Below are 57,671 nucleotides of genomic sequence, written 5' to 3'. Positions count from 1 at the left end.
GCGTCATAGTCACGGGAGCAGCGTCCGGCATCGGCCGTGCCACGGTGGGTTTACTGCGCTCGGAGGGCGCGTCCGTGGTGAGCGTGGATCTGCGGGATCCCGGTGACGACCCCAGTTTCATCAAATGCGATGTCGCCGACTCGGGTTCGGTCGCCGCGATGGTCGACGAGGCGGTCACGGGCCTCGGTGGGCTCGATGCGGTGGTGAATGTCGCCGGGATCCAGCGTTCCGGCGCAGTGGAGGTGCTCGACGAGACCGACTGGGACGACCAGCTTCGGGTCAATGTCAAGTCCTGCTTCCTGACCTCGAAGTACGCGGTGCCGCACCTGCGGGCAGCCGGTGGCGGCAGCATCACGACCACGGCTTCCCTGGCCGGGCTGAAGGGATTTGCGGGCATGACGGCGTATAGCGCGTCGAAGGGCGCGGTCATCGCGTTCACCCGGACGCTCGCCGTCGAAGTCGCCGCGGACAACATCCGGGCGAACTGCCTGTGCCCGGGATGGGTCGACACTCCGTTCAACGACCCGGTGATCACCTTCGAAGGCGGTAGAGAGGCACACCTGGCTAATGTCAAGGCCAACGTTCCGCTGTCCCGCGAAGCGGCGCCACCCGAGCTTGCGAAGTGGCACGCTTTCCTGGTCTCGGATGCCGCGTCTTACATGACCGGGCAGGCGATCACCGTTGACGGGGGGCTCTCGGCATGACCGAGGCGATGACCAAGCAGGAACGGGTCGAGCTCAGTTACCAGCTGTTGCAGGGTGCGGTCGACCTTCACATCCACACCGCGCCGGACATCTTCCCGCGCTCGGTGACGGCGATCGAGGCCGCCGAGGAGGCCAAGGCCGCCGGGATGGACGCGATCGTGGTCAAAAGCCACTCGACGGACACCGCCGCGCGTGCCGAAATGGCGCGTACGGCCGCCGGATTCGACGTCCGCGGCGGTGTCGCGCTCAACTATCCGGTCGGTGGGCTCAATCCCTACGCAGTGCTCGAGTCCGCGAAGCAGGGTGGCCGCATCGTGTGGTTGCCGACGTTGAGCGCACGGCATTTTCTGGAACACGCGGAGAACGTTCCGATCCTGCGCGCCGAATCCCCGGTCAGCAGTGAGGGAATTGTCGTCGTCGATGACAACGGCACCCTCAAGCCCGAGATCGAGGACATTCTGCAGCTGATCAAAGAGCACGACATGATCCTCGCCTCCGGGCACGTCTCGCCTGCCGAAGCGATCAAGGTTTTCCGGCGGGCGGCCGAACTCGGGATCACCCGTCTGATCGTCACACACCCGCACGCCTTGTTTGTCGGGGCCAGCGCCGAAGACATGCGGGAGCTGGCGTCGTTCGGGGCGATGAACGAGTTCCAGTACGCGTTCGTTACGAAGGTCATCGTGCCGCCGCAGAGCATGGGGCACATCGCCGAACTGATCCGCAAGGTGGGAATGGAGTCATGTCACCTGGCCACCGACGGCGGCCAGCAGGTCAACCCGCATCCCGCCGAGGCGTTCCGCCTGTTCATCGAAGGCATGCTCGAGGAGGGCTTCACCCCGGACGAGCTCCGGTACATGACATCGGAGGCGCCCAAGCGCCTTCTCACCGGGTGATGTCATCCGGCTGACGTCGTTCGGTCGTGCCGCGCGTCGGCACGGCGTGATGGGAGCCGGAAATAACCCTTTTTTGGGGGCCGGTTCCGCACATTCCTGGGGGCCACCGCGCCCGGGCAATTTGCCCTGCGTACATTCACCGTGAGGACAACATCAATGTCGATGCAAACTGCACTCGCTCAGCAGGGCGCCCGGGCGATTGTTCGCCGCGGACTCACCAACTCCGCGATTTCCCTGGTGCTCTTATGGCTGATTTACGGACTTGACTCGATTTCGCGGCAGATGATCTACATGGTGTTACCCGCGATCACCACCGAGTTCAATCTGACGCCTTCGTCGTCGGGTCTTATGACTACGCTCGTCACGCTGTCGACGGCGGCCATCTGCGTCCCGGTGATGGTGTGGGCCGACAAGGGCGGACACGGCTGGCGGCGGAAATATCGGCACCTTCCGATCGTGATCGGCTACACGCTGTTCACGTTCCTGACCGGCTTCAACGTACTGACCGCGTCGCTAGCCATGCTCGTCCTCATGCAGGTGCTCTCCCACGCGATCGGTGGTGCGGGCGAGGCTATCGAGGTGGCCTCGGCCGGTGAATGGTGGTCCAAACAGCGCCGAGGAATGGCCCTCGGAATCCACCACACCGGCTATCCGTGGGGAACGCTGGTCGGGGGCTTCGCGGTCGCAGCTGTCCTGGCCGCGTACGGCCCGGAGAACTGGCGCGTTGCGTTCCTTTATTTCCCGATCCCGGTGGTCATCGTCTTCACGATCTACTGGTGGTTCGCGAATAAGCGGCGGTACGACACGGTCGTCGAGTCGGTCGAGGCCGTAGGGCACACGAAGCCGCTCGAAGCTGAGGCAGTGGACGCGGATTCAATCAAGCCGGCACAGGCTGTGCGCAATCCCAACATCGGGGTGATCGCGCTCGTCGCGATGATGTCGATCGTCGGATACTTCGGGCTTAGCTTCTGGCTCCCGCAATACCTGGCCTTCGTGGCCCACTACAACTACGCTGAAGTCGCTGCTTACTCGGTACTCTTCACGATCACGGGTGGGATCGGGCAGATCGTGTGGGGTGCGATCTCCGACCGCATCGGCCGCAAACTCTCACTCATGATCGTACTCGGCTGGATCGCAGTGGGGATCGTTCTCTTCCAATTCGCGGACACCAGTCTCGGTGCCGTTATCGGGATTCAGTTGTTCGTCGGTTTCGCGCTGAACGCCCCCTACACGTTGGTTTATGCCATTGCGTTCGATTCTGCGGGAAAGGGATCGACCGGCGTCGCGAGTTCGATCATCAATGTCGGGATCTACCTTGGCGGTTTCAGCCCGTACCTCGTCGGTGCGCTCATCGCGCTAGGTGGAGGGTTCTCGTCGCCCACGGGCTACAATATCGCGCTCTATTTCCTCGCCGGTCTGATGCTCGTCGCGCTTATCGTCACTGCGTTGTTCACGCGGGAGACAGTGGGACGGTTCCAGAGCAGGGACAGAGCATTGGTCTCGTTGAGGTCATGCAATCTCGACCAGCCGACGGGAGGCGCATGAGATGTCAATCACTCATATCGCCATGTTTCGCTTCCGCGACGGTGTAACCGATGATCAAATAGCGAAATTCGAAGCGGAACTCGCAACCATGCCGGAGCGTACCGGCTGCTTGCAGGCGTACCGTTACGGGCGGGACCTTGGGGCTCGCGACGGCAACTTCGATTTCGGTGTCGTGGCTGAACTCGGATCCGCAGATGAGATCGACGGCTACCTCGACCACCCCGCACACCTGGAACTGGTGCGGGACCATGTCCTGCACATCGTGGCCGAACGGAAAGCGGTTCAGTTCTCTACCGACGCCCTGGAGCGGCACCTCCGAACCGGCAAGACTATGGAAGGAAGGCGCGCATGAACGGCCGTGACAATCTCAGCGAGGAGAAGGCCGACGTCCTGATCGTGGGGGCGGGCGCCTCCGGTGCTTTCGCCGCAGTCGAGCTGTCGAAGGCGGGCTTCTCGGTGGTGTGCCTGGAGCAAGGCGACTGGACCCGGCCGACCGAGTTCGCGGGAGCCCGCCCGGAGTGGGAGCTCAAGGCACAAAAGGACTGGCATCCCAACCCAAACACGCGGGCTCGGGCCTCGGACTACCCGATCGACACCAGCGAATCCGATGTCAACCCGCTGATGTTCAACGGCGTCGGCGGAAGCACGATCTTGTACGCAGCACATTGGGTGAGGATGCTGCCGTCGGACTTCCAGACCCGAACCCGTGACGGCGTGGGCGACGACTGGCCGATCAGCTACGAAGACCTTGCTCCCTTCTACGGACGGACCGAGATCGACATGGGCGTCTCGGGTCTCGCAGGCGATCCCGCGTATCCAGACGAGGCGCCCTATCCCAATCCGCCCATGCCGATCAACAAGATCGGCCGGAAGGCGGCGGAAGGCCTGGACAAGTTGGGTTGGCACTGGTGGCCCGCGCCCAACGCGATTTCGGCGAGGAAATATCGCCACATGAACGCCTGCGTCCGCCGGGGGACATGCCTGACAGGCTGTCCCGAAGGTGCGAAGGGCTCGGTGGATATCACGCACTGGCCGGACGCCATCGATGCGGGCGCGCGCCTAGTCACCGGGGCGAGGGTCAGGGAGGTCACCACCAATGCGAAGGGCCTCGCGACCGGGGCGGTTTATATCGATCGGAACGGCGTAGAGAGGCATCAGGCCGCCGATGTGGTCGTCATGGCTGCCAACGGCATCGGCACCGCGCGCCTGCTGCTCCTCTCGACGTCGCGAGCTCACCCTGACGGGCTCGCGAATTCGTCCGGTCTTGTCGGCCGTCGCCTGATGATGCACCCCTATGCTGCGGCGACGGGTGTCTACGACGAGCCGCTGGAGAGCTGGCTCGGTCCTGCCGGGCACGCGATCCAGACCTTCGAGTTCTACGAAACTGATGCCAGCCGTGGCTTTGCGCGCGGAGGCAAGTGGCAGGTCATGCCCAGCGGCGGTCCGCTGGGGCTGCGCGCCGGTTACAGCGACAGCCCGGTCGAGGAGGTCTGGGGTGAGAACTTCCACGACCGGATCCGCAGGACTCTCGGCCGGTCGTTCGAGTGGGGAATCACCGCAGAGGACTTGCCTGACATGGAAAACCGGGTCGTCCTCGACTCGGTACAGACCGACTCCGACGGCATCCCATCGCCAAAGATCATCTATCGGACGTCGGAGAACACCCGGCGGCTGATGGATTTCAACCTCGCACGAGCCCGCGATGCGCACGAAGCCGCCGGCGCGACCGAGGTCCACATCACGCCCCTGATGCGGGACTGCGGCTGGCACATCATGGGAACTGCCCGGATGGGCCTCGACCCCGCCGACTCAGTGATCAACGAGTGGCATCGCGCGCACGACGTGCCGAACCTCTACGTCATCGATGGCAGCGCGTTCGTCACATCGGCCGCGGCCAATCCCACTGCCACGATCACCGCGCTCACGCTGCGTGCCACGGAGCAGCTCATCGCGAACCGGAAAAACCAGGAGGTCCCCCTATGACCACCTCGGACCCCAATGTGACGCTGACCGATCACGAGCGTGACATCTGTGGCGCCCGCGCCGATGTCCTTATCCCCAACGCTGCCGGGATGCCTGCTGCCACGCAGATGGACGTGCATACAGTCTGGATCGAGCGTGCGCTCGGTGCTCGCCCAGACCTGGCCGGCCGGTTCCGGGCGTCCCTGGCCGAAGCGGTGGATGAACCTCCTGCCGAGGCAATCGAGACGCTCCACAAGAACAGCCCCGAGCTGTTCGACGCGTTCAGCCTGCTCGTCGCCGGCGCGTACCTCATGAACCCCGAAGTGCGCGCGCTCATCGGTTACCCGGGGCAGGAAAATCGACCTGTCGCGAACGACGAGGTGGATACCTATATCCACCTTCTAGAGCCCGTTGTGGAACGAGGGCCAGTTTATAGGCCGACTGTTTGACTCGTTTCTTCGCAGCACAAGACGGCGTCATCCGCTCAGAAAGGAAAATTGTCATGGCAAGGCTCACGGCCGAGCTCGCGCAGAAGATTCTGGTCGCAGCTGCCGAGAAGGCAACGGAAATCGGCTCGCCCTCCAGCATTTCCATCCTCGACAGCGGAAGGGAACCGGTGGCTTTCCTGCGCCAGGATGGCGCTCTCCTCGCATCACCGGAGATCTCGTCCAACAAGGCCTACACCTCGGCGTCCATGAAGATGCCGACCGGTGACCTCAATGAGCTGGTCCAACCTGGTGGGCCGTTCTTCGGCCTGCAGACTGCCCAGGCCCGGCCGTTCGTGACCTTCGCGGGCGGCGTTCCGATCCTGGTCGATGGTGAGGTCGTCGGCGCGATTGGCGTTGCCGGCGGAACCGGCGAACAGGACGAGGAAGTCGCGAAGGCTGGCGCTGCGGTCGCCTGACCGCGAGTCGGTCTTTAGGCAGCACTTGGCGCACATCGGTGTGGTTGAGGCGTCGGCCACCGGGAGGCCTCCCGGCGGCCGACGCCGGAAACCGACCTAAAGAGCAACGGAGTCGGTTGGCCTGTTGGACAGCGCCGTGGGGAGAGGAGAGGAATGAACATCGTCGTTCTGGTCAAGCAGGTGCCGGACACGTATTCCGAGCGGCGGCTCGCGGGTGCGGATCACGCGTTGGATCGTGAGTCGGCGGATGCGGTGCTGGACGAGGTCAACGAGCGTGCGGTGGAGGAGGCGCTGCAGATCACCGAGGCACAGGGCGGTGAGGTCACCGTTGTGTGCATGGGCCCGGATCGCGCCACAGATGCGATTCGCAAGGCGTTGTCGATGGGTGCGGACAAGGCGGTGCACCTATCCGATGGGGCGCTGGGCGGCACCGACGCGCCGGCGACGGCGCGGGCGCTGGCGAAGGTTATCGGCACCGTCGAGGACGTCGACTTGGTGATCGCCGGTAACGAGGCGACCGACGGCCGCGTGGGCGCGGTCCCGGCGATGGTGGCCGAGGTGCTGGGCTGGCCGCAGCTGACCTTCGCGCGCAAGGTCGAGACCGACGGTTCCAGCGTGAAGGCCGAGCGGGAGACCGACGCGGGCATCGTCAACGTCGAGGCTGGGTTGCCGGCGGTTGTGTCGGTGACGGAGAAGATCAACGAGCCGCGGTATCCGTCCTTCAAGGGGATCATGGCGGCGAAGAAGAAGCCGGTCAGCGTGCTTTCGCTGGCGGACGTGGGGATCGAGGTGGGCGAGGTCGGGCTGGCTGGCGCCGCCTCGCAGGTGGTGGCCTCGGCGCCGAAGCCGCCGAAGGCCGCGGGTGTGAAGGTCACCGATGAGGGCGAGGGTGGCGTGGCCGTCGCCGGGTTCCTGGCCGGCGAGAAGCTGGTCTGACGCCGTCTGCGGTATTTCGAGGAGAGGAAGTTATGGCTGAGGTTCTGGTCCTCGTCGATCATGTGGACGCTGAGGTCAAGAAGGTCACGTTCGAGCTTTTGACGGCGGCGCGGCGGTTGGGTGAGCCGTCGGCGGTCGTGGTCGGTGAGCCGGGCACCGCCGGGAAGCTGACCGAGTCGCTGGCGGCCTATGGCGCGGCGAAGGTTTATTCCGCGGAGTCGGCGGAGGCGGCGGGCTTTCTGGTGACCCCGCAGGTGGACGTGCTGTCCGGCTTGGTGGGTTCGGTGTCGCCGGCGGCGGTGCTGGTGCCGGCGACAGTGGATGGCAAGGAGATCGCCGGGCGGCTGGCGCTGCGGCTGGGCTCGGGTCTGCTCTCGGAGGTCGTGGACCTCGACGGCGACGGTGTCGGGGCGCACTCGTTGTTCGGCGGCGCGTATGACGCGAAGGCCAGGATCACGAAGGGCACGCCGGTGATCACGGTGCTGCCGGGTGCGATCGAGGCCGAGGCGGCCGAGGGTGCCGCGGCGGAAGAGGCCGTGGAGGTTCCGGCGCAGGATGCGTCCAAGGCGGCGCGGATCACCGGGCGGCGGCCGGTGGAGGCCGGGGACCGCCCGGAGCTCACCGAAGCGTCGATCGTGGTTTCCGGCGGCCGGGGTGTCGGCTCGGCGGAGTCCTTCGAGGTGGTGGAGAAGCTGGCCGACTCGATGGGTGCGGCGGTCGGTGCCTCGCGTGCGGCGGTGGATTCCGGGTATTACCCGCACCAGTTCCAGGTCGGGCAGACCGGTAAGACCGTCTCGCCGCAGCTGTACATCGCGCTGGGGATCTCGGGTGCGATCCAGCATCGGGCCGGTATGCAGACGTCGAAGCGGATCGTGGCGGTCAACAAGGACCCCGAGGCGCCGATCTTCGAGATTGCCGACTTCGGCGTGGTCGGGGACCTGTTCACCGTCGCGCCGCAGCTCACCGAGGAGATCACCAAGCGCAACGGCTGACCGGGGAGTCTCGCGGGCAGGCCTCGAAGCCGGTGGCTGACATCGAGCCCGTCAGCTGCCGGCTTCGGTCGGCAGTACTGTCCTCAAAGGACTCGACAGGATTCGTGGGCCGCTCGTTTTCCCGGTGTGCAAAAGAGAAATTCTGATTGAAGGGCTATTGCATGGGTGCCGTGCAGCTGGTCCTGGGCTTGATGTGTCTCGCCGTGACCGCGTTCGAGTTCCCGCTGCTGGGTGCGTCCGGCCCGTGGAACCTGCTGGTTGAGATCCTGGGGATCTCAACCACGATCGCCGGCGGGTTCTGGCTGATCGGGGTGCGCCAGGCCAATCACCCGCGCCGGGCGGGGCGGGTGTCGCGGTTTGCGGGTTCGAATTTAAGGCAGGCGTATTTCGTCAAGGCCGTGGTGGTGCTGGAAGGCGCGGGCATCATGGGTCTCCGCGCGTTCAAGGAATCCTCGGGCCTGTTGCACGCGGCGGTGTGGTCGGCTCCGGTCTCGTACCTGCTAGGCAGCGCGCTGCCGGCGAGCCGGGCGGCGGCGAGGAGCTCGCGGTCATCGACCCGGAGGTACTGTGGTCGTGCACCAACTGCGGGGCGTGCGTGGACCAGTGCCCGGTGGATATGGAGCACGTCGACTACATCGTGGATATGCGCGCCGCTACCAGGTGTTGATCGAGTCGAACTTCCCCACTGAGCTGGGCGGGATGTTCAAGAACCTGGACAACAAGGGCAACCCGTGGGGCCAGAACGCCAAGGACCGGCTCGCCTGGGCCGAGGAACTCGACTTCAAGGTGCCGGTCTTCGACGGTGATCTGGGCAAGGATGTCGAATACCTGTTCTGGGTCGGCTGCGCCGGGGCGTTAGAGGGCGAAGAAGACCCCGGGAGATGCGCCTGATCCAGCGGCAGAACGAGAACCAGGCCTTCGAAGACGTCGAGATCGTCGACTTGGCGCAGCTGCTGCTCCCGGCAGTCAAACACGGCACCGATCGTGCACAGGCAACGCATCATTCCCCACGAGTTTCCCGTCGATATGAGAGAGGTCGGTTCATGGTCAGCCACGAAATGCTAAAAGTGATCGATAGCATTACCGATTTTCCCTTGGATGTTCCGGGGCAGCGGCGCCACTACGAGAGGGTGTGGCGGGCAGTGCCGGTCGACGAGGACATCCGCTCTGAGCCTGCGGACCTGGGTGGTATCGGCGGAGCACGGTCGGAATGGGTGTGGACGGGCGAGCAGGCTAGCGATGCCTGCTTCATGTACTTCCACGGTGGCGGCTACGTGTGCGGCGAGCCGTGGATGTGGCGGCAGTTCAACGGGACGCTGTCGCGAGCGTCGGGCATGCGGTGCCTCGCCTTCGACTACCGGCTTGCGCCGGAGTACCCGTTCCCGACGGCCGTCAGCGACTCGTTCGACGCCTACCGCTGGCTACTCAACGGCGGTGTCAGTCCCCAAGAGATCGTGTTGACGGGCGACTCGGCGGGCGGGGCTCTCGTGTTGGCTGTACTCGTCGAGCTACGCGAGAAGGGCCTGCCGCTGCCGGCGGGTGGCGTGGTGATGTCGCCCTGGACCGATCTGGAGCTCCGTGGCGAATCGATGACCCCGGCCACCAATGATCCGCTCACCACCGAGGAGTCAGCGGGGTCGATGGCGCGGCTGTACCTCGACGGTCAGGACCCGCGTAGCCCACTCGCCTCGGTCCTCTACACCGACCTCACCGAGCTCCCGCCGGTGCATGTCGAGGCGGGCACCAGGGACGTGTTGTACAGCGACTCCACCCGGCTAGTCGAAAAGCTGACGGAAGCCGGGAACGACGTACGTTTCCATTCGGTCCCCGGAGCCATCCATTCCTACCCGGCGCTGGCCGGGGGAACCCCGGAAGCAGCGGAGGCAATCGACCGGATGGCAGATTTCATGATCACGGTCACCGGTCGCAGAAGTTCAGTTCCCCACGAGTAAACGGACTGCCGGAACAGATCCTAAGCTGCTGGCAGACCGGATCAACTCCGATCTCGGCTGGCCTGCGGGGGTCGCCGCGTCAAACCGCAGTGACCCCCGCGTCGGCTCACATGGCGCTTGCCAACCGGTCGGCCAGCAGACGGGTGAAGCGGGACGGGTCGCTGAGCTCGCCGCCCTCGGCCAGCAGCGCCGTGCCGTGCAGCAGCTCGGCGGTTTCGGCGAGTTCGACGTCGTCACCGCGCTCCTCGTGAGCTTTGCGCAGCCCGGCCACCAGCGGGTGTCCCGGGTTCAGCTCGAGAATGCGCTTAACCTGCGGCACCGGCTGTCCCATAGCGCGATACATCCGCTCCATTGCCGGGGTCATATCGTCTGCCGCACTGACCAGGCAGGCGGCCGAAGTGGTCAGCCGTGTCGACAGCCGCACTTCCTTGACGTGTTCGGTGAGTTTGCCGGTCATCCAGGCCAGCAGGTCGGCGAACTCCTTCTGCTTCTCGTCGCGTTCGGTTTCTGAGGCTTCCTTCTCCTCGTCGGTTTCCAGGCCCGCTTCGCCCTTGGCGATCGACTGCAGCGGGGTGCCGTCGAACTCGGTGACCGAATCCACCCACACCTCGTCGACGGCGTCGGTGAGTAGCAGCACCTCGTAGCCCTTGGCGCGGAAGGCCTCCATGTGCGGCGAGCTTTCGATGATCGACCGCGACGAACCGGTCATGTAGTAAATATGCCGCTGACCTTCCTTCATTCGTTCCACGTACTGCCGCAGCGTGGTCTGTTGCTTCGGGTCGTGGGTGGAGGAAAACGACACCAGCTCCAGAATGGTATCCCGGTTGTCCGGATCGCTGAGTAGGCCTTCCTTGACGGCGGCGCCGAATTCGGTCCACAACGACCGGTAACGCTCGACGTCGTCATTGAGCAGACTCTGCACCGAGGAAAGCACCTTCTTGGTCAACCGCCGGCGTATCAGGCTGATCTGGCGATCCTGCTGCAGGATTTCCCGCGACACGTTCAGCGATAGGTCCTGGGCGTCCACCACGCCCTTGACGAACCGCAGGTACTCCGGGAGGAGAGTCTCGCAGTTATCCATGATGAACACGCGCTTGACGTAGAGTTGGACGCCGCGTTTCGCGTCCCGGGTGAACAGATCCGCCGGTGCGTGCGCGGGCAGGAACAGCAGCGCTTGGTACTCAAAGGTACCTTCGGCCCGGAGCGGGATAATCTCCAGCGGATCCCGCCAATCGTGGCTGACGTGCTTGTAGAAGTCGTTGTATTCCTTATCGGAGACCTCATCGCGGGCACGCGCCCACAACGCCTTCATGGAGTTGAGGGTTTTCAGCTCCCGCTTATTCTCTCCCTCGGAGTCCTTGCTCTCGATCTCCATCTTGATCGGCCAGGTGATGAAGTCCGAGTATCGCCGGACGAGTTCCCGGATCTTCCATTCCGAGGTGTAGTCGAAGAGGTTGTCCTCGTCGTCAGCCGGTTTCAGGTGCAGGGTCACCGCGGTGCCCTGCGGGGCGTCATCCACGGTCTCGATGGTGTAGGTCGCGTCTCCATTTGACTCCCAGCGAGTGGCCTGCTTCTCGCCAGCGCGTTTGGTCAGCAGGCTGATCCGGTCGGCGACCATGAAACTAGAGTAGAACCCGACCCCGAATTGCCCGATGAGTTCCTTCGCCGCCGGGCCGCTGGTGGTCTCCTGCTGTTGCATTTTTTGCAGCAGTTCGGCGGTGCCCGACTTGGCTATGGTGCCGATCAGCCCGACGACCTCATCGCGGGACATGCCGATGCCGTTGTCCCGCACAGTTAGTGTCCGCTGCTCGCGGTCCGTTTCGATTTCGACACGTGGATCGGCGAGATCCACGGCCAGTTCCTTGTCCCGAAAGGCCTCCAATCGGAGCTTGTCCAGCGCGTCGGAGGCGTTGGAGATCAACTCCCGTAGGAAAATGTCCTTATTCGAGTAGATCGAATGCACCATCAACTGCAGCAGCTGCCGCGTTTCGGCCTGGAACTCGAGCGTTTCCACCTGCGTACTCACTGAACTCCTTTCCAAAATCACACCACCAAGCGGCAGATTCCCCGATCCGTCTGCCGTATACGCCACTGCGACCACCACGGGCGCGGCGGCCGAGCGCGTTTCGCCGCGATTATTTCACGCTGCTCCACGAGTCCAGACGAACCCCCGCATTCGGCGGGAGACTGCGGCGTTAGGCGCCGCCAACAGCGTGATCGCGGTGCTCACCAGGTCGTTTCCGGCCAGCCGTCGGCCGTGGAACTCGCGCAGTGGTCGGCCCGCCAAATCCGGCCCGGGCATCAGCAGCCGGGCATGGAAGGTCTCGGCGGTCCGGTCGACGGTGATGGAGGCGTCCTCGACCTCGGCCCAGCGACGAGCCAGCGGGAACCGGGCCTCGTGGACCGATTCCTTGGCGCTGAACAACAACCGGTCCCAATTCGTCGTCCGGCCGGTAGCGAGTGGTTGCATCCGGGTGTTCCGGGCGGGCGATGGCCTCCAGCACACCAACGGGCAACGGCTCGTCGGGTTCGGGCGTCGAGCGCGGCTGCGTGGTCCACGGCGGAGGCGGGTGACGTCCACGGAGTGTTCCCGACCGGGAAAGACGCTGGCCCAGGCATTCCCGCAGCGTGGCCAGATGGCGGGTCTGCTCCACCACGAGTTCCCGGCGGAGGGAAACTAACATGCGCAGATCCAGCGTGGTCTCGTCGCTGGTGGTGACCCGTGCCAGCAGCCGCCACGCAGCCGCAGTTGGTCAGCGATGGTCTGAGCGTCGCGGGGGTCGGGCTTGGCCTCGTCGCTCTTGGTGGCGCGGCGGGCTTTGTTGACCACCAGGCCCGGCGTGTCGAGCACGATTTTCAGGCACGTATAAGCCGGCGGTTTAGTCGCGAGGTTCAACTCCAGCCAACCCGACACCGGCCCAACACCATCACCAAATGTCACACCACAATCGTTAAATGACACGCACCGCAAGGCGGGTGAATGCGAACAATGCTAATCTGGAAATCGGGATTTCGGATCTTTGAGTCGAAGCGGTGCAGCGCCGGCGTTTCCCCGTGGTGCTTGCGTTCATGGCGAGGGGTGCGTGATGCCAGTCGGTGTAATTCCAGCCGAGTTGACGAGTTTCGTAGGCCGCCGCCAGGAACTCGCCGTAGTACAGCGGGCACTCGCTGGTGCGCGGTTGGTGACGTTGACGGGTGCGGGTGGAGTAGGGAAAACGCGGTTGGCGTTGCGCATTGCCCACGAGCGCCGTCGGGCCTTTCCTGACGGTTTGTGGTTCGTGGAGCTGTCCGGTCTCACGGACGGGGAGTTGTTGGCCTCGACGGTGGCCAGCGCGGTCGGATTGACCGAACGGTCAAGTCGGCCGCCGTTGGAATCACTGGTGCACTACCTGGCAGACAAGCAGTTGCTGCTGATCCTGGACACCTGTGAGCATCTCCTGTCGCCGTGCGCGAACCTGGTCAGCGCGGTGTTGCGCAGAGCCTCAGGCGTGAAGATCCTTGTAACGTGCCGCGGCGTACTCGACGTTGCCGGCGAACACGTGGTTATCGTCCCGCCATTGTCGTTACCCGACCCTGCGGTCACGTCAGAGCAGGAGATCGCAGGCTGTGAGGCTGTGCGGCTGTTCGCGGATCGGGCAGCAGTTACGGCACCAGATTTCGCGATCAGTGTCGGCAACAACGCCGCGGTCGCAGAGATATGTCGTCGGCTGGACGGAATTCCGTTGGCTATCGAGTTGGCGGTGGCGCAGCTACAGACGTTAACCGTACGGCAGTTGGCATCACGGCTGGAAGACCGTCTCGGTCTGGTGACGAATTGGCGCCAGGGTTTCCCCGCCCGGCAGCAGACGCTGAGGGCGGCCATCGACTGGAGCTTCGACCTGTGCTCACCGCAGGAGAAGGCAATGTGGGCGCGCTTGTCGGTCTTCGCCGGGGGATGCGATCTGGACGGCGCAGAAGCGGTCTGTTACGAAGAGGAGGCCGACCGGTACGAGGTGCTCAAGCTGATCAACGCGCTTCTCGACAAGTCGATCCTTTTCCGTGAAGAACACGGTTCGCAGACCAGGTACCGGATGCTCGACACCATTCGCGAGTACGGCATGCAACGACTGGCCGAGAGCGGCCAGGAAACGATGCTGCGTCGCCGGCACCGCGACTGGGTCCAAGGCCTGGCAGCCCAGGCCGACGCCGAGTTGTTCGGCCCGAGCCAAGGGCGTTGGCTCATTCAGTTGGTCACCGAGCAAGCCAACTTGCGCGCAGCGCTGGAATTCTGCGTGGCCGAACCTCATGAGGTCACGGCGGCGTTGCGTATCCTCAAGCAAACGCTTTTTTTCTGGTTCATCACCGGTCTGCCGGGCGAGGGCCGCTATTGGATCGAGCGAGCGCTGGAGCGTGTTCAACAACCTGGTTTGACCCGAGCCTGGGCGTTGTGGGCCGCCACCCACCTGGCATGTCTGCAAGGCGACCCCGACGCGCCACGGTTGCTACGGGACTACCGCAACTTGGCGCAACAGTTGGGCGACGATTCCGTTCTCGCCGGCGCGGTCTACCTGTCCGGAATGATCGCGCTGTGGCAGCAGGGAGACTTCGCCCAGGCGGCTCCGTTGCTGCGGCAAGCCACCGAAGAACACCGCGCCCACCGTGACACCGTCCACGGCTGGCTCGCATTGCTCAACTGGGCTATGGGCGCCGCCCTGACCGACGACGCCTCCGCCGAACCGCTCAGCGAGGAACTTCTCGTCATGACTCGCGATTCAGGGGCCGAATTCTTCCTGGAATTTGCGCTGTGGACGGCGTGTGTCGCCCAGTTCCGCCTGGGCAACCTCACTCGCGCCACGGCTTTGATCAGCGAAGCGATGCAGCACTGTCATAACCTCAAGGACCGCTGGGGGACGCCCTGGGTCATGGAAGTACTCGCCTGGGTCACGTCCGCGACTCAACCCGGCCCGCGGGCCGCTCAGCTGCTCGGTGCCGCACATACCCTCTGGCGACGTACCGGCGTATCGCTACCAGAGTTGGGTATTTTGATCTCTTCCCGCAATCTGGCCGAGGCCCAACTCCGCAAGTCGCTCGGCGAGCCGGGATTCGACGAATCCTTCCGCGAAGGTCAACACCTGACCTACGAGCAAGCATTGGATCTCGCGCTTACGAAATCACAATCCGCATCATCGGCTGCTCCGTCGCAGCAGAGTACGGAGAGGTCATCGCTGCTGACGCGCCGAGAGGTCCAAGTCGCCGAACTCATCGCCGAAGGCCTGAGCAACAAGGACATCGCTGCACGACTGGTCGTCGCGCCGCGTACCGCTGAAGCCCACGTCGAACACATACTCGTGAAACTCAATTTCACGTCCCGAACACAAATCGTGGGTTGGATACTAGACAGCCGCTCAGCGTGATCCCGGCTCAATAACAGGTCGCGAGGCATCGTCGGATGCCGGTGGGCGTCGTGGTGGGGGTGGCTGGGGTCCACTTCTGTTTGGCGATGCCAGGCGTAGCGAGCAGGTAGATCATCCGTACGAGCAAGATGACGAATCATGCCCGACCACGGACAACCCCAGGTCAGCAATGAAGACGAAGCCTCCGGCTGTGATCGCCTGCGAGCAGGTTCGTGCCGGTGCCGGTGCCGGTGCCGGTGCGTCGGGCGTGGCGACGGCTTGCATGGCTTCGTTGATCACAATTTTCCCTTGGTGTGGAAGGACTTCGACAGGGTCCTTTCAAACGAGGGCTCTTGCCGGCTGCGGGCTTCCGCCAGGCGCACGATGATCGAGTTGAGCAGTGCGGTGGCGGCGACCGTGGAGTTGAAGAAGCTCAAGCTGTCGTGGCGCACCATCAGGAGGTGCAGGAGCGGGTCGATCGGCAGCGGTGCCAGCGCGCTGTCGGTCACGACGACGCAGGAGGCGCCGACGGACACGGCCCGGTTGGCAACCTGGATCGCGCGGTCGTCGTAGACGGGGAAGGTGAACGCCAGGACCGCGTCGCCGGGCTCGATCATTTCGAGGTCGTCGACCAGCGTGCCGCCGATGTCGCCGAGCAGGCGCACCGAGGGGCGCACCTTCCTGAGGTGGAAGTAGGCCTGGTAGGCGAGGCTGAATGAGGTGCGGAACCCGCAGACGTAGACGTTGGTGGCCTCGCCGAGTGCGGTGGTCGCGCGCGTCAGCGCGGCGAGGTCGATCTCGTCGATGGATTGCTGAAGCGCGTCCAGGTCGTTGCGCAACGATTCCAGCGCGACGTCGTGGGTGTCGCGCTCCGTGTGCTCGCCGGATGGCGTTGGCGCGCCGCGAAGTTCTTCCCGGAGCGCGTCCTGCATCTGCGGGAAGCCGTCGTAGCCGATCTTGATCGCGAACCGGACCACGGTCGACTCGCTGACGCCCAGTTTCTCGGCGATCCGCATCGCGGTCAGGGAACCCGCCTCAGCTGCGTGGGATATGCAGAAGCGCGCGATCTTGCGCTGGCTCTTGCTCAGCTGGTCGTAGCGAACCCTGACCCGCTCCGGAAGCGAGTCTGCCCCGTTGTTCACCTGAATCCCCTTCTGACTCGTCCGGTCAGGTCGGCACGTGGTCGGGCCACGCGCATCGTCACCATTGTTCCGGGAGCGGCTTGGGCCATCCGCCCGAGATCGGGCTCCGACACTACACCGATCACCGGATACCCCCCGGTGGGCGGATGGTTGGCGAGGAAGACGAGTGGCTGCCCGGATGGCGGCACCTGGATCGAGCCGGGATGGACGCCTTCCGTCGGCAGCTGGTCGTGGCGGCGCTGGTCGAGGCGCGGGCCGGTCAAGCGCGCGGCGATGCGGTTGACTTCGGTGCTGACCAGCCAGGTCGCTGTGACAAAGGTGCGGCGCGCCTCGTCGGTGAACCAGTCGTCCCGCGGCCCCCAGTGGATTTCCAGGTCGAGCCGTGCGCTGGCGGAGGCGTTTTCGACGAAGACGTCGCTCGGCGTGCCCGGCGTGCCGCGGCAGGATCCGATTGGGATGACGTCGCCGGGCCTCAGCGGGGGAGGTCCCAGGCCGGACAGCGAGTCCGTCGACCGGCTCGACAGCACCGGTGGCACGGCGATGGCGCCGGCTACCGCCAGGTAAGTCCACAGGCCGTAGGCGGGCCGGCCGGTGGTGAGGACGTCGTTGGCTCGGGCGTAGGTCCAGGTGTTCCGCGGTACGGGCACCGTGCCGAGGTAGGCGGGCACCGGTGCGCCGGCGAGGCTAAAGCCGACCGGCTCGGTGAACCGGACCGCGAGCCCGCCCAGCAGGAACTCGATCGCGGCCGCGTCCGGTCGGTTTCCGACCAGGCGGTTTGCCTGGGCCAGGGCCAGCCGGTCCATCGCTCCGGCACGGGGCACGCCGAGGTGGCCGCAGCCGGGTCGGCCGCCGTCCTGGACGGTCGCCTGCGGACCGGTGGTGAGCACTTCCATCAACGGACCTCGTAGAAGACCACGCGATCGCCGACGTCGACGGAGTTCGGCGGTTGGGCCCGCGCGTCCCACAGGGGCGGGCCCGCCCGGGTGCCGATCAGGTTCCACCCGCCGGGAGAATCCAGGGGGTAGATCACCGTGAACTCGTTGGCGATCGCGAGGCTGCCCGAAGGCACCTTCATACGCGGGCTCGGCCTGCGGGGGACGTGCAGGACGTCGGGGAGCGCCGCGAAGAACGCCTGCCCGGGGGCGAACCCGAAGAAGGCGACCCGGTACTCGGTGCCGGAGTGGCGTTCCACGACCTCGCGCACCGACAAGCCGGTGCGCTCGGCGACGGCGGCGAGGTCGGGCCCGTCGTATCGGACTGGGACGACCACCGTCTTGCCGCCGAGCTCGTCCGCATCGGGCAGCTTCGCCGCGCCGATGGCCTGGGCGATCCGGCGCAGCGCTGTGATGTCACCGAGCAGGAAAACCGTCCGCGCGGCGGGGATGACCTCGGTCAGGCCGGGCGCGCACGGGTGGTCGCGCACCCACGCGGCCAGCCGGTGCGGGTCGGATCGCGGCGGGAGCTCGACCAGGAGGCCGCGGTCACCGACGCGTCGCACCGCGGTGACCGCCTCATCCACCGACGGCCACTTTCCCGGACAACGAGCGCAACGCCACTCCAGCTTCCTCCAGAGCTTCGCGGGCGGCTGCGGCTAGTGCCGACGCGCCGGGCGAGTCGGAGTGCACGCACACCGAGGCGACCGGCATGTCGAGCACCGTCCCGTCGATCGCGGTGACGGTGCGCTCGGTGGCGAACTGCACCGCGCGGCGTGCGGCGGCCTGGGGGTCGGTGATCACAGCACCTGGTTCACCGCGCGGGACGAGCAGACCCTCGGCCGTGTAGGCGCGGTCGAGGTAGCCTTCGGCGACCGTGCTCAGGCCCGCGTCCTGGACGGCGCGCCAGAACGCGGTGCCGGGTTGGCAGAGCACGGGCAGGTCCGGGTCGAAGTCCCGCACCGCGTCGATGATCGCCCGGGCATACGATTCGTGCTGCACGGCGGCGTGGTAGAGCGCGCCGTGGACCTTCACGAACGTGATCGGCGCCTGCTCCGCGGAAGCGAACGCCGAGAGCGCGCCCAGCTGGTAGAGCACGTCGTTGCTCAACGTCGCGCGGGGCACCTGGATGAACCGTCGCCCGAAACCGATCACGTCCCGGAAACCCACTTGCGCGCCGATGGCGACGGAGCGCTGGCGCGCGGTCTGGCAGGTGCGCCGCATGATGTCCGGATCGCTCGCGTGGAACCCGCAGGCCAGGTTGGCATCGGTCACCAGGCCCAGCAACACTTCGTCGTCGGCGATGACCCATGCGCCGTAGCCCTCCCCGATGTCGGTGTTCAACGAGAGGGCCGCTGTCGCGGTGGGGTGCGGTTGTGCCATCGTGCCTCCAATCCCTGCCGCCCACATCCGGTCCGGGCGCTCGTTCGACGTGCGAGGGCACCGGTCCGGAGGCGGCTCCGGGGCGTCTGCCGGTAGTTCGCCCGATGCTCGGAGCTTGCATCATTTTCAAATATGACGCAAGTGTGCTCACCGTCAAAGTTGCTGCGCCGGATGTGAATCAAGAAGAGGATTTATCTTCTACTTGACCGAAACAGGGGGTCTGCTGCGATCCGAGAAAGCCGGAACGCGGTCGCCCTTGCGTCATCGTGATGCGTGGTGCAGGATCGGTCGGCATCCGGAGCGCTTCCCCGCCAGACACGGGACCAATTCGTCGATACCGGGTTTCCACCACGTCGACCGCGGCGCTTGGCACCGATCCAACGCCTGCGAGCGGACGAACCTGAGGAGCGAAAGATGCGCAACGCCTCGAACCCCGTCACCACAGCAGTTGCCGCAGTCGGCGCTCGCCTCCTACGCGCCGTACCGGAACCGGCGGCGGCGTCGTGAACCCGGAGGTGGGTGGTTCGGTCGGCATCTTCGACGCGGGGATCGGTGGCCTGCCGTTAGCTGCGATGCTGCGGCGCCGTGCCCCGCAGCATCGGCTGGTGTACCTCGGTGATGCCGCGCGCCGCCCGTACGGTCCCCGCCCAGGTGCCGAGGTCGCACGATTTCTCGGTCAGGCAGAGCAGTTCTTCGTGCGAGCGGGCTGTGATGCGTGGGTCATCGCGTGCAACACCGCTAGCGTGGTGGCTGCAGAAGCCGACGTGGGCGCAATTCCTTTCGTCGACATGGTCTCCGCGGTCCGCGAGGCGGTCCGAATGGCACCGGTGGGTCCGGTGGGAGTACTAGCCACCGCGGGCACCGTCGCCAGTGGAGCGCTACCGCGGGCACTTCCCGAACGGGAGGTGTTCCAGGTGGCCACTGAGGAGCTTTTGCGGTTGGCCGAGGAAGGCGGCGGCGATGACCCGGTCAGGCTGCGGCGCCTCGCCCGGCGGGCAATGGAGCAGATCACTGCGGCGGGCTGCGCGTCGGCCGTTCTGGCCTGTACCGACTTCACCTGCATCCTGGATGCGATGCGCGCCGCGGAACCCGGCTTCGCACTCATCGACCCCGTGGAAAGCGCCGCTGACCTGACCCTCGGCCTGCTCCAGAAACCGGGCAGCCCCCGCGCCGGTCAGGAAGACCTCTTCTGCCTCACTGGGCCACACCCGACCGACGGCGTCGCGTTCGCGTGGGACGCGTTCGGACTCACCCTGCCCCCAGTGCGCACCGTAACCATCGACAACGACCTGATTGGAGTGCACCACCATGAGTGAGATCTACCAGCCGACCAGCCGATTGCTGCGACTGGACGTGCCGGAACGCGCAGCGACGGAGGGCGCGTCGCTGCGCGAACTGGAACGTGAACTCGAACGAACCCCGGTCGGGCCGGATTTCCTCGACATCACCTACGCCGACACCCACCGCTTCCCGCCCGACTCGTGGGTTCTGGACGAGTTCGTCAAAGCCGCCTCGGGCGCGGGGATGACCTACACCCCGTACCGGGGTGACCCAGGAGTTCGCCGAGCCGTGGCCGAACACGTCAGCGCCTTCCTCGGTGAACAGCTCGACCCAGACGGCGAGATCATCCTGACCCCGGGAACCCAAGCAGGTCTCTACACCGCGCTCTCGGCGATCATCGAGCCGGGCGACACCGTGGTGCTGCCCGACCCCGACTACATCACCAGCGAACGATCCGTGCGCTACCTCGGCGCGGACGTCCACCCCGTTCCGCTGCTGTGGCCCGAGGGGGAATCCCCCTGCCTCGACCTGGACGCGCTCGCGGCCGGGTTGCGGCAGGAACCGAAGTTGGTGATGCTCTCGCACCCCAACAACCCGACGGGTGCGGTGTTCGATCCTTCGCACGTGGCGGAGATCGCCGCGCTCGTCGCTGACAGCAGCGCGCTGCTGCTCGTCGACCAGCTCTACAGCAGGCTGGTGTACGACGGCAAACCCTTCGCGCACATGATCTCCGAAGCCGGCATGCGCTCCAGGACCATCACCACGCTCGGCCCGAGCAAGACCGAGAGCCTCAGCGGCTACCGCATCGGCATGGCCGTGGCACCGCCGGAGATCATCGACCGGATGGAAGACGTCATGAGCGTCGCCGCCCTGCGCTGCCCGGCCTACGCGCAGCACATCCTGACCCGCTGGCTCGACGACGACACCGACTACGTCGCCAAGCGCATCGGCGAATACCAGTCCCTGCGCGACGTCAGCGTGGCGGCGCTCAGCGAGATCCCCGGCGTGGACGTCCGGCCCGCCGGCGGCTCGGCGTACCTGTTCCCCGGCTTCCCCGGAATCGACGCCACCGACCAGGAAGTGGCCATCGCGCTCAAGCGCGACGCCGGCCTCGTGGTGAACCCCGGCTACCAGTTCGGCCCCCGCGGCCGCAAGCACTTCCGCATCTGCTTCGCCCAGGACGAGCAGGCTTGGGACGCAGCACTGAAGCGCATGACCGACGTGCTGCACAGCTTGCCCCGCGCCTAGCAACTCAACGCCGAGTTCCACGCTCGCGTTCCCACCAGGCCGGCGAGCCGAAACACTCCCGGCGAGCAGGGTTCGGACTCGCGGACCCTGCCGTGCAACCACCAAGCGCGCCCGCGGAGCAGCGTGGCGTCACGGTCGATATCCGCCACCCACCCAGAGGAATCGAGATGGCAACGACCCAGGAACTCGGAACATCCGAAGTGGACAAGAAGACCCTCCGCCGGGTCACCGTGGCCGGCTCGGTAGGAGTTTTCGTCGAGTTCTACGACTACGGCGTCTATGGCTTCCTGGCCAGCACGATCGCAACCGTGTTCTTCCCCAAGCAGGACGGCACCGCCGCGCTGCTGCTGACGTTCAGTATTTTCGGGCTCACGTTTTTCGTGCGCCCGGTCGGCGGTGTCGTCTGTGGCTATCTCGGCGACCGGATCGGCAGGCAGCGCACGCTGGTCCTGGTGCTGATGCTGATCAGTGGATCGACGGTGGCCATCGGCCTGCTGCCCACCTATGCGGCCATCGGCGTCGCCGCCCCGATATTGCTGCTGGTACTGCGGCTGGCGCAGGGATTCTCCGCCGGCGGCGAGAGCGCTGGCGCGATGTCGTTCGTCGCGGAGTACGCGCCGGAGGGCCGCCGCGGCATGCTCACCAGTCTGTCGCAGCTCGGGTCCTACGCCTCGCTCCTGCTCGGCGCCGTCGTCACCACCGTGCTCACCGAAACCCTCGGCACCGATGAGATGACCGAGTGGGGCTGGCGAATCCCGTTCCTGCTCGCCGTGCCGATGGCCGTGATCGGCTTCTACATTCGCAGCAAGCTCGACGAAACGCCGAAATTCCAACAGCTGCGCAAGGATTCCGCCCCGGCGCGCAACCCGCTGAAGGAAACGCTGGCCTCGGCCGAGCACCGCAAGGCCGTGCTGCTGGCCATCACGATCCCGATCCTCAACGGCACCGGCTACTACGTCCTGTTCAGCTACATGCCCACCTACCTGAACAAGACCCTGCACTTCTCCGTGGTCCAGGGACTGCTGATCACCGTGTGCACCCTGATCGCGATCATCGCCGCGATCCCGTTCGCGGGGCGGCTGTCGGACCGGATCGGCCGCAAACGCACCATCGCCGGGTCGGCGTTTTCCCTCGTGGTCCTCGGCTACCCGTGCTACTGGCTGCTCACGCAGGGCTCGGTCGCGCTGGCCATGATCGGAGGCGTGATCATGGCGCTGCTGTTCGCCGGGCACACCGGCGTGATCCACATCGTGCTGGTGGAGCTGTTCCCCACCCGGCTGCGCTACACCGCCTACGCGCTCGGCTACAACATCTCGACCGCGGCCTTCGGAGGTTCCGCGCCGTTCCTGATGACCTACCTCATCTCGGCCACCGGGGACAGCGCGATGCCCGCTTACTACATGGTGCTCACCGCCGCGGTGACCGCCCTGGCGGTGCTCGCCATCCCGGAAACCGCGCACAGCCCGCTGAAGGAGAGCTGATATGCCCGTTGATCGGCTGATCAAGGTAGCCCGCGTGTTCGACGGGGAGGGCCTCACCGGAGCGACCGGCGATGTGGTGGTCGCGCTCGACGGAACGAAGATCGCCGAGGTCGGACCCGCGGCGGAACTGCAGGCGCGCTGGCGGGGCATCGCGCTCGACCACTACCCGACCGGCACCCTCACCCCGGGGTTGATCGACTCGCACGTCCACCTGACGATGCCGGGGGACGGCACCGCCTACGAACCCGCGGTGAACCGCGAGGCGAGCACCCGATTCGCCGTCGCCGCGCAGAACCTGCGCAAGCACATCGCCGCCGGGGTGACCACCGTGCGCGACCTCGGCTCGCATCCGGACTTCCTGGGCTGGTTGCCGGCCGACCCGAGCGAGCTGCCGCGTCTGCTGCGCTACGGCATGCCGGTGACCGGAGTGCGCGGGCACATGCACCTCTTCGGCGGTGGAGCCGCCGACGCCGCGCAGGCCCAGAAGATCGCGCGCCGCAACATCGAGCTCGGCGCTGACGGAATCAAGATCGCAGCAACCGGCGGCGGTACCCTGAACACCGTCCCGCACGAGGAAACACTCACCGCGGAGCAGATCGGTGCCGCGGTGTCGGTCGCGCACGAGCACGGGCTGCTGTCCACGACGCACGCCCTGTCGAACGAAGCCATCCGACGGGCCGTCCTCGCCGGCAGCGACGGCATCGAGCACATCGCGTTCCTCACCCCGGATGGCTCCACCGGGTTCGACGAGCGACTCGCCGAACTGGCCATCGCACACGGCACGACATTCGGATCCACGCTGGGCTGCAACTTCCACTACATCCGCGACGCGGAGGCAGGCCGGATCTCCGCTGACGAGCTCGACGAACAGCGACAACGAACCTCGTACTACGTCAGCAACGCCGGGCGGCTGCGGATGATGGGCGCGCGCATCGCACCGGCCTCCGACGCCGGGTGGAAGCACACGGCATTCGGTGACTTCGCCAGCGAACTGCACCTGCTCGTGCTCGCCGGTTACCAGCCCGCCGAGGTGCTGCGCATGGCCACCAGCGGCAACGCCGAGTACCTGCGCCTGGCCCACGAGATCGGCTTCGTGCGCGAAGGGCACATCGCCGACCTGGCCGTGTTCGACGGCGACCCCACCCACGACATCGAGGCCACCCGCGCGGTCCAGGCGACCTACCGCGCCGGCCGCCGCGTCATCTGACGAAAGTAGGGAAGTTGTTCCGGTGAAAGAAAAAGTTGTCGTTGCGGCCGTGCAGATGGACGTATCCCTCCTCGACGCGAGCAAGAACCTGGATCGGATGAAAACCGCGATCGAGGCGGCCAGGCTGGCGCAGGACGTGGATCTGGTCGTCTTTCCCGAGCTGGCGAACATCGGGTACATCAAAGGCCGCGACAAGCAGTTCGGCGGGCGGTATATCAAGCACGCGGAGAAGATACCGGGTGAATTCACCCAAGCTCTAGGCGAATTGGCGGACGAGCACGACGTCCACATCATCTCCGGAATGGCCGAGGCGCACCCCACGATCCCCGGGACCCTCTACAACTCCGCCGTCCTGATCGGCCCGACCGGAGATCTGCTGGGCGTACACCGGAAAGCGCACATCCCCGGGTACGAGAAGCATTACTTCGTGCCCTCGCAAACCCACGCCAGCGATGTGTTCGAAACCGATCTGGGCACGATCGGAATCGGCGTCTGCTACGACAACCAGTTCGCGGAACTGACCAGGACGTACGCGTTGAAGGGCGCCGAGATCCTGGTGATGCTGTGGAACATGCCCAGCTTCTCCAACGGCGGCACCATACTCCACAACCTCACCTCGGTGCGCGCCTTCGAGAACAGGATGTACTCCGTTTCCTGCAACAGGATCGGTGAAAACCACGAGATCGAATTCTTCGGATACAGCGCGATCGCCAACCCGGTGGGCGAGCTGATCGCGTCCGCGGAGGGCGGGGAAGCCATCATCTACGGCGTTCTGGAACGAGATGCGCTTCTCGAGGAAAGATCTCAAATGACCATCTTCAGGGACCGGCGGCCCGACTTGTACGGCGAGGTGGTCAAACCCCTCTGAACCCCTCTGAATAGCGGCTAGCGGACGAACCGGGCCTGCCTGGCCAGCAGCCACATCCGTTGCCGCTCGGACGTCGACCAGCTTCCGGAAGCCGGTGGAAATGCGGGGGTTTCGCCGCGGTACCGGCAGCGGGCGCGTCGCATCGCGAGGTTCCCCCGCTTTGCCGGAGACTTGGTAATCAGGATTCGTCCGGCTTGGCTGGGATCGTAGCCGAGCCGGTCTGTTGCCGGATACTCCATGCCTCCTCGTACTCGTCGGGGGACAGTCCGCCGAGCCGTTTCTGGATGCGGCGGGGGTTATACCAGCCGTCGATGTAGCGGAAGATCGCTGAATCGGCCTCGGCGCGAGTGGCGAAAGTGTTGCCAGGCCAGTAGATCAGCTCGGTCTTGATGGTCGACCACAGGTTCTCGACGAGCGCGTTGTCAAACGAGTCGCCGACGCTGCCTGTCGACGGAGCGATGCCCGCATCGGCCAGGCGCTGGGTGAACCGCAGCGCGGTGTTTTGACAGCCCTTGTCGCTGTGATGGATCAACTGTCCATCCTGGACATTACGGGATCGTAGGGCGTAGTCCAGCGCGGTGATCACCAACGCGGTGTCCGCGCGGGCGGCGGTGGCCCAGCCGACGACCTTGTTAGAGAACGCATCCCGCACCGAGGCCAGCCACAACACCCCCTGACTGGTCAGGATCCGGGTCAGATCGGCCACCCACAGCCGGTTCGGCTCGTCGGCGTCGAACTGCCGGTCGACCAGGTCCGGGGCGGCGGTGTGCCGGGGGTTCTGCTTAGTCGAGCCACCTTTCCAACCCCGGCGCAGGAACGCGCCAGCCAGGCCGTGTTCGCGCATGATCCGCTCGACGCGCTTACGGCCCACCCGTATCCCCTGGCGGCGCAACTCCAGCCACACCCGCGGGGACCCGTACGTACCGGCGAACTCGTGCGCCGTGCGGATCTTGACGATCATCTCCAGCAGCTGCGCGTCCTCCAACTGACGGTGGCTGGGCGCAGCCTGACGGGCCCGCCAGTCGTAGTAGGTCGACGCTAGGATGCCCAGGACCCGCAGTACGAGATCGACCGAGAACGTGTGGGCGTCAATGAAGCTCATGACGTCCTCCGGGTCGGGGCGATCTCGGAGGCGAAATAAGCGCTGGCCGCCCGCAGCACCTCGTTGACGCGCTTGAGCTCGGCGTTCTCCCGCTTGAGCCGGCGGTTCTCCTCGACCATCGCGGTGGTCGGCCGGTCGGCGCGCTGGCCATTGTCGGCCTCGTCCTGGCGGATCCAGTTCCGCAGCGCCTCGGGGTGGACGTTCAACTGCTCGGCCAGTCGGCGGATCATCGGCTTGGGGTCAGATTCCCGGTACAGCCGCACCGCCCGTTCACGCAGCTCGTCCGGATACTTCTTGGGGGCAACCACGACGACTTCCTTCCTCGGTTCACAAGATCAAACCTGGTTTGGAAGTCTCCGGGCAACCGGGGGAGCCTCAGTGTGGTCCGTTCCGGGAGGGCTGGTTCCCTCACGACCTGGCCAAGTGGGTACGGCCAAAGGCCACGGGGAGGCCCCAAACCCTCTCTCTGGGCGAGGGCCCCGCCACAAAGCCGATACCGCGGCTTGGTTCGCTCTCGACATCGCCCACCTAAGAAGAATGTAACTGGTCAGGTGTTTGTGGGGCTTGATCGGCATCGTGGGATGATCTTGGGGTGCAGGCCGGGGATGGGCGTCCGTCGTATGACGAGCTTGCCGCCCTGGTCATCGAGCAGGCGCGGGTGATCACGGAGCTTCGGGAGCGGGTCACCGCGCTGGAAGCCGAGAACGCTGAACTGAAGCGCCGGTTGGGTATGGATTCGACCAACTCCTCCAAGCCGCCGTCGTCGGACTCGCCGTTCACCAAACCGACGCCGAAGTCGTTGCGGCGTAAGAGCGGCCGCAAACCAGGCGGCCGGCCAGGGCATCCGGGGTCGACATTGGCGCTGGTCGACAACCCGAACAAGCGGTTGCGGCACGAGCCGGGCCCGTGCGGCGGTTGCGGCGCGGACTTGGCGGACGCCCCGGAGGTGGGCGTGCAACGGCGGCAGGTGTTCGACCTGCCGCCAATGGCGGTGCAGGTCACCGAGCATCAGCTGATCACGCGTCGCTGCGCCTGTGGGGCCACCACGTGCGGCACCGCTCCGGAGGGCGTGGGGTCGCCGGTGCAGTACGGGCCACGGGTCAGCGCGATCATCCTCTACCTCTACGTTGGGCAGTTCCTGTCGAAGAAACGCACCGCGCAGGCGCTGGCCGAGTTGTTTGGCACCCCGGTCTGCGAAGCCACCGTGGCCAGAATGACCATGCGGGCCGCTGACTGCCTGGCCGGCTTCCTCGCCCAAGTCAAAGACCGTGTCGCAGAGGCCGGGGTGGCCGGTTTCGATGAGACCGGTCTGCTGGTGGCGGGCACGCTGCACTGGGTGCACTGCGCCCGCACCGACAAGTACACCGTGGTCACCTGCCACCCCAAGCGTGGCAAGAAGGGCATCGACGACGCCGGTGTTCTCGGCCGGTTCCATGGTGTCGCGGTGCACGACGCGTGGGCCCCGTACGACACCTACGCCGATGTCGGACATCAGCTCTGTTGTGCGCATGCGCTGCGAGAGCTGGCCGGTGTTGCCGACACCGCACCGTCTGATGCCCTGTGGTGTTGGGCCGGACAGGCCTCCGACGCGCTCGTGGCCATGCAAAAGCTGGTCGCCGAAGCCATCGCCACCGAGGCCCCGGTTCTCGACCAGGACGCGCTTGGCAAGCAGGTCCAGCTCTACCGCTCGGCCGTCCAGATCGGCATCACCCAGACCGCCGCTCGGACCGGCACGGTGATGAAGAAGCACAACGCGCTCGCCCGCAGGCTCCTCGACCGGCAAGACGACTACCTCCGTTTCACCACCGACTGGCGAATACCCGCCGACAACAACGGCTCAGAGCGGGACATCCGCATGATCAAGCTCCGTCAGAAGGTCTCCGGGTGCCTGCGCACCCTCACCGGAGCCAAACAGTTCTGCGCGATCCGCAGCTACCTATCTACCGCCGCCAAACACGGCAAGCAATTCTTCGAAGTCCTCGTCATGCTCGCCGAGGGCCGCCCCTGGTTACCCGCGATTCACCGACCTCTACCCGGCAACCTGACCAGTTACCCTCGGACGTATGGCTGCCAATGTTGTTCGGATCCGATCCGACCTGTTTAGCGGTATCTCGCTCGTCGGTGCGGCGATTGTGCTACCGCTGGTATTCGGCTGAACGTCGGGCACGAGCGCGCGGAAACAACAGGTCATTATTCAGCCGGAAGCGACAACTGCTGGTGTGTCGGCGGGTCGAACAGCGTGGCGAAGCCGTCGGTGTTGCTGATCAGCTCGCAGGCCACCGAGAGGACGGATGTGCGGCTGTTTCGAGGTCGCTGGCCGCCATTTGTGCGTGGATCCTGGGTAGGGCGACCGGAACCCTGCGCCAGGCCAACACGGTCGCGCTCGTGGCGCTGGTCGCCGTCCAGCTCGGACAGACCCTGGTCGTGCGCGGACGGACACCACTGGTCATGGCGTGTGCGCTTGTCTCGTTCGTGGCACTGGCCGCTGTCGTCCAAACTCCCGGCCTGAGCCAATTCTTCGGAGCCAGCCCACTATTCCGACACGGCTGGATGATCGCCGCTGGCGCAACGACCGCCGCCACCGCCATCAGCCTCTTGCTCCAACAATGGTGAACCTCCATGCATGACCGTCAAGATCCCTTCACCGCGGCCATCGTCGGGCCCGACTCGGCACAACTTCGAGCAGGCAAGACGTTGGAGCGCCGAGAATTGTGGACGACTCGCTGGCTCCGAAAGCAGCTGCCTCCAGCCGACCGGCGGTGAACTCCTTCGCCGTGATGCTGTTCGGCATTGGGATCTGATCCCGCTTATCTCAGGGAGTACGCGATTCCGTGCAGGATGTCGTGCTCGCTGATGATCAGTTCCGTCGCCCGAGCACATCGCATCACCGCACGCACGCCGAGCGCGCTGACGGGCAGTACGTCGGCCATACCTGTGTGGATTCCGGGCAGCGCTTGTCGCTGGGCGAAGGACATCCCGAGCACCCGCTCTGTCACGTAATCGACCTGGTCGTAGGTCATTCGTGCGTGATGGAGCCTTCGTCCAGGAAACGCGATGGCGGCAACGGTGCCGACTGCTTCGGAGACGCCGAGAAGCCGAGTGCCCGACAAATCGGGAAGTTCGGCCAGCGCCTGATCGGCCAGTGCCGTGATCTCGTCCTGTACCGCCGCGAGTTCGCCCGAGGCTGGAGGATCCGACCGCAGGTGGCGTTCGGTCAGGCGTACGCAGCCCAGGCCGACGGAGACGGATCTGTCCGTGATACCCGCTGTTCCCAGCGCGAGCTGTGTGGACCCGCCACCGATGTCGGCGACCAGGTAGCTCGCCTGCGGAAGACCGCTGGTAGCCCCGGCGAAAGCGAGCCGTGCTTCCTCGTCGCTGGTGATGCCTTCCGGTGCGCAGCCGAGTGTCTCTTGGACCAGGGTGCGGAACTCGTCGCTGTTGGACACTCGTCGGGAGATCCATGTGGTGCACATGCGCACGCGTTCCACACTAGCCGTGGTGATGATTCCTGCGTATTCGGCCAACACGGCGCGCGCCCGTTCGAAGGATTCGCGGGAGATCGAGCCGTGTTCGTCGACTCCCTGACCCAGACGGACGATGTCGAACCGTTTCGCGACTTCCGTCAAATGCCCGTCGGCACCGAGGTCGGCAACCAGCATCCGGATCGAGTTCGTCCCGCAGTCGATCGCCGCTACTCTGCGGCGCCCCACCGCTTTGCCGGTGGGCCGCCGGCTGTGCTGAGTCACGCAGGCCCTCAGCTCTTCTCGGCGGTCAACGACACCGGGTCCACGTGAGTGACGCCGAGCTTGGTCATCCAGTCCTGCTCGGCCAGCGTTCCGATGACGTAGACCGGTTTGCCGATCCCGATGGCGTATCCGAGTTCCCAGGAGCAGTCGTTGCCTATCGGAGGCTGGCAGATCACACATTCCGCTTTATCGATCGCCGTCTGGCACTGCTGCGCGCCACGGGGAAAGTCGAACGTCACCTCATCCTTCGGCAGCCACAACTCCAAGCCGATCGAGGCCGCGAACTTCAGCGCATCCGTGGGATCTGTTTGTTCGTTCTTGCACTTCGCACAGTAGTAAGCGTGCATAGCCCGCCTTTCGATCGACAGCCCGGACAGCGGCTCAGCCGCACGGCCTGAGAATAGAGAAACGATCTCGAGGATGTCAGGTCAAGAAGTGTGATTCTCTGTCGGCATCGCGCATCCTCGAAGCCTGCAAATCCTCACTTGTGGTAACCGGAAACCGCCGTCTAAGTGAACGATTCGTGCTGACCAGGCGACAGCCTGTCCGTTGACAACACGGGAGGAGTACTCCGGAGTACTCCGCGGTCAGAGTTCCTGACCGTCCGACGCTGCACGGCCTGGACACGGCTGGTCCCGGGCGAACATGCGGCCGCTGGCACGGACCGCGGTGTTGCGGCGGTGCGTTCTGGGTTTCTGTCGCGGCGCCCCTTTGAGCGTGACCAGAAGGTTTATGGCGAGGCGTCGAATGGTCGTCCGGCCCGCGGCCACCAGGTGGCTCATCCACCCGCTTCGGCCATGCGACGGATCGCCGACCGCTGCCCAGGACGCGTTCATCACCGCTGGCGCCTCCCTCTCGCTGCCGCACACGCCGCGCCCGGTCGACGTGAACGACGAGATGCTGGCAGAACTTGGACGTGCGCCCAGGGGCGAAGGTGGAAGCAGTCGTCGCGGTCCTGGTCGGGCAAGTCCACGCCGAGCGCCACCAGCCCTGGGGCAGGCACACGGAGACGGTGCCCATGACGGCGGCCAGCTCTTCCTGGTTCGCGGCCAGGCCGAGCACTGCCGTGTCCCAGTCGTCGCTGGTCCGCAGGGAGTATCGGATGGTTGCGTGCAGCAGCCGGACCTTCTGCGCCGTGAGTCAAGTTGATCAGGGTTCGGTGTCCTTTCGGGCAACGTTGAGCGACTTCAGCCGAATCCGCATTCCGAGGTGAGGGGCACCCTTGAGCGGCTCAGCCACCCAAGGGTGCCCCTCACCTCGGAATGCGGCCGAATCCGCGCCGTGGACGCAACCCCGGCGGGCGTGGGGCGTCTTTCTTGCTGACAGAGCGGTGAGAAACCGTTGACACACCTGAGGAAAAGGGAAGCACGATGCTCAAGCGCCACCGTATGACGACCGCCATCACCGGCCTGCTGGGGGGAGCACTGCTGGTCAGCGGCTGCGGAACCGCCGCCGCACTTCAGTCCTCGCCGGCGCCCGGGCATGACGCGCGCAATGTTGGTATGGCCTCGGGCGGGGGCGGCGGGGACATCGGCACGTCGAACTGCTCGGAGGCCGATTTCCTCGCCACCGCGACACCGGTGAAAGGCGACCCCGGCAGTTTCATCGTGGCGTACGGGAACCGGTCGGACAAGACCTGCACGATCAACGGCGGCGTGCCGAACCTCAAGGGCGTGGACATGAGCAACTCGCCGATCGAGGACCTGCCGGTCGAGGACGTGCGGCTTCCCGACGCGCCCAAGGAATTCACCCTCCAGCCCGGTCAGAGCGCGTACGCCGGCATTGGCATGGTCCTGGCCGACAGCGGCGACCCGAACGCTCATGTCCTCACCGGGTTCCAGTCCTCGCTGCCGGACCTGTCCGAGGCCCAGCCGGTCAACGTTCTCGGCGACGGCAACGTGAAGTTCGCCGCGAAGTACCTGCGAGTCAGCTCGCTGGTGTCTACCGCAGACGAGCTGCTGCCCTAATGATCTTTCGGTTTTAGGTTGACCTGCTTGTGGGGGTTTGTATTGCTGGGTTCTTCATGACAGTCGGGTGAGTGGGCCCGTGCTAGCGAACGTGGTAAACATTCAGGTGCTTTGCTGTGGGCATGCTGAAGTCCCCGGCTCTTGCGGGTCGGGTGTGGTGGTGATGAATCTGCCGGTGGTTTAGATCGGTGGGGGCAGCGCTGGTTGCCAGGGGTTGCCTGTGATGGCCTGGCGTAGTGCGGTCATGACGTTGACACCCTGTTTGCGGGCGGTGTCGATGTAGCTGCGGATGTTCAACCGATCTTGGGTGATGTCTTCGCTGGTCAAACGCCCGGAGATCTTTTGCTGTGTTTTCGTGGGCCGCAGGTTGCGTTCGCTGATGTTGTTGGTCGGCCAGACCCGGGTGTCGCCGCTGAAGCGGAGAACATCGCCTTGGCGGTCGCGGCAGAACTCCAGCAGTTCCCGCCCGGGGCGTTGCGCCGTCGACGAAGGCGGCCCGGGCACCCGCGGAACCCGGGAAATCCCGACCTTGACCGCGTTATCGAACTCGGTGATCAGCGGGCCGGACACCCGTGGGTCGATCTCGGCCAAGCGCTTCTCCCTGGCTTGGTGCCAGGCTTTGATCAGACCGCGTAAAGCGCGTTGGGCCTGTTTCGGCCAGTGCTCATCCGGGTAGGTTTCCGCCGCGTCGGCGAAGTCCCGCAGCAGGTGAGCAACACAGGCCTGATGCCCGGCTAGGTTCTCCCAGCGCGAGTGAAAGTAGTTGCTGTAGCGGTCATGCACCGCGATGCCGGCGAATCCGGGCAGGATCCCGGCATCGGCAAACGAGTCCAGATCCCGTCCACCCAAGTGATAAACCGTGGCGGTCTCGGTGGAAGCCGACAACACGTATCGCCTCCTCGACCCGGCGGGACCGACGCGCAGGGTGGTCTCGTCGAACCCGGCCACGTGCGCCATCGTGATCAGCGACCTGATCACGGCCACGACCTCGTTCACCGCGCGGGCGCATCGGGTCAGCATGCCGTGCACGAACCCACCCGACGGGCCCTTTCCGCCTGTGAGGTCGGCGATCAGCTGGACACAGCGCTGCACCGGAACGTGTTGGTAGACAAGCAGATACACCACCAGCGATCGCAGATTCGGCCCATAACTCAACGGCGAGTCCGGCACCTCATCGGGCAGGGAGCCGAGGTGTTCGGTGCCGCAGGCACACCGCACCCGGTGCACATCGTGCTGCCAAACTGTGAGACGCACTTCGGGCAGGTCGTGAACCTGGTGGGAACGTTCGACACCCAGATCCTCGGCGAAGGCTAAATCAGCACCGCAACCACAGTTCCCGCTCGGGCGATGCGGCACAGTCGTATCCGGCACCGCCCACGACATCGCACTGCCCGGCGCGCCTTTCTGCTTGCCTCGTTTACGGTCGGCCCGCTTCGCCGGTTTCGCCGCTGGCGTGGCCCGGCCGGGCAAATCATCGGCGGAGGGAGGCATCGAACTATTCGCGCTGTTGCGGCTGACCTGCCGTTCCAGCTGCTTGACCCGCTCGGTCAACTTGGCGTTGGACTCCAGGAGCCGTTCAACGAGCGCGATCAGCTCCTCACGCGAGAGCTCCTCCAACCCAGCCACGAGCCAAGATCATCACACTTCGCGCCCGAGATCAACTCAGGCACCTGAATGTTTACCGAACGTGCTGCCGTCAAAAGGGATTTCGATGCGTTGCGGGAGCGTCGGATGCGGGAGACGGAGATGTTCGATCGGGGCGAGCGACAGGCCGAGGTGGCCCCTGGCAGTCGTAGGTGCCAGCCGGAAACTCTCGGCGATCGCCTCGACCAGGGTGGATTTTCCGATCCGTTGTCTCCGACAGAAAACGTCACCAGCGCCTCGAACCGCGACCGCGATCTTGCCATCGCCGCATCCCGCGCGGCTGATCCAGCCCGGCCGCGCTGGTTGATCAGTGCCGGTACGGCCGGGTTCAGGGTCGGCTCACCGATGTTGAACTGCACATCCGGGCCCCGGCTCGGCGGAGTCGACGATCCGCTGCCCGGTTCGCGGCGCAGGTGCATTCTTCGCTATGGAATATGCTTTCCTGGCATGAGGCAAACAATCCGCCTTAGGTTTTCCTTCTCGTGTGGCAGGCCTCCCCTGATGGTGGAGATTGGCCCCGATTTGGTGAACTAAAGGTGCTTTATCGAGCGGAATCCGGCGACGGGCGTCTACTCTTCCATTTGTCCCCCGACTGTCTACTTGAGAGGCGTTTAGGATATGCGACGGCGTGTGATTACTGCTGTGATGATCGCAGGGATGATCTCGGTGGCGCTCGCAGGAACCAGTGCGGCCGAAGGGTCGACAGGAGTCGGCACGCGAGCCGGTTCCTGTTCGTCGGGACCGGTTGCGCGTGGAAATCAAGAGGGATCAGGTTCCAATTGTTTTCGTGCCGAATATCCAGGGGAAAGATTTCGCGCGGTGGCGTTTTGTGCGAGTTGGCGCGGCCCCTACACGGTATTTGGGCCAGATAGGCTGGTAGGCGGCGGACAAAGTTCCATTGCTTGGTGTGCCCCGGGGGACCGAGTTACGGGTGGCGATACGCAGGATCGCCGGTAGCTTCAAGTTCCTAGAATTTTGGGAGCCCCGACCAATGCGGTCGGGGCTCCGTCACGTACACGGCCGTGCAGGCCAGGACTCCCAGCAGTGGATGGGAGCCCAGGTCGACTCGCCCGGCCGCGCCGAGGGGCAGCGGTGAACGGACCGGGGGAGGATCGCGCCTGCGCCCGGTCGTCTTACCTGGCGGACCGGCGAGCAGCTGCGATCTCGGGCACCGATACGGCGGCGATGTGCGCGCTCGCCGCGAATCCGCGCAGTTCGTCGTCGGTGGCCATCCGGGTCGGGTCCGCTGGGCTGACCAGGTGGGCGAACACCGCGACCGGTGGCGTCCCGGCGAGTCCGACCAGGTCGAAAGCCGATTCCGCGAGTCCGGCGTTGCCGAGCACACCGGCATCGCCGACGGCCACCGGCACCACGTGGCCGGGCCGGGTGAAGTCCGCGGGGCCCGCGTCGGGGTCGGCGAGTACGCGAGCGGTCCTGGCTCGGTCCGAGGCGGAAATGCCGGTGCTCACCCCCGTGCTGGCATCCACGGTGACACACACCGTCGCGCCGTGGTGCTCCTGCAGCCGGGGCGACATGGGCGGCAGCACGAGCGCATCGCAGCGCTCGCGTGGAAGCGCCACGCACAGAAAGCCCGACGAATGGCGGACCGCCAAGGCCGTCAGCTCGACATCCGCGCGTGCAGCGGCGAACACGAGGCCGCCGTCACCGGACGTGCAGCCGTGCACGATCGTCGGCCGGCCTGCTGCGATCTCGTGCAGTGCCAGGTCGATCGGCCTGAGCTCGCTCGGCCGGCGATCGAGAACCGCTGCGCGTTTCCGCTGATCGTCCATTTTCTCTCCTCGGAAAGGCGGATCCGGGCCGATTCAGTTCCACTATCTACAACGGACCAGTGAAGCGGCCCACGGCGTCACGCGTCCGATAGCGTGGCCGATCCGGTTCTTCCAAGCATCGCCGCCCGAGATCTCGAACGTCAACGTCCGCCAGCTGTCGTCCCAGTACCTGAAATCCTTGCGCCTCCGGCGGTGACGTGCTGGATTGTGCTTGACATCGCGTCGGCCGCCTCCATAGCGTCGACGTGTGCTCCGACCGCTGCTGACCAATCGCCGCCACGTGGATCTGCTGCGGATTGGTTCGGCGGCGTGTCCGGCCTCCTGATCATCCGAGCCCGAAACGCTGCTGCTGGTCCGGCAGCAATGACGGTTGCTGTTCCCGGTCTGGGGGCCGGTCACGCGCTCCGGCTCGGAGATTCCGTTGCGGGGTAGGCGGATTCTGGACGTCACCGACCCGAACGACGACTGGATTCCCCTGCCAGGCCGGTGGGTGGGCGCTGCTCGGGCCCAAGACCTATTCGACCGGTATTCCCCGCCTGCGGTGGCTGCTCACCAACCGTTGCCTGCTGGCGGAAACCGCCCGCGACGCAGACCACGGCCTTGCCGTGACGAGCAGGGCAGGGCTGGTCAAGCGCACCGTCACCAACAACGCCCCGTGCCGTCGAGCTGGGTGTCTCGTTCGTCGGCAATCCCGGCCTTTCCCGCGCCAATCCCATCGAACGGCACTATCGCGACGTGCTTTGCGGCCGCATCCACACCCCGCAGGACGACACGATCCGCACCGTCAGCGGCACCGCAGCGCTGAAACGATGACGATCGCTGAACTTGGCGGGATCGGCGAATCCTTCCGCAAGACTGCGTTGTCCGAGCGGAAAGCACCGGCGTAGCGCACCAGGTCGACAGTCGTGCCATTTCCCGATCCAATACGCATTGGCACTTCAGCGCGGTCACGTTGATCTGGGATGGGCTGCCCGCACATCGGTCGGCGGATATGACGGCATGGCTGGCCACCCAGCGGCGGTGGTCGCGCGTCGAACCGTTGCCCGGTTACGACCGTGATCTCAACCCGATTGGAAATGTTGTGGGGCAACGGGAAAGCGGTCGCGTTGGCCAACCTGTGTCCGGACACTTTGGACGAGGCCCAGGCTGCCGCACTGACCGGCTTGGAGCGGGTGGGCAGCCGCTACGAGCTGCGCTTCGCTTTCCTTGATCATACCGGCCTTTTCCCTGACCAAGATCATCCAGATACCAAAAGATCTTTAGTTGGCTGCCTCCTGGTGTTTCGGTTGTGTTTCCGTGGGATCTTGCCTCGTGGGATGCGTTGGCTGGCCTTGTTTCGCGACATATAGTCGTCTCGTGGGTGATTCACTCCTGTGGTCCAGGCGAGAGGTCGATCTCGCGTTCTTCGCCAGCGCTCGGTGTCAGGGCTGATCGACAGCCGCACCGTTCGCGCCTGAGTGCCGGCAGCGAACCTGCGCACTCCTTCGGGTTTCAGAGCCCTTCAAATCTGTGCGGGCGCAGTGCGCCCTCGTCCACCCAACGGCAGAGAAATCCGCCCGCGGTGGCAGGACCATGCCTGCCGACCACGACGGATGTCACCACCTCGTGCCGTCGTCCGCTGCCTCTCCAGCACGGGAGAATTCTATGTCCGACCTTCGCAGTTCCATCGAGAGCGCGACGTCCGCGCGCAAGAAATGGCGGTTGCCGGCGATCGCGTTCGCCATCCTGCTGATCGCCGGAATCGCCGCTTTCGCCGCAACCAGGGGCGGCGGCGCCGATCCGGGCGCGGCCGACGGCGCGCCCGTCCGCGGTGGCACGCTGCAGTTCGCGCTGATCGACTACCAGCGCAGCCTCGATCCGCAGTGGGGCACCAACTACGCCGAGTCGCTGATCGGCAACAACATCACCGACAAGCTGACCTGGCAGGACCCCAAGACCGGTGAGATCACGCCGTGGCTGGCCCAGTCGTGGGAGTACAACGAGGACCTGACCGAATTCACCTTCCACCTGCGCCGGGACGTGACGTTCAGCGATGGGTCGCCGTTCAACGCCGAGGCCGTCAAAGCCAACTTCGACCAGTACGTGCACGGCGACCCGAGCCTGGGGATCCTGCCCAACGGCGCCACCCTGCTGCCCGGCTACCTCGAAACCAGGGTGGTGGACGAATACACCGCCGTGGTCCGCTTCGAGAGACCGCTCGCGAGCTTCCTCCAGGCGTCTTCGTTCACGGCCAATGCGCAGCCGGGCTTCCTGTCGCCCTCGACGTTGAAGCTCAGCGCGGAGCAGCGGACGGACCCGAAGAAGGTGATCGGTACCGGCCCTTTCGTGTACGAGTCGTGGGAGCCGCAGGCCAAAACGGTCTTGGTCAAGCGAAACGGCTACAACTGGGCTCCGCCCGCGCTGCGCCACCCTGGTGAGGCGTATCTGGACAGGATCGTGTTCAACACGATCCCGGAGGCCAGCGTCCGCACCGGTTCTTTGGTGTCCGGCACGATCGACGCGACCCTCGACGTCGGCACAACCGATGAGAAGCCTTTGTCCGCACAGGGTTTCGAGATAATCCACCGCGGCGTGTCCGGCACGGCGATCCGGTTCGACTTCAACAGCTCGCTCTTCCCGACCAACGACATCGCGGTCCGCAAGGCGATCCAGCTCGGCTGGGACCGGCAGAGCGTCCAGAAGACCATCCTGACCGACTCCTACTCGGTTGCGGACTCGATCCTCGAACCGTCGGTGCCCGGACACGCCGACTACAGCGGTTCGGTGCTGAAGCACGACCCGGAGCAGGCCGCGCGGATCCTCGACGAGGCCGGCTGGGTGGCCGGCCCCGACGGGATCCGGGTCAAGGAGGGGAAGAAGCTGGTGGTCAAGCTGCTGGGCATCAACAACCTGGTGGTGAACAAGCCGGCTTACGAGTCGATCCAGCAGGACCTGCGGAAGATCGGTATCGATCTGCAGCTCACCGTCGTGCCGATCCCGGACTACACCGCCCAGCAGGCCAAGGCGAAGACCGACTGGAACGTCGTCGCAGCCAACCGCTCCCGCAACGATCCGGCGGTCCTCAACTGGCAGTACGGGCCGCAGAGCGGCAACGGCGCGTACGTCACGAAAGACTCCACCGGGGTCGACGCGGACGAGGTCACGCAGGTGCTGGGCAGGCTTGAAACGACCCTCGACCCGGCCGCGCGCACCCAGTACGCCAAGCAGGCGCAGGACATCCTGATCGACAAGTACGCGCTCGTGAACCCGGTCTACAACCCCTCGCAGGTGATCGCCCAGGCGCCGTACGTGCACGGCATCGTCTTCGACGCCCAGTCCCGCAACCACTTCGTGGACACCTGGAAGAGCGACGGGAAGTGATCGTCCGCCGGGAGCTCAGGCTCCCGGCGGGCCACGCCCTCCCGGGAAAGGAAGAGTCGTGCTGCGTTACGTCGCGCTGAAGGCCGGCCGGGCCGCGTTCGTGGTCTGGGCGGCGTTCACCCTGACCTTCGTCTTCTTGTTCGTGCTGCCGGCCAACCCGGTCGATCTCCTCTTCGACCCGACCGAGCTCAACTCCGTGCCGCCGGAGGTGCGCGCGCAGGTCGCGGACAGCTACGGCTTCAACGAGCCGGTCCTCTTGCAATACCTCGGTCGGCTCGGACACGCGCTGCGGGGCGACTTCGGAACCTCGGTGCAGTCGGGCCAGTCGGTCAGGGCGGTGGTCCTCGATGTGCTCCCGCACACCCTGGTGCTCGCCGTCGGGGCGCTGCTGCTCGCGCTGGTCATCGCGTTCACCATCGCGCTCGTCGCGACTTCGACCCGGCACCGGTGGTTGCGCAACCTGGTCGAGTCGCTGCCGACGGCCTCGGTCTCGGTGCCGGTCTTCCTCTCCGGCATCCTGCTGCTGCAGGTCTTCTCCTTCAGGCTCGGCTGGTTCCCGTCGTTCGGGGATCAGGGCTGGCGGAGCCTGGTGCTGCCGCTGATCACGCTGGCGATCCCGGTCTCCGGTCCCATCGCGCAACTCCTCGTGCGCTGCTTCGCCGCCGAGTTCCGCTCGGGCTACGTCACGACGAGCTGGGCGAAGGGCGCCACCCGCACCCGCGTCATCGTCGGTGACGTCTTCCGCAACGCCAGCCTGCCCGCGCTGACCATCGCCGCCGTCACCTTCGGCAATCTCGTCGCGGGATCGGTCATCACCGAGACGGTCTTCGCCCGCAAGGGACTCGGTCGAATGACGCAAACGGCGATCAACACGCTCGATCTCCCGCTGGTGCAGGGAATCGTCGTCTTCGTTGCCGCCACCTTCGCGCTGATCAACCTGGTCGTGGACCTGATCTACCCGCTGCTGGATCCGCGGCTGCGCGCCACCTTCGCCGTGCCCACCGCCCGTCCGGCGGACTGAGGAGGACCAGTTGACCGTCGAATTCGACGCCCTGACCGCGCCCACCGGCAGCCGGTGGGCCGACATCGCTCGCAGCGCGCTCGACCGGCTCGGTGGGATCGTCCGCAAGCCGGGACTGCTGCTCGCCTGGATCATACTGCTGGTCGCGGTCGGTTGGGCGCTGTTCCCCGGAGCGTTCACCACCTACAACCCCTACGTCGGCGAGCCCGACGCCAGCTTCGCACCGCCGAGCGCGGAACACTGGTTCGGCACCGACCGGCTGGGCCGGGACCTCTTCGCGCGCAGCGTCTTCGGCGCGGGGACCACGCTGGCCGCCACGCTGTTCGCCGTGCTCATCGGGTTCGGTGCCGGCACCGCGGTGGGGCTGGCTGCCGGGTTCGCCGGCGGCGTGACCGACACCGCGATCATGCGGGTGGTCGACGTCTTCCTCGCGATCCCGAACCTGTTGCTGGCCATGATCATCGTTTCCGTGCTGGGTTACTCCACGAACAACATCGCCGTCGCGGTGGGTATCTCGTCCATCGCCGCCTTCGCGCGGGTCATGCGAGCCGAGGTGCTCACCGTCGTCTCCCGGGATTACGTGCGCGCGGCGTACGGGCTCGGTGTCGGCCGGCTCGGCGTGGTGCTCCGGCACATCGTGCCGAATTCGCTGAGCTCGGTGCTCGCGCTGGCGGCACTGGAGATCGGCACCTCGATCCTCGCCGTGGCAGGCCTCGGTTTCCTCGGCTACGGCGCGCCGCCGCCGACGCCGGAGTGGGGACTCCTGGTCGCCGAGGGGCGTGACTTCGTAGCGGTCTACCCGTGGATATCGCTCCTGCCGGGGGCGGCACTGGCGGTGGTCGTGCTCGCCACCCACCGGATCAGCACTTCGTTCAGGAAGGACCACGACTGATGGCCGACATTGCCACCGCGTCCGGAGCGGCCGCCGCTGTGGCGGAGGATGACCACGCGCTGCTGCGGATCACCGATCTAGCGATCGACTACCGCAACGGACACCGCAGGTGGACCAGGGCGGTCCGCGGGGTCGACCTGCACGTGGAGCCGGGCGAGTTCGTGTCGCTGGTGGGGGAGTCCGGCTCGGGCAAGACCACCGTGGTTCAGGGCGCGCTCGGCCTGCTGCCGAGCTCCGCGCGGATCCGGTCCGGTTCCATCGTCTATTCCGGCGTCGATGTCACCGGCTGGAACGATCAGCGGATGGCACTGGTGCGGGGCAACCACGTGGGCTTCATCCCGCAGGACCCCAACACCTCGCTCAACCCGGTCAAGAAGATCGGGCAGCAGGTGATCGAGGCGGTCCGGTTCAACGAGCGCGCTGCGAGGAATGCGTCGCAGCACGAGGAGGCCGCGTTGGAGAGCCTGCGCACCGCGGGCCTCAACGACGCCGAGCGGGTGTTCCAGCAATACCCCCACGAGCTCAGCGGCGGCATGAAGCAGCGCGCGCTCATCGCGATCGCGCTTGCGGGCAAGCCGAAGATCATCTTGGCCGACGAACCCACCAGCGCGCTTGACGTCACTGTCCAGAAGGTCATCCTCGACCACCTGGTGCGGCTGCGCGAGGAACTCGGCATCGGCGTTCTCCTGGTCACCCACGACCTCGGCGTCGCGCTGGACCGCTCCGACCGGATTCTGGTCATGCGGCAAGGCGAAATCGTGGAAGACGGCCCGGCGCACCAGGTTCTGGAGAATGCGACCGACGACTACACGCGGCGGTTGCTCGACGCGGCCCCAGCGGCATCGGGCGCCCGGCTGGTTCCCGCCGCAGCGCCGACGGAGCTGGAAGCACGCGAGCTGACCAAGACCTACCGCCTGCGGGGCCAGGGCGAGCTGCGTGCGCTGGACTCGGCAAACCTGTTGGTGCGGAAGGCAACGACGCACGCGATCGTGGGGGAGTCCGGTGCCGGCAAGTCGACGCTGGCGAGCATCCTGGCCGCCTTCACCGCAGCGGACAGCGGCACGGTGCGCGTCGATGATCGCGTGCTAGGCGGCCTCCGCCGCGGACAGCTGCAGGAGATCCGCCGGGATCTGCAGTTCGTGTTCCAGAACCCGTTCACCTCGCTCGACCCGCGTTTCACGGTGAGCAGGATCATCGCGGAGCCGCTGCGCGCATTCGGACTGGCGACGGGCAAGCAGGAGCGGACGGCCCGGGTGGTCGAGCTGCTGGAGGCGGTGGCGCTGGACGCCAGCTACCTGCACCGGCTCCCGAGCCAGCTCTCGGGAGGCCAGCGGCAGCGCGTCGCGATCGCGCGGGCACTCGCGCTCACGCCGAAGGTCCTTGTCCTGGACGAGGCGGTAAGCGCGCTCGACGTCTCGGCCCAGGCGCAGATCCTGCAGCTGCTGGTCGACCTGCAGGCCGAGTACGGGCTCAGCTACGTGTTCGTGACCCACGACCTCGGCGTCGTACGCCTGATCGCGCACGACGTCACGGTGATGAAAGACGGTGTCGTGCTGGAGACCGGCCCGGTGGAGCAGGTGTTCCACTCGCCGCGGCACGAGTACACCCGGGACCTGCTGGCGGCGATCCCGGGAGTCCGGCTCGCCCCGGCCGGCGTGCGCTGAGGAGGAAAAGCGTGTCACGTCAACTGCACATCAACGTCAACATCCTCAACGCGGGCGTCTTCGGCGGGTCGTGGCGATTCCCGAACACCGACGGCACCGCGAGCTACCGGATCGAGCACTACACCTCGATCGCGAAGAAGGCCGAGGAAGCCAAACTCGACGCGGTCTTCCTGGCGGACAGCCCGCTGCTCGACCCGAGCATCAAGCACCGCACCGGCAACAACCTGGAGCCCACCACGGTTCTGGCGCGCATCGCTGCCCAGACCGAGCGGATCGGTCTGATCGGGACGCTGTCGTCGTCGTACAACGACCCGGCCGAACTGGCGCGCCGGCTCGGCGACCTCGACCACGTCAGCGGTGGCCGCTTCGGCTGGAACGTGGTGACCACGGCGGGATCGGTGGCGGCGCGCAACTTCGGCCGCACGAGCGAGCCCGAGCACGCTTCGCGCTACCGCCGCGCCGCCGAGCTCACCGAGCGGGTCATCGCCGACTGGGCGGGAAGGACCCAATTCGCCTCCCCGCAAGGCCGGCCGGTCGTCGTCCAGGCCGGTGGTTCCAGCGACGGGCGGCGGCTGGCCTCCCGCGTCGCCGAGGTGATCTTCTCCGCCGATCAGGACCTCGACCACGCCCGGGCGTTCCGCACCGAGATCCGCAACGGTGCAGCCGAGTTCGGGCGCGGTCCCGAGGAAATCGTGGTGCTGCCGGGGCTTTCCACCGTCGTGGGCAGCACCGAGGCGGAGGCCAAGGCCCGGCGGGAGCTGTTGGACGACATACTCCCGGACGCCTACGCCCGGAACCGGTTGGCGGGCCAGCTCGGGATCTCCCTCGACGGACGGCGCGACGACGAAACGATCCCGACCGAGCTGCTCGTCCAACCCGACGAGGCCGGTGGGTCGCAGAGCTTCTACCGCGTTGTCAAGGAAATCATCGAGAAGGAGAGACCGACGCTCGGCCGGCTGTTGAAGAAGCTCTCCGGCGGCGGTGGCCACCGGATCGTCGTAGGGACGCCGGAGCAGATCGCCGACGACATCGAAACGTGGTTCCGCGCCGGTGCGGCCGACGGCTTCAACGTGATGCCCGACGTGCTGCCGTCGGGCTTCGACGACTTCGCCGATCACGTGATTCCCGAGCTGCAGAGGCGAGGCCTGTTCCGGACCGAATACGACGGGACGACCCTGCGCGAGCACCTCGGGCTCGGTCTTCCCGCAGTTCCCGCAGCGGCGCACGAGCGCCATCTGCTCGACCCCTACCAGGAAGGACAGGTGATCTCCTCGTGAGCAAGGCGATCCAGCTCACCCTCGCGGTCGGCGAGGCGACCGGCGGACCTGTCGACGGCGCGTCGCCGGTTTCGCTCGCCGATGCGGCCGCCATCGCGGCGGTGGCCGAAGAGGTCGGGGTCGCGGCGATCCGGCTCGTCGACGGCGGAGCGGGCCGCACGCTTGACCCGACCGTCGTAGGCGCCTACCTCGCCGGCATCCACGGCGGCGTCGGCTTTGTCGCCGAGGTCCCGACGACCCACAACGCGCCCTACAACGCCGCGCGCCGGGTGCTCTCGCTGGACCGGGCCGCCGGTGGCCGAACCGGTGTCGCCCTGAGCGCGGGCGGCGGCGACGAGGTGAGCGAGGCAACCGTCCCGGCCCCCAGCGCGACCGATCCCGCCCAGCGCTGGGCGGAGTACGCCTTGGTGCTGACCCGGTTGTGGGAGTCCTTCCCGCGCGCGGCGCTGATCGGCGACCAGGAGTCGGGCCTCGTCGCCGACGACGCGCTCATCGAGCCGATCAACCACGAAGCCGCCTTCTACCGCGTCGCGGGCCCCCTGGACGGTCCCTCGTCGGCGCAAGGACGCCCTGTTCTCGTGGCAGATCTCGGGGCCCTCGACCCGACCGCGGTGGCGCGGTCCGCGGATGTCGTCGTGGTGGACCGTGAGCGCGCCGCCGGTGCCGACGCCGCGCTCACGGTGGCGTTGCGGCGAGCCGGCCGTTCCCGGGAGGACGTCGCGCTGCTCGGCCGTGTCGAGGTCGCCACGGACGACCCGGCTGCCGCAGCCGTCGGTAATGAGCTCCGCGCCTGGGCTGACGAGCACCGGCTGGATGGTTTCGAACTGGTACCCACGGGTGGCGCCGAGGACGTGGTGACCGTGCTGCGTGGGTTGGTCCCGCAGATCGCGGACGCTGCTGCCGACTCGTCCCCACCGACCTTGCGGGCCGCGTTCGGCCTGCGCGAGGCCGCGGAGGTGCTGAGGTGAGTGCCGAACTGGTGGACACAGGACCCGCCGCCGCGACCGAGCCCCGCGCTGGGCGGCTTCCCACACCCACCCGGTTCACAGCCGAAAGCATCCGCACTGCGATTTCCCCGATCCTGCAGCGCATCGGAGCCTGTGCCGGCGCGCGGGAACGAGCCCGCGAGTACGCCTTCGAAGACGTCCGGGCGCTGGCCGGGCAGCGCATCACCTTGGTCGGCATCGCGGCGGAGGACGGTGGTGCCGGCGGCTCGCTGCGGGACTTGACCGAACTGGTGATGGCCATCGCCAGGGCCGATTCCAACGTGGCGCAGGCGTTGCGAAGCAGCTTCCTCGTCGCCAACCGGGTGGCGACCCTGCGCGATCTGCCGAACCGGGCGGTGACGCTGCAGCGGCTGCGCAACGGCGACCTCTTCGCTGGCACCGCCAACGAGCGCACCGGCGGTGCCAGCGGAACGGTCAACACCACCATCCGGCGCGTCGGCGACGGGTACGTCATCAACGGGGAGAAGTACTACTCGACCGGTGGGCTCTACGCCTCGTGGTTCTCGGGCTTGGCCCGCGACGAGAACGGGACGGTGCTGGGCTTCACGGTGCCGGTGGATCGCGAGGGCGTGCAGCGGCTCGACGACTTCGACGCCGTCGGCCAGCGGCTCACCGCGAGCGGTACCACGCGGCTGGTGAACGTGCGGGTCGACGCGGACGAAGTCGAGGTCCGCGACAACACCCGGTTCGACAGCCCGTGGCTGGGATCCTTCGCCCAGCTCTACCTGGCGGCGGTGGAAGCGGGCATCGCCGCAGCAGCGCTGGACGACGCCGTCTGGTTCGCCCGAGAGAAAGCGCGACCGATCAAGCACAGCACAGCCGACAAGAGCGTCGAGGACCCGTACGTGCGCGAGACGGTGGGCGAAATTGCCGCCCGGGCGCAGGCAGCCCGCGCGGCGGTGCTGTTCGCCGCCGAAGCACTGGCGGGCGTGCGCGGCCTGGCCGGACTGCAGGCGCGAGCCGTGGGCGCGGAGGCCGCCGTCACCGTGGCGCAGACCGGCGTGATCGCCGTCGAGTCCGCGCTGCGCGCCGCCGAGCTGCTCTTCGACGTCGGAGGGGGCTCGATCACCAACCGCGACCTCGGGTTCGACCGGCACTGGCGCAACGCCCGCACGGTCGCCAACCACAACCCACGGCAGTGGAAAGCCGCAGTGGCTGGTGCGTACCACCTGACCGGCGAGGAGCCGCCGACGACCGGGCTGTTCTGAGCCACCCGACGAATCGACCGAAAGCCACCCGACGAATCGACCGAAAGGAACCCGATGACCATCGAGGTCAACCGCGCACTCGGCCGCACCGGCGTCCTCGTCACGCCGCTGACGCTCGGCACCATGAACTTCGGCCGTTGGCAGGAGGAAAGCGGGAGCACCAGGATTATCCGGGCCGCCCTGGATGCCGGGATCACGGCCGTCGACACCGCCGACATCTACGCCCAGGGCAGGTCCGAGGAGATCGTGGGCAAGGCGATCAAGGGCCGCCGCGACGACGTCTTCCTCGCCACCAAGTTCCACGGCCAGATCGGCGACAACCCCCAGCACGCGGGCAACTCCCGACGCTGGATACTCCGCGCCGTGGAGGACAGCCTGCGCCGGCTCGGCACCGACCACATCGACCTCTACCAGGCGCACCGGCCGGATCCGCACACCGACCTGCTGGAGACGCTGCAGACCCTCAACGACCTGATCAAGCAGGGCAAGATCCGCTACTACGGCACGTCGGTGTTCCCGGCGCACCAGCTCGTCGAGGCGCACTGGCTGGCCGAGAAACACCGGCTCATCGCCCCGCACACCGAGCAGCTGCCGTACTCCCCGCTCATTCGCAGCGCCGAGCGCGAGGTCTTCCCCGTCGTGCGCAAGTACGGCGTCGGCGTGCTCAGCTACGGTCCGCTTGCCGCCGGCTGGCTTTCCGGGAAGTACCGCGTCGGCGGCGAGCAGCCGGAGTCGGCGCGCGCCGACCTCGTCCCCGGCCGGTTCGACATCAGCCTTGACCGCAACCAGCGCAAGCTGGCCGCCGCCGACGCGCTGGCCCGGCTGGCGGAGGACAACGGCCTGGCAGTGGTCGAGCTGGCCGTTTCGTTCGCGCTCAACCACCCGGCGGTCAGCAGCGTGATCATCGGCCCGCGCACGCTGGACCACCTGGAGGCGTACCTCAAAGCCGCCACCGTCGAACTCGGTGTGGACGTCCTCGACCGCATCGACGAGATCGTCGACCCCGGCACGCACTTCGTCGAGCGGGACACCGGCCACGACACCCCGTCGCTGCAGCCGACGGCGCTCCGCCGCGGCCGCACGAGCAACCACTGACCGGCAACAGGAAGGGAATCCAACCATGAGCTACGGCGTTTTCGAGAAGACTTACGCGGCGGCCGAAGACCGCTACGACAAGATCGAGTACCGGCGTGCCGGCCACTCCGGCCTTGACCTGCCCGCGTTCTCCTTCGGCCTGTGGCAGAAGTTCGGCACCGACCACCCCTACGAGACCCAGCGCGATATCGTGCTGCACGCCTTCGACCTGGGCATCACGCACTTCGACAACGCCGACCGGTACGGCCCGCCGCACCGCGCCGCGCAGCAGCTGTTAGGGAGGGTGCTGGGCAAGGACCTGGCCCCGTACCGGGACGAGCTGATCCTGTCCACGAAGGCCGGCAACCCGATCGGCCCCAGTCCTTACCAGAAGGGCGGCTCGCGCAAGTCGCTGCTGGCCTCGCTGGACCACAGCTTGCGCGATCTGGGCACCGACTACGTCGACATCTTCTACAGCCACCGCGCGGACCCGACCACGCCGCTGGAGGAGACCGTCGGTGCGCTGGTCAGCGCGGTGCAGCAAGGCAAGGCGCTCTACGCCGGCATCTCCAACTACCAGCCCGAGCGGGCGCACGAGGCGGCCGACCTGCTGCGCCGGTCGGGAGTTCCGCTGCTGGTCCACCAGCCCCGGTACTCGATCTTCGACCGCAGCCCGGAGAACAACGGTCTGCTCAAGCTGGCCGCCGAGGACGGCTTCGGCCTGGTCGTCTACTCGCCGTTGGCGCAGGGACTGCTGACGGACAAGTACCTCGATGGCATCCCAGCGGGTGCGCGCGCCGAGAACAGCACGTTCCTCTCACCTGACGTCATCGACGACACCTATCGGCGGCGGGCCAACGCCCTCAACCAGATCGCCGAGCAGCGCGGCCAGTCCCTGGCGCAGCTGGCGCTGCAGTGGGTGCTGCGGCAGCCGCAGGTGACCTCGGCGCTCATCGGCGCCAGCTCGGTTCGGCAACTGGACCACAACGTCAGGGCGCTCGAATTCCCGCCGCTGACAGAGGAAGAGCTGGCCCTGATCGACGAGCACGGTGTGCACGGTACCGGGCTGAGGCTCTGAGATGACGGACCTCGTTGGGACGATCGGGGCCGGTGTCGAGGACGGCCGCCCCTTCCGCCTGGGCTTCCTCCTGCACCTCGACGATGATCAGCCGCCGGCCCGGGCGTACCGGGAAGCGATCGAGTTGTTCGCGGTCGCGGAGGAACTGGGCTACGACTCGGGATGGGTCATCCAGCGGCACTTCCGGCAGGGCAATGAGCACGTATCCGCGCCGCTGATCTTGCTCGCCGCCATCGCCGAGCACACCAGCCGGATCGCGCTGGGCACCGGCGTGCTGGTGCTCCCGCTGGAGGATCCCCTCAAGGTCGCCGAAGACGCGGCGACGCTCGATGAGCTCAGCGGCGGCCGACTCGAGCTGGGCGTCGGGTCGGGGCCCTTCCCGGGGGCTTGGGAGGCATTCGGGAAGGACTTGGCCGACAGGCACCGGCTCTTCGACGAATCGGTAGCGCGCCTGCACGAGGTGCTGGAGGGTACGGCGCTCAACAGCCTCGGTGAGGTGCTCCACCCGCCCGCCGCCGGCGTGCGGCGACGGTTGTGGCAGGCCACCACCAGCGATCCGCAACGGGCCGGTGCCGGGGCGGCCGCCGCCGCACTCGCCGGCGACGGGCTGCAGTTCTCCCGCGCGACCGGCTGGCGCGGCACGACCGTTCGCGAAGCGCAGCACCAGCAGGCGCGGTGGATCGAGGACTACCGCGCGGCCTGGCGTGAGCCCGACCGGCAGGCCCGGGTGCAGGTCTCCCGAGCCGTCTACCCGCACCCGGACCGCGAAACGGCGGTGCGGCTGGTCACGCCCGGCGTTCGCCGTTGGCAGAGTTGGCTTTCCACTCGGCGTGACGTCGCTGGCCTCGACGTCGAGGAGTACTTGGCGGCCGACCGCGCACTGCTTGGTCCGCCGGACGCCCTGGCCGCCGAGCTGGCCGCCGATCCCGCGTTGCGCCAAATCACCGACCTGCTGGTGAGTTTCGTCCCCGGGGTGCCCGATTTCGACGAACACGTCCGCCTGCTCACCGCCGGTGCGCAGGAACTCGCACCCCTGCTCGGCTGGCGACCTGCACCGCTGTCCTCGGCGCGACCGGCCGACCGCCCGCTCGTGGGAACCGGGCACCACACCGGGCGATCAGACCGAGCCACCACATCGAGAGGGACACGATGAAGGGATTCCACCTCAACCTGTCGGTGATGACACCCGGCCACTTCCGCCACGCCTGGCGGTTGCCGCACGCAGATCCGCTGTCCTACCTGGACATCGACTTCTTCCAGCGGCTGGCGTGGATCGCCGAGGACGCGAAGATCGACGCGGTCTTCCTGGGGGACGCCCCGGCGTTACACGATGGGATCGAGGAAGCACCGGGCACGGGGCTCGACCCGTTCGTGCTCCTGGGAAATCTGGCGGCGATCACCACGAACCTCGGCGTGGTCATCACCAGCTCCACGACCTACAACTCGCCGTACGACCTGGCTCGCCGGTTCCAGGACCTCGATCACGTCACCAAGGGGCGAGCGGCGGTCAACGTGGTCACCACCGGAACGCCCGCCGCGGCCGCGAACTTCGGCCTGACCGAGCACCCCGGCAAGCGGACCCGTTACCGCCGGGCGCACGAGTTCCTCGAAGTCGTGACCCGGCTGTGGGATGGCTGGGCACCTGACGCGATTACCGCGGACAAGGACCGCGGTCGCTTCGCCGACCCTTCGCGCATCCACCGGATCGACCACGAGGGCGAGTTCTTCTCCGTGGCCGGGCCTCTTCCGGTCAAGGCGGGCCCGCAGGGGAGGCCAGTCGTCGTTCAGGCAGGCGGTTCCGAAGGTGGGCTCGCGCTGGCCGGCCGCTTCGCCGATGTCGTGTTCACCGTGGCGCAAACCCGTGCGAAGGCGGTCGCTTTCCGCGACGACATCCGCCGGCGCGCGGCGGCGGCCGGCCGGCACCCCGACGACGTGAAGACCTCCCTCGGAGTGGTCGTTCTCGTCGCGGCAACCGAGCAGGAAGCCCGACGCCGGGAACAGGAGCTTTACGCGACCCTGCCGATCGAGCGGCTGACCGCTGCGCTACTCCGGAACCTCGGCCTGCCGCACGGCGAATTCGGTCCGGACGACCCGATAGCCGCCGACGATCTCCCCGACACCGTACCGGGCGGAGCCTTCTCCGCAGGCTTCAGCTCCGCCACTCGGGCCCTGATCGCGGAGGGGCCCCGCACGCCCCGCGAGCTCATCCAGCGCGGTGCCGGCGGTGCGGGACATCGGCTGCTGGTGGGCTCCGCGCGGCAGGTCGCCGACGACCTGCAGTCGTGGTTCGAGGCGGGCGCGGCGGATGGCTTCACGGTCATGCCGGCGGAAACCGTCGTCGACCTGGAGAACTTCGCCAACCTAGTGGTGCCGATCCTGCAGGAGCGCGGCCTGTTCCAGGAGGACTACGGCCACCGCACCCTCCGCGGTCGTCTCGGGCTGCCGTTGCCGAGCCCGCCGCTGCCCACAGCGGTCCAGGCTCTGGCGTGATGTCCGCGCTGCGCTTCGCTTTCCAGGGCGAGCCCCATGCAATTCGCACAACCGGCCACCGATCAGAACAGGGGACTCAGCCATGAGCCTCGAACTCCTCTGGTACATCCCGAACCAGGTCCATCCCGGTCACCGCGGCGACGACGTCGTAGCCGACCACAACAGCCTTGCGACCCTCACCAGCCACGCCAAAGCCCTCGAAGAACACGGCTGGGGCGGCGCGCTCATCGGCGCCGGATGGGGTAGACCCGACACCTTCACCGTCGCCACCGCACTGGCCGCGCAGACCACGACGTTCCAGCCGCTGATCGCGATCCGGCCCGGTTACTGGCATCCGGCCAACTTCGCCTCCGCCGCCGCGACACTGGACCAACTCACCCGCGGCCGGGTGCTGGTGAACATCGTGTCGGGAAAGGACGATCTGGCGGCCTACGGCGACAGCGAAGGCGACCAAGCCCACCGCTACGCCCGCACCCGGGAGTTCCTCCAGATCGCGCGCAAGCTGTGGACCGAGGAGAACGTCACCTACCGCGGCGAGCACTTCAGCGTCACCGACTCCACAGTGCTGCCCCGACCGGTTGTCCAGGGCGGACGCAAACACCCCCGGATTTACTTCGGCGGGGCCTCTTCAGCCGCCGAGGAGGTGGCCGCCACCGAAGCGGATGTCCAGCTCTTCTGGGGAGAGCCGCTCGGCGGCATCAGCGAGCGGATCGACCGGCTCAAGCGGCTCAGCGAGAAGCGCGGCCGCGAGCACGCTCCGCTGGAGTTCGGGTTGCGGGTCACCACTCTGGTGCGGGACACCACCGAACAGGCGTGGGCCGACGCCGAGGCGAAGGTCGCGGAGATGGCGCGGGGCAAGGGAATCGGCCTCCTCGATCCGAACCGGCGGACCGCCACGGGGCAGCAGCGGCTGCTTGACCTGGCCGCACGGGGCGAAGTGCTCGACGAGAACCTCTACACCACGCCAGGCAAGTACGGTGGTGGCGGTGCGGGTACCACCTGGCTGGTCGGTTCTGCCGAAGACGTGGCGAAGTCGCTGCGGAAGTACCAGAGTCTCGGCATCACCCACTTCGTGCTCTCCGACACCCCCTACCTGCCGGAGATCAAGCGCCAGGGCGATCAGCTCCTACCACTGCTGCGCGGATGAACAATAACCGGGATGCGACAGCGAAACGCGCGGCGTAGTGCGGTGCGAAAGCCTCGGAGCTGTAAGGGAGGCAGTGCTGACGGGTGTTGTGGCTGCTCGCGTGCGTGATCCAGGACGGACTGCGGGCACGTCGTCACGAGCGTCGGCTGTTCTCGCTTGGCCAAGCCGTCAGCGGCGGGCTGATGCACTTAGCCGCGCTCGCCCGGCTGCATGCAGTCCGCGGCTTCGTCGTCGGAATCGCATGCGGTAGTAGCGGCTGTAGCCTCGGCCACCACTGACAACGCCAGCAGGCCACGACCGCTGCACGGCTCGAAGAACGATCAATTAATTCATCCGATGATCGTCCGGGCCGGACAGGTTTCGGAAATCTTGAATAGTCAAATGCAAGTCTGATGATCATGCATCGTCAGACTTGCTTGCGGGAGCACAAATTTTGAGCAGGTAAGACGGGGCCACCCATACGGCCGCGCAGGCCAACCCGAAAAGTCGATTGTGGCATGCGAATCGGCCAACTACTTTCAGTGGGCCGCAACCAGTTTCTTTGTCGCTGACCTGCGATTTTGATAATTGACCTGCGGGCTGGTGTAACTCGCCCTTCCCTTGGAGGATTCATTGGTGCCCATGAGAAACTACCTCGCTGTTGCCACGGCGGCCGTTCTGATCGGAGGTGCAGGCACCTTGCTGGTGGCACCGGCTTCCGCGTCGCCTAGCGCGATCAGCCATTTTGACGGCGGCAGTTTCGAAACACCAACGGTGGCGGCAAACACGTTCCAGGGCCTCGCGACCGGGCAGTCCGTCGGAGCGTGGCGGGTGACGAGCGGGAATGTCGACCTGATCGGCGCGGGGTACTGGCAGGCTGCCGAGGGTGACCAGTCCGTCGACCTCAACGGCACAACTGCGGGGGCTGTTTCCCAGACTTTTACCACGGTCCCGGGGACGACGTACATGGTGACGTACTCCCTTGCCGGTAATCCCGAGGGATCGCCGAATCTGAAAACGGGCAAAGTCCTCGTCAGCGGGCAGAATTTCCAGGACTTCTCCTTTGACACGACCGGGAAGACAACGACGAACATGGGCTATGTGAGACGGCAGGTGACCTTCGTGGCCACCAGTACATCCACGACGTTGACGTTCGCCAGCACCACCCCCAACAGTGCGTGGGGACCGGTGATCGACGACGTCACGGTCAAGTCCTGCCCGCCTCCCCCGTGTTGCGGGTGATCCGGGCGCGGTGATGGTGGGCAACCCGGTCGGATCGCCGGTGCGGCCTACACAGCGCGCGCAAGTTCTTTGAGCCGGCTTGCAGGGCGGGTGTGGGGGAGAGCCGCCTCACACCCGCCGACCTCAAGAACGCCGCCTCCGCCCTGCTCCCGAGCCCGGCAACACTGTCGCTTCCATCGCCCGCCTGCGCGGCGTCTCCCGCTCGACGATCTACAAGTCGCCCCCGAACTCAGGACCGACCGAGCGCTCGCCCCCCGGCCCCGGCCCAGGTCAACGCTCCCGAGCGCCTGCTGCCGGGACGCCTCGATCGTGGGTTCAGTGTGAGTGAAGGTTCCTCGCTGGGAGCCCGAGGGTGGACTGCCACCAGGGCCTGAAGACTTCGTGAAGAAGGTATGAACCCAAGTTGGGCATGCTTCGTTCAGAAGGTATGGGAAGCCGATACTTGGGAGTGCGGACATGATGGCAAACGATCACGGCACGGTACTCGCCACCATGACCTTCAACCTGGTAGCCCCGGCGGGAGTGATCGCGCCGGTCGGTGTGGAACTCCGGTACGACAGCCGCAACCCGTACGAGATCGCCATGAAGCTCAACGTGGGCACGGACGGTCAGGTGGACTGGGTGATCGCCCGCGGCCGGCTGGCCGACGGGCTGATCGCCGAGGCAGGCGAAGGCGACGTGCGCATCCGCCCTCGACTGGACGATCCGACGTTGGTCGTGATCGAGTTGAGCTCGCCGTCGGGGCAGGCCTCCTTCGAGGTGAACGCCGATCAGCTTGCGGACTTCGTGAACGACACCTACGACGTGGTCGAACCCGATGACGAACACCGGTGGATGAACATCGACGAGACGCTGAGCCAGCTGCTCTCGCACAACCTGTAAGGGCCCGGTTCTCCCGAAGCGCCGCACGCCAAAGTGCTGGCTGCGGGACCTGGCGGCGCTGAACACCTGAAACTCCACCACGCTGCGTCTCCGGGCCGGGAATCCACCCAGCGGAGGCGCAGCGCTGCACGCGGCGAATTCGCCGCCGTCGAATACGTCGCCGCACCGCTACACGAGTTCCGCGCCTGGTCGCCGCAGGGTTGGCAAAGCCACCCGACGACCCACCGCAAAGCAGCACGTCGGCGGAGTGAAACACCAGCTCAGGAGCCTAGCGAGCCAGATCCGCCCGAAGTACTACGGGGATCCCAGGTTCAGGGCTCCAATGGTTGCGGCGTCGATGACAAACCGGTACCGCAGTCGCTGTTCTCCACGCGATCAAAGGCGGCATTGACCTGATCTGCGGAGATCCTCTCGATCTCCGCGCCGATGCCGTGCTCGGCGCAGAAGTCCAGCATGTCCTGGACCTCGCCGATGCTGCCGACCAGTGAATCGGCGAGAATCCTGTTCCCGTCGATCAGCGCGGTAGGGCTGTAGGACGACGATGTCGCCAGTAAGCCGACGTTGACCATCGCGCCGCCGATGCGCAGCGTCTCCAGATAGGAGTCGCCATCCGGGCGCGGCAGTTCCAACCCTTTCGGGCGTGACACTGCGGACACCGCAGCAGGCCCCACGCGCCCGCGTGGATGAGAAAGCGCCTCGCACCCTGCATCGGGCGCGAGGCGCTTTCATTGTTTCCCGGTTCGGCTCGACGCTGGCCGTGCAGATGCCCCGGGCAGAGGCCTCCCCTTCACCACTCCCGGGGCATCGCTGCCAAGGCGTCTCGCCTGATCAAAACGATAGGACGTACCAGCCTTTTTCTGCAGAGGAACGCCCCACATGAGCCAAGCATATAGGGCGTCTACTATGGCGGTCCGATTAGCCGCGCAGTGTTGAATCGTGAATGGCGACGTGTGGATACACGCGCACGTTGAGTTGGCCTTTCATGTCTTCGGACTCGAAGGTGGCCGCGAGGCGTGTTTCCTCTTCACTGGTTTCGATTTGCAGGGTCGTGGCCTGCTCCCGGTAGCAATGCCAGATCAAATCATCGCCTCGATACCAATCGAAGCGGACTGATGATTCTGCGGTGTCGAAACTGACGTGCAGCTCTCCGTCACCAGTTGGGATGGTAACGTAGCGGATCCAGGGCTCTTCTCCTTGCTGAGGCGACTCGCCGAACTGTTCGAGAAATTCCTGGTCCGCGGGTACTGCTAGCTCGGTGATCAATTTTTTCCTCCAAACGGGATGAGCGTGATTAGTTGAAGGTTTCCGTCGCTGCTCTCCTGCCAGACGGTTTGAAGTTTCATGAAACCGCCCGGGCCTGCTAGAAGTGATTCGCGCACTTGTCGACGCCCCCAGCTATGATCTGATATCTGCGAAATATTATTGTCGGATCTTACCACATTCTCCAAATGCTCACGAATAATTTCTCTACCTTTAGAGTTGTCGAATATCCTAATGCGGTTCAGTTCGGTTTTGATTTGGTTCGACCTGTCGGCGGCGTGCTTACTTGAGTTGACTTTTCCAAAAGCGTAATCGATTTTACCATCGTCGATGACCGCTCTGGAAGTTCGCCGACGTGGCGCTTGCGGGGAGTCACTCGAACGCACTGGGGTCGGGGTGCTGCCGGATACGTGTCCGCGTTGGCGGCTTGCGACTTCCTGAATCCTCGCTTGGAGATTCGCGAGAGCGCGGACAGTCTTGGCGGCTGCTACTGCGATCTGCTGTGCGGCGGCAACAGCGTCGTTGTCGGGTCCGAGGATTTCGGCGAGTTGGTCCCTGAGGGTTTCGATGGTGTCACAGAGTGCGTTGGTTTCCGTCAGTGGTATGGCGTCAGCGGTCAGACGGAGGTTTTCCGCCTGACCGCTGATTGTTTGGTCATTCATCACTGCTGGTGGTATGAGGCCTTCTCGACGACCATCTGCCGCAGGTCTTCGAGCCCGGCCGAGACCGTGCCGACTTCGTTGGAGACGGCGCTGATCTGGCCGTGGAGCTCTTGGGCGCTGGAGGTGTCTCCAAGGATGCCAGCGACCTGCTGCGCTACGGATTCGAGTTGTCCCTTGAGCGCTTCGGCCTGGCCGACGGGCACTTCGTCGGCCAAGGCGTGCAGCTGTTGTGCCTGTTCGCAATGGACACGGAATTCTCCTTCTGGGTGTTCACTTTGGACGGTTGGTGAGGTTTGGATGCCTGGCCAAGGCAGCGGTACGGGGTTGTCGCGCCTTGGCCAGGCGCGGCCCGGTGCCGCGAAGGGAATCGGCGGCGACAGCACCGGACCGGACTTGTGAGCGGCTTTGCGCCGCAATGGCCGTGATCAGGCGGTTGTTTCGGGGAGTGGTTCCGGTGCGGGTGCCGGTTGGGGGGCTATGACGACGACACCCGCACCGGGGCTTACGGGGAGTGGGCGTGTGCGGCGGCGCAGAGGTGGCAACCCACTGGGTATATGCGGGCATGGCTGGGGGCGTCGCTGCCGAGAATCCGCTTGCCGCAGCGGGTCATGCCGTCGTGGGTTGGGTGACGTTCATGGGTGACCCGGTGGTGGTCGGTCCACACGTCGGCGTGCTCGATGTCGTCGCGTTTGCCGGTGTTCTTGGGGAACCAGTCAACCGGGGAGGACGCAGTTCGTGGAGCACGGCTACGTGGGAGGTGCGAACCGGAAGTCCGGCCATCGCGATGGCGGTCATCGGGCGTCCGCCTTTCTTCGCAGTCGCGCGAGTTTCGCTGGGCAGGACGAGCACGGCGTTGGCGCGGGACGCTGCGGGTTTTGTGGGAACAAGCTGGTGAGGGGAACACCGCACAGGGCGCGGGTCGCTCCGCTCTGGATGGTGTGGGCGATGTTGTTCAGGCTGATCAGCGTCCGGAAAGACAGGGAGCTCACTGCAGGCTCACCACCCCGGCGGTGGGTTGCGGGGCCTGGTCGGTGGCCATCCATGCGGGGCCGTGGGCGTCGTGCTCGTGTTGGCTGACCACGGAGGGGTCCGGGTCGGTGAACAGGCATCGTTTGGCGGAGCACCGCCACGTGGTGGCGTAGTCGGGCGTGAAAGTTCGACGCGGCATCGCAGCCTCACAGGGGCGGGTCGGAGGGGCTTGGTTGGAACACGAGGTGATCGAGCGGCCCGCACTGTCAGCAGTCGCCGGCGCTCGCGGTACCGGCATCGGGAAGTGCGATCACACGCCCGCACAGGGTGGTCTGGGCGTAGGTGCGGTAGTGACGAACTCCCCGTCCAGTCCACCCACGTCCAGGCTGAGGCGGTCACGGCTGGGTCACCGCTGGCTGAATCTCGGGCCCGGACAGCACTTGACCACTAGAGACCATCTCCCCGGTACCAGCCGCATCGTGATCCTTCCGGTCGAAATTGGTTACTTTTAGTGTTCACGTGATCACGAAACTAGAGGGGTTCGTGTGCGTGGAGTGACAGTAAAGTGACAGTGAGCGCTAGCCCCGTCATCCGCACATGGGCATAGGTGAGTTGATCGGCCGGGCCTGTGGCTTCCCGTTCAAGGGCTCTGACAGGGTGTTCGGTCGTGGATCAACGTGAACGGCGACGGGCCCGGTACGTCGGTGCGAGCATCGAGAAGCAGCTGGGCGCGTTGCCCGTGATCGCTGATTACTGTCACCGTCTGGACCTGGCCGACATTATCGATCGGGCCTGCCCGATACGGGATCTTGCCCATCTGACCCACGGGCAGGTGATCGAAGCACTGGTCGCCAACCGGTTGACCTCACCGGCACCGCTGGTCCGGGTGACCGAGTGGGCACGCGAACACGCAGTGGAAGAAGTCTTCGGCGCTGACCCCGAACTGCTCAACGACGACCGGATCGGCCGCGCGCTGGACGCGATCGCTCCCGAGCTCGACCGGATCGTGGGATCCGTTGGAGCGCAAGCGATCTCCGTGTTCGGTTTGGACACTTCCCGGCTTCATTGGGACATGACGTCGATCTCGCTGTACGGGGCCTACGAGCAGATCGACGCCGACCACCCGGCGCCGAAGTTCGGGCATCCCAAAGACCGCCGCCTCGACCTGAAACAGATCCAGGCCGGGCTGGCGGCCACCGGCGACGGCGGCGTGCCGGTCTTCCACCGAGCCTACGACGGCGGAGCCGGGGAAGTGGCCCAGGTAGTGGGCGCTATGACCGAACTGCAAAAAATGGCCAAGCCCCAGGAGTTCCTGCTGATCGGGGACTCTAAACTGGTGTCCTACACCAATGTCTCGGCGATGATCGATGCCGGTGTCGGGTTCATCGCCCCCGCCTCGAAGGCGTAC

Annotated in this window: 53 protein-coding genes and 1 pseudogene (1 of these 54 running past the window's edge); 36 read left to right on the top strand and 18 right to left on the bottom strand. The window is 66.2% G+C overall.

The features are described 5' to 3' along the window. The 11 genes and pseudogenes from SSPN_RS0116370 to SSPN_RS44095 form a co-directional block, all read left to right on the top strand. A protein-coding gene (locus SSPN_RS0116370) for an SDR family NAD(P)-dependent oxidoreductase (protein WP_010696234.1) crosses the window boundary here: on the top strand, positions 1-704 show its 3' portion. 19 nt of this gene lie to the left of the window's left edge; only the last 704 of its 723 coding nucleotides appear in the window; its start codon lies off the left edge, out of view; it ends in the stop codon at positions 702-704. Beyond that, entirely contained in the window at positions 701-1,597 is an 897-nt protein-coding gene (locus tag SSPN_RS0116365; RefSeq protein WP_010696233.1) for a DUF6282 family protein, read from the top strand. The genes SSPN_RS0116370 and SSPN_RS0116365 overlap by 4 nt, the downstream gene beginning before the upstream one ends. Positions 1,598-1,753: 156 nt before the next feature. Next, positions 1,754-3,142: an MFS transporter gene (locus tag SSPN_RS0116360; RefSeq protein ID WP_010696232.1), complete on the top strand. Its 1,389-nt coding sequence runs from the start codon at positions 1,754-1,756 to the stop codon at positions 3,140-3,142. Between the two features lies 1 nt (position 3,143). Next, positions 3,144-3,494, top strand: coding sequence for a Dabb family protein (locus tag SSPN_RS62675; RefSeq protein WP_044572987.1), 351 nt, complete (start codon positions 3,144-3,146; stop codon positions 3,492-3,494). Further along, positions 3,491-5,125 (top strand): GMC family oxidoreductase, encoded by a 1,635-nt coding sequence (locus tag SSPN_RS0116350; RefSeq protein ID WP_010696230.1) that lies wholly within the window; start codon positions 3,491-3,493, stop codon positions 5,123-5,125. Before SSPN_RS62675 ends, SSPN_RS0116350 begins: the two co-directional genes overlap by 4 nt. After that, positions 5,122-5,553 carry a hypothetical protein gene (locus tag SSPN_RS48955; RefSeq protein ID WP_010696229.1) on the top strand — a complete coding sequence of 144 codons (432 nt, stop codon included), beginning with the start codon at positions 5,122-5,124 and terminating at the stop codon, positions 5,551-5,553. Before SSPN_RS0116350 ends, SSPN_RS48955 begins: the two co-directional genes overlap by 4 nt. Further along, complete coding sequence (locus tag SSPN_RS0116340) at positions 5,550-6,008, top strand: GlcG/HbpS family heme-binding protein (protein ID WP_202798829.1); 459 nt, start codon at positions 5,550-5,552, stop codon at positions 6,006-6,008. The genes SSPN_RS48955 and SSPN_RS0116340 overlap by 4 nt, the downstream gene beginning before the upstream one ends. Positions 6,009-6,161: 153 nt before the next feature. Further along, positions 6,162-6,944, top strand: a complete 783-nt coding sequence (locus SSPN_RS0116335) for an electron transfer flavoprotein subunit beta/FixA family protein (protein WP_010696227.1) — start codon at positions 6,162-6,164, stop codon at positions 6,942-6,944. Positions 6,945-6,976: 32 nt separating this feature from the next. Continuing rightward, complete coding sequence (locus SSPN_RS0116330) at positions 6,977-7,936, top strand: electron transfer flavoprotein subunit alpha/FixB family protein (RefSeq protein WP_010696226.1); 960 nt, start codon at positions 6,977-6,979, stop codon at positions 7,934-7,936. A 532-nt stretch (positions 7,937-8,468) separates the two neighbouring features. After that, positions 8,469-8,797 (top strand): annotated as a pseudogene (locus SSPN_RS62670) (4Fe-4S binding protein); the annotation flags it as partial. A 206-nt stretch (positions 8,798-9,003) separates the two neighbouring features. Further along, on the top strand, positions 9,004-9,888 hold the full coding sequence (locus SSPN_RS44095; protein WP_044574159.1) for an alpha/beta hydrolase: 885 nt from the start codon (positions 9,004-9,006) through the stop codon (positions 9,886-9,888). 106 nt (positions 9,889-9,994) lie between these two features. On the opposite strand, the gene htpG is transcribed toward SSPN_RS44095, so the two are convergent. From htpG to SSPN_RS54810, 3 genes are all read right to left on the bottom strand, one after another. Further along, entirely contained in the window at positions 9,995-11,914 is a 1,920-nt protein-coding gene (gene htpG, locus SSPN_RS0116310) for a molecular chaperone HtpG (RefSeq protein WP_010696222.1), read from the bottom strand. Between the two features lie 114 nt (positions 11,915-12,028). Next, a complete protein-coding gene (locus SSPN_RS44090) occupies positions 12,029-12,358 on the bottom strand; it encodes a hypothetical protein (RefSeq protein WP_049887605.1) in 330 nt (109 codons plus the stop codon). A 207-nt stretch (positions 12,359-12,565) separates the two neighbouring features. Further along, positions 12,566-12,829 (bottom strand): IS110 family transposase, encoded by a 264-nt coding sequence (locus SSPN_RS54810; protein ID WP_143539576.1) that lies wholly within the window; start codon positions 12,827-12,829, stop codon positions 12,566-12,568. Positions 12,830-12,974: 145 nt separating this feature from the next. On the opposite strand from SSPN_RS54810, the gene SSPN_RS0116300 reads away from it, so the two are divergent. Then, a complete protein-coding gene (locus SSPN_RS0116300; RefSeq protein ID WP_044574153.1) occupies positions 12,975-15,281 on the top strand; it encodes an ATP-binding protein in 2,307 nt (768 codons plus the stop codon). Positions 15,282-15,556: 275 nt separating this feature from the next. On the opposite strand, the gene SSPN_RS56750 is transcribed toward SSPN_RS0116300, so the two are convergent. From SSPN_RS56750 to SSPN_RS0116280, 4 genes are read right to left on the bottom strand one after another with little or no spacing between them, the layout of a single operon-like run. Beyond that, positions 15,557-16,402 (bottom strand): MurR/RpiR family transcriptional regulator, encoded by an 846-nt coding sequence (locus SSPN_RS56750; protein WP_010696218.1) that lies wholly within the window; start codon positions 16,400-16,402, stop codon positions 15,557-15,559. After that, positions 16,399-17,295, bottom strand: coding sequence for a 5-oxoprolinase subunit C family protein (locus tag SSPN_RS44085; RefSeq protein WP_010696217.1), 897 nt, complete (start codon positions 17,293-17,295; stop codon positions 16,399-16,401). The genes SSPN_RS56750 and SSPN_RS44085 overlap by 4 nt, the downstream gene beginning before the upstream one ends. Beyond that, the gene (locus SSPN_RS0116285; RefSeq protein WP_010696216.1) at positions 17,295-17,921 is read right to left on the bottom strand and encodes a 5-oxoprolinase subunit B family protein; all 627 of its coding nucleotides are present in this window, start codon (positions 17,919-17,921) and stop codon (positions 17,295-17,297) included. The genes SSPN_RS44085 and SSPN_RS0116285 overlap by 1 nt, the downstream gene beginning before the upstream one ends. Then, the gene (locus SSPN_RS0116280; protein WP_010696215.1) at positions 17,914-18,717 is read right to left on the bottom strand and encodes a LamB/YcsF family protein; all 804 of its coding nucleotides are present in this window, start codon (positions 18,715-18,717) and stop codon (positions 17,914-17,916) included. Before SSPN_RS0116280 ends, SSPN_RS0116285 begins: the two co-directional genes overlap by 8 nt. A 503-nt stretch (positions 18,718-19,220) precedes the next feature. On the opposite strand from SSPN_RS0116280, the gene SSPN_RS44080 reads away from it, so the two are divergent. From SSPN_RS44080 to SSPN_RS48950, 5 genes are all read left to right on the top strand, one after another. Next, a complete protein-coding gene (locus SSPN_RS44080) occupies positions 19,221-20,033 on the top strand; it encodes a glutamate racemase (RefSeq protein WP_010696213.1) in 813 nt (270 codons plus the stop codon). After that, the gene (locus tag SSPN_RS0116270) at positions 20,026-21,246 is read left to right on the top strand and encodes a pyridoxal phosphate-dependent aminotransferase (RefSeq protein WP_010696212.1); all 1,221 of its coding nucleotides are present in this window, start codon (positions 20,026-20,028) and stop codon (positions 21,244-21,246) included. Before SSPN_RS44080 ends, SSPN_RS0116270 begins: the two co-directional genes overlap by 8 nt. Positions 21,247-21,413: 167 nt before the next feature. After that, complete coding sequence (locus tag SSPN_RS0116265; RefSeq protein WP_010696211.1) at positions 21,414-22,727, top strand: MFS transporter; 1,314 nt, start codon at positions 21,414-21,416, stop codon at positions 22,725-22,727. A gap of 1 nt (position 22,728) precedes the next feature. Beyond that, positions 22,729-23,934, top strand: a complete 1,206-nt coding sequence (locus tag SSPN_RS0116260; RefSeq protein ID WP_010696210.1) for an amidohydrolase family protein — start codon at positions 22,729-22,731, stop codon at positions 23,932-23,934. Between the two features lie 22 nt (positions 23,935-23,956). Beyond that, the gene (locus tag SSPN_RS48950; protein ID WP_010696208.1) at positions 23,957-24,802 is read left to right on the top strand and encodes a carbon-nitrogen hydrolase family protein; all 846 of its coding nucleotides are present in this window, start codon (positions 23,957-23,959) and stop codon (positions 24,800-24,802) included. A gap of 178 nt (positions 24,803-24,980) precedes the next feature. Here the strand turns inward: SSPN_RS48950 and SSPN_RS0116245 are convergent, their stop codons facing one another. Both SSPN_RS0116245 and SSPN_RS0116240 read right to left on the bottom strand, forming a co-directional pair. Further along, positions 24,981-25,904 carry an IS3 family transposase gene (locus tag SSPN_RS0116245; protein WP_010696207.1) on the bottom strand — a complete coding sequence of 308 codons (924 nt, stop codon included), beginning with the start codon at positions 25,902-25,904 and terminating at the stop codon, positions 24,981-24,983. Then, positions 25,901-26,212, bottom strand: a complete 312-nt coding sequence (locus SSPN_RS0116240; protein ID WP_010696206.1) for a transposase — start codon at positions 26,210-26,212, stop codon at positions 25,901-25,903. The genes SSPN_RS0116245 and SSPN_RS0116240 overlap by 4 nt, the downstream gene beginning before the upstream one ends. Before the next feature lie 284 nt (positions 26,213-26,496). Between SSPN_RS0116240 and tnpC (SSPN_RS0116235) the strand changes: the two genes are divergently transcribed. Further along, positions 26,497-28,008: an IS66 family transposase gene (gene tnpC / locus SSPN_RS0116235; protein WP_010696205.1), complete on the top strand. Its 1,512-nt coding sequence runs from the start codon at positions 26,497-26,499 to the stop codon at positions 28,006-28,008. Beyond that, complete coding sequence (locus SSPN_RS62665; RefSeq protein WP_148271975.1) at positions 27,978-28,517, top strand: cation transporting ATPase C-terminal domain-containing protein; 540 nt, start codon at positions 27,978-27,980, stop codon at positions 28,515-28,517. Before tnpC (SSPN_RS0116235) ends, SSPN_RS62665 begins: the two co-directional genes overlap by 31 nt. 194 nt (positions 28,518-28,711) lie before the next feature. Here the strand turns inward: SSPN_RS62665 and SSPN_RS0116215 are convergent, their stop codons facing one another. Beyond that, positions 28,712-29,650, bottom strand: a complete 939-nt coding sequence (locus SSPN_RS0116215) for a Ppx/GppA phosphatase family protein (protein WP_202798828.1) — start codon at positions 29,648-29,650, stop codon at positions 28,712-28,714. Positions 29,651-29,658: 8 nt separating this feature from the next. After that, positions 29,659-29,997, bottom strand: a complete 339-nt coding sequence (locus tag SSPN_RS0116210; RefSeq protein WP_010696202.1) for a TIR domain-containing protein — start codon at positions 29,995-29,997, stop codon at positions 29,659-29,661. A gap of 1,023 nt (positions 29,998-31,020) precedes the next feature. On the opposite strand from SSPN_RS0116210, the gene SSPN_RS0116200 reads away from it, so the two are divergent. After that, the gene (locus tag SSPN_RS0116200) at positions 31,021-31,617 is read left to right on the top strand and encodes a DUF4232 domain-containing protein (RefSeq protein WP_010696200.1); all 597 of its coding nucleotides are present in this window, start codon (positions 31,021-31,023) and stop codon (positions 31,615-31,617) included. Between the two features lie 180 nt (positions 31,618-31,797). On the opposite strand, the gene tnpC (SSPN_RS0116195) is transcribed toward SSPN_RS0116200, so the two are convergent. After that, positions 31,798-33,243 (bottom strand): IS66 family transposase, encoded by a 1,446-nt coding sequence (gene tnpC, locus SSPN_RS0116195; protein WP_010310815.1) that lies wholly within the window; start codon positions 33,241-33,243, stop codon positions 31,798-31,800. A 1,151-nt stretch (positions 33,244-34,394) separates the two neighbouring features. Beyond that, positions 34,395-35,051: a 3,4-dihydroxy-2-butanone-4-phosphate synthase gene (locus SSPN_RS44070; RefSeq protein WP_010696199.1), complete on the bottom strand. Its 657-nt coding sequence runs from the start codon at positions 35,049-35,051 to the stop codon at positions 34,395-34,397. Between the two features lie 247 nt (positions 35,052-35,298). Between SSPN_RS44070 and SSPN_RS62660 the strand changes: the two genes are divergently transcribed. The 15 genes from SSPN_RS62660 (at position 35,299) to SSPN_RS0116115 (ending at position 53,372) form a co-directional block, all read left to right on the top strand. After that, positions 35,299-35,376, top strand: coding sequence for a putative leader peptide (locus SSPN_RS62660; RefSeq protein WP_394378899.1), 78 nt, complete (start codon positions 35,299-35,301; stop codon positions 35,374-35,376). Positions 35,377-36,695: 1,319 nt separating this feature from the next. Then, a complete protein-coding gene (locus SSPN_RS0116180) occupies positions 36,696-38,411 on the top strand; it encodes an ABC transporter substrate-binding protein (protein WP_010696197.1) in 1,716 nt (571 codons plus the stop codon). Positions 38,412-38,469: 58 nt separating this feature from the next. Continuing rightward, on the top strand, positions 38,470-39,432 hold the full coding sequence (locus SSPN_RS0116175; RefSeq protein WP_010696196.1) for an ABC transporter permease: 963 nt from the start codon (positions 38,470-38,472) through the stop codon (positions 39,430-39,432). A gap of 10 nt (positions 39,433-39,442) precedes the next feature. Further along, positions 39,443-40,324, top strand: a complete 882-nt coding sequence (locus SSPN_RS0116170; RefSeq protein WP_010696195.1) for an ABC transporter permease — start codon at positions 39,443-39,445, stop codon at positions 40,322-40,324. Further along, positions 40,324-41,988 carry a dipeptide ABC transporter ATP-binding protein gene (locus SSPN_RS0116165; RefSeq protein WP_010696194.1) on the top strand — a complete coding sequence of 555 codons (1,665 nt, stop codon included), beginning with the start codon at positions 40,324-40,326 and terminating at the stop codon, positions 41,986-41,988. Before SSPN_RS0116170 ends, SSPN_RS0116165 begins: the two co-directional genes overlap by 1 nt. A gap of 11 nt (positions 41,989-41,999) precedes the next feature. Next, entirely contained in the window at positions 42,000-43,265 is a 1,266-nt protein-coding gene (locus tag SSPN_RS0116160) for an LLM class flavin-dependent oxidoreductase (protein ID WP_010696193.1), read from the top strand. Then, a complete protein-coding gene (locus SSPN_RS0116155) occupies positions 43,262-44,233 on the top strand; it encodes an LLM class oxidoreductase (RefSeq protein ID WP_010696192.1) in 972 nt (323 codons plus the stop codon). Before SSPN_RS0116160 ends, SSPN_RS0116155 begins: the two co-directional genes overlap by 4 nt. Further along, positions 44,230-45,480, top strand: a complete 1,251-nt coding sequence (locus tag SSPN_RS0116150) for an acyl-CoA dehydrogenase family protein (RefSeq protein ID WP_010696191.1) — start codon at positions 44,230-44,232, stop codon at positions 45,478-45,480. The genes SSPN_RS0116155 and SSPN_RS0116150 overlap by 4 nt, the downstream gene beginning before the upstream one ends. Before the next feature lie 54 nt (positions 45,481-45,534). Beyond that, complete coding sequence (locus tag SSPN_RS0116145) at positions 45,535-46,575, top strand: aldo/keto reductase (RefSeq protein WP_010696190.1); 1,041 nt, start codon at positions 45,535-45,537, stop codon at positions 46,573-46,575. 25 nt (positions 46,576-46,600) lie between these two features. Next, positions 46,601-47,632 carry an aldo/keto reductase gene (locus tag SSPN_RS0116140; RefSeq protein ID WP_010696189.1) on the top strand — a complete coding sequence of 344 codons (1,032 nt, stop codon included), beginning with the start codon at positions 46,601-46,603 and terminating at the stop codon, positions 47,630-47,632. A 1-nt stretch (position 47,633) separates the two neighbouring features. Further along, positions 47,634-48,785, top strand: coding sequence for an LLM class flavin-dependent oxidoreductase (locus tag SSPN_RS0116135; protein ID WP_010696188.1), 1,152 nt, complete (start codon positions 47,634-47,636; stop codon positions 48,783-48,785). Then, positions 48,782-50,122, top strand: coding sequence for an NtaA/DmoA family FMN-dependent monooxygenase (locus SSPN_RS0116130; RefSeq protein WP_010696187.1), 1,341 nt, complete (start codon positions 48,782-48,784; stop codon positions 50,120-50,122). The genes SSPN_RS0116135 and SSPN_RS0116130 overlap by 4 nt, the downstream gene beginning before the upstream one ends. Before the next feature lie 82 nt (positions 50,123-50,204). Continuing rightward, positions 50,205-51,269: an LLM class flavin-dependent oxidoreductase gene (locus SSPN_RS0116125; RefSeq protein WP_010696186.1), complete on the top strand. Its 1,065-nt coding sequence runs from the start codon at positions 50,205-50,207 to the stop codon at positions 51,267-51,269. 684 nt (positions 51,270-51,953) lie between these two features. Next, the gene (locus tag SSPN_RS0116120) at positions 51,954-52,490 is read left to right on the top strand and encodes a choice-of-anchor C family protein (protein ID WP_237710650.1); all 537 of its coding nucleotides are present in this window, start codon (positions 51,954-51,956) and stop codon (positions 52,488-52,490) included. Positions 52,491-52,946: 456 nt separating this feature from the next. Next, a complete protein-coding gene (locus SSPN_RS0116115) occupies positions 52,947-53,372 on the top strand; it encodes an SsgA family sporulation/cell division regulator (RefSeq protein ID WP_010695526.1) in 426 nt (141 codons plus the stop codon). 311 nt (positions 53,373-53,683) lie between these two features. Here SSPN_RS0116115 and SSPN_RS0116110 read toward each other — a convergent pair whose 3' ends face one another. The 5 genes from SSPN_RS0116110 to SSPN_RS0116095 all read right to left on the bottom strand — a co-directional run bounded on the left by SSPN_RS0116110 (position 53,684) and on the right by SSPN_RS0116095 (position 56,462). Continuing rightward, positions 53,684-54,019 carry an MDR/zinc-dependent alcohol dehydrogenase-like family protein gene (locus tag SSPN_RS0116110; protein ID WP_237710562.1) on the bottom strand — a complete coding sequence of 112 codons (336 nt, stop codon included), beginning with the start codon at positions 54,017-54,019 and terminating at the stop codon, positions 53,684-53,686. Positions 54,020-54,287: 268 nt separating this feature from the next. Continuing rightward, positions 54,288-54,635, bottom strand: a complete 348-nt coding sequence (locus SSPN_RS0116105; protein WP_010696183.1) for a hypothetical protein — start codon at positions 54,633-54,635, stop codon at positions 54,288-54,290. Next, the gene (locus SSPN_RS54790) at positions 54,632-55,294 is read right to left on the bottom strand and encodes a hypothetical protein (RefSeq protein ID WP_143539578.1); all 663 of its coding nucleotides are present in this window, start codon (positions 55,292-55,294) and stop codon (positions 54,632-54,634) included. The genes SSPN_RS0116105 and SSPN_RS54790 overlap by 4 nt, the downstream gene beginning before the upstream one ends. Then, positions 55,294-55,509 carry a hypothetical protein gene (locus SSPN_RS44060; protein ID WP_010696182.1) on the bottom strand — a complete coding sequence of 72 codons (216 nt, stop codon included), beginning with the start codon at positions 55,507-55,509 and terminating at the stop codon, positions 55,294-55,296. Before SSPN_RS44060 ends, SSPN_RS54790 begins: the two co-directional genes overlap by 1 nt. Positions 55,510-56,279: 770 nt before the next feature. Next, on the bottom strand, positions 56,280-56,462 hold the full coding sequence (locus SSPN_RS0116095; RefSeq protein ID WP_010696180.1) for a hypothetical protein: 183 nt from the start codon (positions 56,460-56,462) through the stop codon (positions 56,280-56,282). A gap of 468 nt (positions 56,463-56,930) precedes the next feature. Between SSPN_RS0116095 and SSPN_RS0116090 the strand changes: the two genes are divergently transcribed. Next, a partial coding sequence (locus tag SSPN_RS0116090; RefSeq protein ID WP_010310098.1) for an IS1634 family transposase occupies positions 56,931-57,671 on the top strand: 741 nt, incomplete at its 3' end.

It is taken from the genome of Saccharopolyspora spinosa NRRL 18395 (assembly GCF_000194155.1).
Taxonomy (GTDB): domain Bacteria; phylum Actinomycetota; class Actinomycetes; order Mycobacteriales; family Pseudonocardiaceae; genus Saccharopolyspora; species Saccharopolyspora spinosa.
Note: the sequence above shows the minus strand (reverse complement) of the source record. Positions and strands in the feature narration are given on the sequence as shown.

Bases quoted from the DNA above. Each gene is read 5' to 3' on its own strand.
- SSPN_RS44070 (WP_010696199.1), bottom strand. From the start codon at position 35,051: ATGGACGATCAGCGGAAACGCGCAGCGGTTCTCGATCGCCGGCCGAGC.
- SSPN_RS0116280 (WP_010696215.1), bottom strand. From the start codon at position 18,717: ATGGCACAACCGCACCCCACCGCGACAGCGGCCCTCTCGTTGAACACC.
- SSPN_RS0116335 (WP_010696227.1), top strand. From the start codon at position 6,162: ATGAACATCGTCGTTCTGGTCAAGCAGGTGCCGGACACGTATTCCGAG.
- SSPN_RS0116200 (WP_010696200.1), top strand. From the start codon at position 31,021: ATGCTCAAGCGCCACCGTATGACGACCGCCATCACCGGCCTGCTGGGG.
- SSPN_RS62665 (WP_148271975.1), top strand. From the start codon at position 27,978: ATGTTGTTCGGATCCGATCCGACCTGTTTAGCGGTATCTCGCTCGTCG.
- SSPN_RS0116095 (WP_010696180.1), bottom strand. From the start codon at position 56,462: ATGCCGCGTCGAACTTTCACGCCCGACTACGCCACCACGTGGCGGTGC.
- SSPN_RS0116350 (WP_010696230.1), top strand. From the start codon at position 3,491: ATGAACGGCCGTGACAATCTCAGCGAGGAGAAGGCCGACGTCCTGATC.
- SSPN_RS0116270 (WP_010696212.1), top strand. From the start codon at position 20,026: ATGAGTGAGATCTACCAGCCGACCAGCCGATTGCTGCGACTGGACGTG.
- SSPN_RS0116265 (WP_010696211.1), top strand. From the start codon at position 21,414: ATGGCAACGACCCAGGAACTCGGAACATCCGAAGTGGACAAGAAGACC.
- SSPN_RS0116245 (WP_010696207.1), bottom strand. From the start codon at position 25,904: ATGAGCTTCATTGACGCCCACACGTTCTCGGTCGATCTCGTACTGCGG.
- SSPN_RS0116125 (WP_010696186.1), top strand. From the start codon at position 50,205: ATGAGCCTCGAACTCCTCTGGTACATCCCGAACCAGGTCCATCCCGGT.
- SSPN_RS0116360 (WP_010696232.1), top strand. From the start codon at position 1,754: ATGTCGATGCAAACTGCACTCGCTCAGCAGGGCGCCCGGGCGATTGTT.
- SSPN_RS54790 (WP_143539578.1), bottom strand. From the start codon at position 55,294: ATGAATGACCAAACAATCAGCGGTCAGGCGGAAAACCTCCGTCTGACC.
- SSPN_RS0116135 (WP_010696188.1), top strand. From the start codon at position 47,634: ATGACGGACCTCGTTGGGACGATCGGGGCCGGTGTCGAGGACGGCCGC.
- SSPN_RS0116165 (WP_010696194.1), top strand. From the start codon at position 40,324: ATGGCCGACATTGCCACCGCGTCCGGAGCGGCCGCCGCTGTGGCGGAG.
- SSPN_RS44085 (WP_010696217.1), bottom strand. From the start codon at position 17,295: ATGGAAGTGCTCACCACCGGTCCGCAGGCGACCGTCCAGGACGGCGGC.
- SSPN_RS0116260 (WP_010696210.1), top strand. From the start codon at position 22,729: ATGCCCGTTGATCGGCTGATCAAGGTAGCCCGCGTGTTCGACGGGGAG.
- SSPN_RS0116210 (WP_010696202.1), bottom strand. From the start codon at position 29,997: ATGCACGCTTACTACTGTGCGAAGTGCAAGAACGAACAAACAGATCCC.
- SSPN_RS0116145 (WP_010696190.1), top strand. From the start codon at position 45,535: ATGACCATCGAGGTCAACCGCGCACTCGGCCGCACCGGCGTCCTCGTC.
- SSPN_RS0116300 (WP_044574153.1), top strand. From the start codon at position 12,975: ATGCCAGTCGGTGTAATTCCAGCCGAGTTGACGAGTTTCGTAGGCCGC.
- SSPN_RS62675 (WP_044572987.1), top strand. From the start codon at position 3,144: ATGTCAATCACTCATATCGCCATGTTTCGCTTCCGCGACGGTGTAACC.
- SSPN_RS0116330 (WP_010696226.1), top strand. From the start codon at position 6,977: ATGGCTGAGGTTCTGGTCCTCGTCGATCATGTGGACGCTGAGGTCAAG.
- SSPN_RS0116130 (WP_010696187.1), top strand. From the start codon at position 48,782: ATGAAGGGATTCCACCTCAACCTGTCGGTGATGACACCCGGCCACTTC.
- SSPN_RS0116180 (WP_010696197.1), top strand. From the start codon at position 36,696: ATGTCCGACCTTCGCAGTTCCATCGAGAGCGCGACGTCCGCGCGCAAG.
- SSPN_RS44090 (WP_049887605.1), bottom strand. From the start codon at position 12,358: ATGCAACCACTCGCTACCGGCCGGACGACGAATTGGGACCGGTTGTTG.
- SSPN_RS48955 (WP_010696229.1), top strand. From the start codon at position 5,122: ATGACCACCTCGGACCCCAATGTGACGCTGACCGATCACGAGCGTGAC.
- SSPN_RS0116140 (WP_010696189.1), top strand. From the start codon at position 46,601: ATGAGCTACGGCGTTTTCGAGAAGACTTACGCGGCGGCCGAAGACCGC.
- SSPN_RS0116365 (WP_010696233.1), top strand. From the start codon at position 701: ATGACCGAGGCGATGACCAAGCAGGAACGGGTCGAGCTCAGTTACCAG.
- SSPN_RS0116115 (WP_010695526.1), top strand. From the start codon at position 52,947: ATGATGGCAAACGATCACGGCACGGTACTCGCCACCATGACCTTCAAC.